This is a genomic window from Brachybacterium sp. GCM10030267 (assembly GCF_042666875.1).
In the GTDB taxonomy this organism is placed as follows: domain Bacteria; phylum Actinomycetota; class Actinomycetes; order Actinomycetales; family Dermabacteraceae; genus Brachybacterium.
This window is the reverse complement of sequence record NZ_JBHTCX010000017.1, coordinates 399,790-456,929: the sequence shown is the minus strand read 5'-3', so window position 1 is coordinate 456,929 and position 57,140 is coordinate 399,790. Positions and strand designations below refer to the sequence as shown.

The window sequence follows — 57,140 nt, the reverse complement described above, 5'->3', positions numbered from 1 at the left end:
CCGGAGAAGTCCTCAGAGAGCTCATCATCGACCCCACCCGCGACTACCAACCACAGCAGAGATGACAAAGGCCCGAACCCACGTTGCGTGGGTTCGGGCCATGCCGATGTCCTGCGACATCACATGGAGCGGATGACGGGAATCGAACCCGCGTAATCAGTTTGGAAGACTGAGGCTCTACCATTGAGCTACATCCGCGTGGACCACTATTGAACCAGATCACCGGCGCAGGTGGCACACCCTCCAGCGGGTGTGGCGGGATGCATCTCCTCACAGCCCGAGACGGCGAGTCGAGCGCCATGCAGGGCGAGACGGTAATATCCCTCGGGTTGCCCTCCGGGGTGTAGCTCAGCTTGGTAGAGCACCCGCTTTGGGAGCGGGAAGTCGCAGGTTCAAATCCTGTCACCCCGACTCCGCCGACGGGTCGCCATGTGCGAGCTCCGAGGCGCTCGTGAGAACAGACCATAGACATCCATGTACAGGGAGACCTGACCAGTGAAGACCGAGTCCGAGAAGCTCAACCCGACCCGGGTGAAGCTCACCGTCGAGGTGCCCTTCGACGAGCTCAAGCCGGCCGTCGAGGCCGCCACGAAGAAGATCGCCGACCAGGTGCAGATCCCCGGCTTCCGCAAGGGCAAGGTTCCCTCCCGTCTCGTCGAGCAGCGCTTCGGTCGCCCCGCGATCATGCAGGAAGCCGTCAACGACGCGATGCCGGACCTTTACCAGAAGGCTGCCGCCGAGGCCGAGATCAAGCCCGTCGGCCGCCCCGAGGTCGAGGTCAACGAGATCCCCGGCCTGGACGGCTCCGAGGAGGGCAACCTCGTCTTCGTCGTCGAGCAGGACGTGCGTCCCGAGATCGACCTGCCCGACTTCTCCGCTCTCGAGGTGGAGATCGAGGAGCCGACGGTCGACGACGACGCCGTCGAGGTGCGCCTGACCGAGCTGCGCGAGCGCTTCGGCACCCTGGTGGGCGTCGACCGTCCCGCCGAGAACGGTGACTTCGTCTCCCTCGATCTCGTCGCGACCATCGACGACGAGGAGATCGAGACCGTCGAGGGCGTCTCGTACCAGATCGGCGAGGGCAACATGCTCGAGGGCCTGGACGAGGCCCTCACCGGCCTCTCCGCCGAGGAGACCACCACCTTCACCTCGAAGCTCGCCGGCGGCGAGCACGCCGGGGAAGAGGCGCAGATCAAGGTCACCCCGCAGTCCGTGAAGGTGCGCGAGCTGCCCGAGGCCGACGACGAGTTCGCCGAGATGGCCTCCGAGTTCGACACCATCGACGAGCTCAAGGAGGACCTGCGCAAGCAGGCCGCCACCGACGCCGAGGGCAACCGCGTAGCACTGGCCCGCAACGCCCTGCTCGAGAAGCTCCTCGACGAGCTCGAGATCCCGGTGCCCGATCAGCTCGTCCAGGACGAGATCAACACCCACCTCGAGAACGAGGGCAAGGAAGAGGGCGACCCGCACGGCGAGGAGATCCGCGAGGACACCGCCCGCGCCGTTCGCGCCCAGTTCCTGCTGGACGAGATCAACGCGACCCGCGAGGTCAACGTCGACCAGAACGACCTCATGAACTACATGAGCCAGCTCTCCCAGCAGTACGGCGTCGAGCCGAACCAGCTGATGCAGATGCTCGCGCAGTCCGGTCAGCTGGAGCAGATCTTCGCCGAGGTCCAGCGCTCCAAGGCCCTGGACGTCGTCCTGGCCGACATCACCGTCAAGAACACCGACGGCGAGGTGCTCGACCTGGGACTCGACGCCCCGGCCGATGAGGAGTCCGGCGAGGACGAGTCCGCTGAGGACGAGCCCGCTGCCGAGGCGAGCGACGACGAGGCCGGCGATGAGAGCGCCGCCGAGGAGTCCGAGGACTCCGCGGCGAAGTGACCGCCGGCTGCGGGCGCTGAGCTCGCAGCCACCATCGAGACGGGCCGTCGTCCCCACCCGGGGGCGGCGGCCCGTTCGCATGCCCGCACTGCGCCGGGCCATCGAGCTCGCCCGGGCCCGGCGGGTGCGCTCGCAGGTCCGGAGCACGCCGCGAGTATCGTGGGCCGGAGCACATCAGGCGCCGGCGAGCAGCGGGGAGCGGTCATGGGCAAGGTCACCTGGGGGTTCACCGCGTCGCTCGACGGCTTCATCGCCGGGCCCGGGCACGACATGAGCTGGCTGGAGGACCTGGCCGCTCGCGAGCACGAGGCGCACAGCACGGAGGGCGCGGGACTCGAGGACGGGGTCGTCGAGGCGCTGGCCGGTGAGGTGGGAGCGATCATCTCCGGCCGCGCAGGGTACGACGCCGCCCTCGCGCAGCGGGACCAGCGCGGCGAGCTCACCTCCGAGGCCTACGGCGGCGCCTTCAGCGGCACGGAGTTCATCCTGACCCACCGCCCCGAGGAGCTCGCCGAGGATCCCACGGTCGTCCCGCTGGACTGCCACGTCACCGAGGCGGTGCGTCGCGCTCGCGAGGCAGCCGGCGCGAAGGACGTCCAGATCATCAGCGCCGACATCGCCCGGCAGGCCCTCGAGCACGATCTCATCGACGAGATGCAGGTCTTCGTCGCGCCCGTCTTCCTCGGCGACGGCACCCGGATCTTCGAGGTGCCCGGCGGGCGCCGCGTGGACTGGGAGCTGGTGGGTGCGATCCCGGGAGCGGCACGTTCGCTCGGACGGGTGTACCGGCCGCGGCGCTGAGCGGCCCCGTTCGCGACACTGCTGCGTGTCCGGCTATGCCGCGCCGGATACCCGACGGCCTCACGACGCACGAGGGCCCGGCCTCCATGCGGAGACCGGGCCCTCGGTGAGGAGCTGAGCGGATCAGCGGTAGGTGACGAACCCGATCGGGTTGCCCCAGATGCCGCGCTCGACGACCTGCTGCTTGGAGCCGGAGGCGTCGATGATCTGGCCGTCGCCGGCGTAGATCGCGACGTGGCCGGAGTAGGCCACGATGTCGCCCGGCTGCGCCTCGGACTGCGAGATCATGCGGCCGCCATCGGTGATGGCGCCGCTCGTGCGCGGCACGTCGATGCCGGCTGCCTGGTAGGCGTACTGGACCAGGCCGGAGCAGTCGAAGCCCTCGCTGGGGGAGTTGCCGGCCCAGCTGTAGTGGGTGCCGATCACGGAGCGGGCGGCGTCCACGATGGAGCTGCTGCTGGAGCTGGAGGAGCTGGTCGGGACCGAGGCGCCGCCACCGGAGGGCACGCCGGACTCGCCGTTGAGCGAGCCGCGGGTCTCGGGGCCGACGACGCCGTCCACCTGCAGGCCGTTGCTGGACTGGTAGTCCTTCACAGCGGCGTGGGTCTTGGGGCCGAAGATGCCGTCCTCGGCGAGGCTCGCGCCGTGGTCGTTCAGCGCGGACTGGAGGTCCTCCACGTTGCCGCCCTCGGAGCCCCAGCGGAGCTTCTCGGTGGAGTCGAGGACCGCGGTCGGCGCCGCCTCGGCCGGAGCCGCAGGCGCGGACTGCACGGAGGGGGCTGCCGGAGCGGAGGGCGCGCTGGGCGCGGCCTGCGCGGCGCCGCCGCCGGAGAAGGCGGACCCGACCACGACGGTGCCGAGGACGGCGGCTCCGCCGAGTCCACGGGCGGCGTTCTGGGCGTTGAGGACGGGAGAGTGGGCGCGACCGGGGATGCGGTGCGTGTTGTGCTTCGCCATGATGTGCGGATCGTTCCTTCCGGCTCCGACCTGTTGGGTCGGGATGTCTTACGGGACTATGTGACCACCGGCTTGTGGGCGATCTTGTGGGTGATGCGTCCACCGTAGGAGCGCTCGGGCCAGGAACCGAGGGGCTTGAAACAGCCCGGCAGGGGACTTGGGGGGACCTTTACGTCATCCCGACCATTCGGGACCGGACCCCGCCGCGACTTGACTCTCGCGGGAGTCGTGGACCACAGGCTGCCTGCGTGCCATGACCGTGGGACGAGGCGGTTGCTCGGGAGCGGACGGCGGGGCCCGGGTGCCGCGATCCGGCCTGACCGCTGAGCCTTGGGCGAACAGCGCACCCCGGCGCGGTCGCCAGCGCTTAGAGTCGTCTCATCGCCAATCCCGCCACGAAGGAGACACTGTGACCTCCCAGAGCACCGACAGCCCCCGGCCGAGCATGGCGGCCGGGGACAACCCCATGGGCATGGGCCTCGACGACAACGTCTACCAGCGCCTGCTGCGCGACCGCATCGTGTGGCTCGGCTCCGAGGTGCGCGATGACAACGCCAACGCGATCTGCGCGAAGATCCTGCTGCTGGCGGCCGAGGATCCGGACAAGGACATCTACCTCTACATCAACAGCCCCGGGGGTTCGATCACCGCGGGCATGGCCATCTACGACACGATGCAGTACGTCCAGCCGGACGTGGTGACGATCGGCATGGGCATGGCGGCGTCGATGGGCCAGTTCCTGCTCTCCTCGGGCGCCAAGGGCAAGCGGTACGCGACCGCCCACACGCGCGTGCTCATGCACCAGCCGCTCGGTGGCCTCGGCGGCACCGCCACGGACATCAAGATCCAGGCCGATCTCATCCTGTCCATGAAGCGTCAGCTCGCCGAGCTGATCGCCGAGCAGACCGGCAAGACGGTCGAGCAGATCACCGAGGACTCGGACCGCGACCACTGGTTCACGGCCACCGAGGCTCTCGAGTACGGCTTCATCGACAAGATCGTCACCGGTTCGGGTGACGTCACGGGCGGCGGCGGCACCGACGACTGACCGCCCCTCCGTCACCATCAGACCCGCTTCCAGCAAGGAGAACCCGTGACCTTCGATCCCCGCACCATCGGCTCGCTGCCGGCCGCCCAGGCCGGCGGCTACGGCCAGGCCGCTCCCATGCCGACGTCCCGCTACGTGCTGCCGCAGTACGAGGAGCGCACGGCCTACGGCCTCAAGCGCCAGGACCCCTACACCAAGCTGTTCGAGGACCGCATCATCTTCCTCGGCGTCCAGGTCGACGACGCCTCGGCCGATGACGTCATGGCCCAGCTGCTGGTCCTGGAGTCCCAGGACCCCGACCGCGACATCACGCTGTACATCAACAGCCCCGGCGGCTCGTTCACCGCGCTGACCGCCATCTACGACACGATGCAGTACATCAAGCCGGACATCACCACGGTGTGCCTCGGCCAGGCGGCCTCGGCCGCCGCGGTGCTGCTGGCCGCAGGGTCCCCGGGCAAGCGCCTGGCGCTGCCCAACGCCCGCATCCTCATCCACCAGCCCGCCATGGGCGGCGAGGGCGGCGGCGGCCAGGCCTCCGACCTGGAGATCCAGGCCAACGAGATCATGCGCATGCGCGTCTGGCTCGAGGAGACGCTGGCCCACCACACGGGCCGCACCACGGAACAGATCAGCACCGACATCGAGCGCGACAAGATCCTCACTGCCGCCGGCGCGCTCGACTACGGCCTGGTCGACCAGGTCCTGGAGTCCCGCAAGGAGCTCCGCCAGCAGGTCTCCTCCTGAGTGCTCGCCGCGGCCGGGCGGTCCTCGCCCGGCCGCGGCGTCGCACCGGCGGCGACGGGTCCGTCGGCCGCTTCCCGCCTCCCGGTGCGCCGGGGCACGGGGAGCAGTCGCCGGGCCCGCTTCCGCACCCGGCACCCCGAGGACTAGCCTCCCGTATCGCGGGGGACCGACGCGGTACCGTGGTCGGGTGCGCGAGATCCCGGGTCGGGATCCCGCGAACCGCGATGACCGCATGGACGACGGCCTGACGAAAGGACACGGAGATGGCGCGCACGAGCGATGGGGCCGACGTGTTCAAATGCTCCTTCTGCGGCAAGTCGCAGAAACAGGTCGAACGGCTGATCTCCGGGCCGGGCGTGTACATCTGCGAAGAGTGCATCGAGCTGTGCAACGAGATCATCGCCGAGGAGATCCAGGCCGCGCAGCCCGCCGCCGAGGAGCAGGCACCGCTGCCCACCCCGCAGGAGATCTTCGGCTTCCTCGAGGAGTACGTCGTCGGCCAGATCCCGGCCAAGCGTGCCCTCGCCGTCGCCGTCTACAACCACTACAAGCGCGTGCGCGCGCAGGAGAACGGGGAGACCGCGCCCGCGGCGAAGTCCGCCGCCGCCGCGCTGGCCGAGGAGGCCGGCGGGGAGAAGGACGAGATCGAGGTCGCCAAGTCCAACGTGATGCTCGTCGGCCCCACCGGCTGCGGCAAGACCTACCTCGCCCAGACGCTCGCGCGACTGCTGGACGTCCCGTTCGCGATGGCCGACGCCACGGCGCTGACGGAGGCCGGGTACGTCGGCGAGGACGTCGAGAACATCCTGCTCAAGCTCCTCCAGGCCGCCGACTACGACGTCAAGAAGGCCGAGCGCGGCATCATCTACATCGACGAGGTCGACAAGATCGGCCGTAAGTCGGAGAACCCGTCGATCACCCGGGACGTCTCCGGCGAGGGCGTGCAGCAGGCCCTGCTGAAGATCATCGAGGGAACGGTCGCGGCCGTTCCGCCGCAGGGCGGGCGCAAGCACCCCCATCAGGAATTCATCCAGATCGACACCACGAACGTCCTGTTCATCGTGGCGGGCGCCTTCGCAGGCATCGAGGACATCATCACCTCCCGCATCGGCCGGCGCGGCATCGGCTTCGGGGCCGAGCTGCACACCGCGCTCGAGCAGGAGGCCGTCTACTCCGAGCTGGTGCCCGAGGACCTGCTGAAGTTCGGTCTGATCCCCGAGTTCATCGGCCGCCTGCCGGTGATCACCTCCGTCTCCAACCTCGACCGCGAGGCGCTGATCCAGATCCTCACCGAGCCCCGCAACGCGCTGGTGCGGCAGTTCCAGAAGATGTTCGAGCTCGACGGCGTCGAACTCGACTTCGAGCGCAGCGCCCTGGAGGCCATCGCCGACCGAGCCATCGAACGCGGCACCGGCGCGCGCGGCCTGCGGGCGATCCTCGAGGAGTCTCTGCAGTCGGTCATGTTCGAGGTCCCCTCGCGCCACGACGTCGCGAAGGTGGTCATCACCGAAGGAGTCGTCACCGAGGGCCGCGCCCCGCTGATGGTCACCGGCAAGGACAGCGACCGGGCGGTCGACGACTCGCGGCAGGATCGCTCGGCCTGATGTCCCACTCCTCGTCCGCCGCGTCAGCCGACGACGCCGACCGCGCGAAGGAGCTGCTGCGCCAGGAGCGCCGCAGCATCGACAACATCGACGCCGCTCTGGTGCACCTGCTCGCAGAGCGCTTCGCCCACACCCAGCGGGTGGGCGTCCTCAAGGCCACCCACGGCCTCCCTCCCGCCGACCCTTCCCGCGAGCGCGAGCAGATCCAGCGGCTGCGCTCCCTGGCCGACACGGCCGGCCTCGACCCGGTGTTCGCCGAGGCATTCCTGCGCTTCATCGTCACCGAGGTGATCCGCCACCACGAGCGCCTGCGCGACGAAGGCTCCGAGACGGCCTGACCGCCCGGCAGGTCGATGGCGGAATCCGGGGCCGCGCTGGTAACGTCGCTCACATGGCTCGCCCCCTGTTCCTCGAGTGGCCGGTGATCCGGCAGCTGCGCGGCAAGGATCCGATGGGCCGGGGGTCTGCGGTCACCTCGCAGGCCACCCGGGACAAGGCTCCACGCACCGCAGATGCGGACACCGTCGTCCAGAGCGTCTGCCCGTACTGCGCCGTCGGCTGCGGCCAGAAGATCTACGCCAAGGACAACAAGGTCATCCAGATCGAGGGTGATCCCGATTCCCCGATCTCCCGCGGCCGCCTGTGCCCCAAGGGCGCCGCCAGCGAGCAGCTGGCCAACTCCCCGCGCCGTGTCACGACGGTCCGGTACCGCCGGCCCTATGCCAGCGACTGGGAGGACCTCGACCTCGACACCGCGCTGGACATGATTGCGGACCGCTTCCTGGAGGCGCGACGCCACCACTGGGAGGACGAGGACGAGCAGGGGCGGCCGCTGCGCCGCGCGATGGGCATCGCCTCCCTCGGCGGAGCGACCATCGACAACGAGGAGAACTACCTCGCCAAGAAGCTCTTCACGGCGGCCGGCGCCATCCAGATGGAGAACCAGGCGCGCATTTGACACTCCGCCACGGTCCCCGGTCTGGGGACCTCGTTCGGGCGTGGCGGCGCCACGCAGTACCTGCAGGACATGGCCAACGCCGACTGCATCGTCATCCAGGGCTCCAACATGGCCGAGGCCCATCCCGTCGGCTATCAGTGGGTCATGGAGGCGCGGGCCAAGGGCGCCCGGGTCATCCACGTCGACCCGCGCTTCTCCCGCACCAGTGCCAACGCGGACAAGCACATCCCGCTGCGCGCCGGGACGGACATCGTGCTGCTGGGCGCGGTCATCAACTACGTCCTGACCCATGACCTCTGGTTCGAGGACTACGTCCGGGCGTTCACCAATGCCTCCTCCCTGATCGACGAGGACTACGTCGACGCCGAGGACGCCGACGGCCTGTTCTCCGGCTTCGATCCGGACCAGGGCTCGTACGACATGGCCTCCTGGCAGTACGACGACTCCTCGGCCGACGGGGACAACGACTCGCAGCTGTACGCCTCCCATGAGCGTTCCGGGCGTGCCAGCGGCGAGACCGCGGAGGACGGCGAGGCGCAGGGGGAGTCGCACGGCTCCGGCGGGCCGCCCCTGCAGCGCGGCGCCCCGGCCCGCGACGAGACGCTGCAGGATCCCCGCACCGTCTTCCAGATCCTCAGGCGCCACTACGCCCGCTATACCCCGGAGCTGGTCGAGGAGACCTGCGGCATCTCTCGCGAGGACTTCGAGTACCTCGCCCGTTCCATGGCGGAGAACTCGGGACCGGAGCGCACCACCTGCTTCGCCTACGCGGTGGGCTGGACCCAGCACATCGGCGGGGCCCAGTTCATCCGCGCCGCCGGCGTGCTGCAGCTGCTGCTGGGCAACATGGGCCGCCCCGGCGGCGGGATCATGGCGCTGCGCGGCCACGCCACGATCCAGGGCTCCACCGACATCCCGACCCTGTTCAACCTGCTTCCGGGCTACCTGCCGATGCCGAAGGTCGGTTCCCACAGCAGCTTCCGCGAGTACGTCGACTCCATCGGCAGCAAGAGCCAGAAGGGATTCTGGGCGGACTCCGAGGCCTATGCGACCAACCTGCTGAAGGCGTGGTGGGGAGACGCCGCGACCGCGGAGAACGACTGGGCGTTCGACTACCTGCCCCGCCTCAGCGGCCCCCACGGGACGTATCAGACCACGATGCGGATGCTCGAGGACGGGGTCGACGGATTCTTCCTGCTGGGCCAGAACCCCGCCGTGGGCTCCGCCAACGGGCGCATGCAGCGGCTGGGGATGTCCCACCTGAAATGGCTGGTGGTGCGCGATTTCAACATGATCGAGTCCGCCACCTGGTGGAAGGAGGGGCCCGAGATCGAGTCCGGGGAGCTGCGGAGCGAGGACATCGGCACCGAGGTGTTCTTCCTGCCCGCCGCGAACCACACCGAGAAATCGGGCTCCTTCACCCAGACCCAGCGCCTCGTGCAGTGGCGGGACCAGGCCGTGACGCCTCCCGGCGACTGCATGAGCGAGCTGCAGTTCATGTACGAGCTGGGCACGCGGATCCGGGCCCGGCTGGCCGGCTCCGAGGACCCGCGGGATCGCCCGCTGCTGGACCTGACCTGGGACTATCCGCTGACCGAGCACGGGGAGCCCGATCCCGAGTCGGTGCTCAAGGAGATCAACGGCTACTACGTCGGCGGGGAGAGGGACGGCGAGGCCCTGTCCTCCTACACGGAGATGACTGCTGACGGCACCACCGCCGGCGGCTGCTGGATCTACACCGGCGTCTACGCCGAGGGCATCAACCAGGCGGCGCGCCGCAGGCCCGGCAGCGAGCAGGACATCACCGCCGCGGAGTGGGCCTGGGCGTGGCCGGCGAACCGCCGCATCCTCTACAACCGCGCCTCGGCCGATCTCGACGGGAAGCCGTGGAGCGAGCGCAAGAAGTACATCTGGTGGGACGAGGACCAGCAGCGCTGGACCGGCAAGGACGTGCCCGACTTCCCGACGGACAAGTCCCCGCACGATGTGGGGGACGCCGACCTGGGAGGCGCCGAGGCACTCGCCGGCAATGACGCATTCATCATGCAGGCCGACGGTCGCGGCTGGCTGTTCGCCCCCTCGGGCATGGTCGACGGGCCGCTGCCCACCCACTACGAGGCGGTCGAGTCCATCATCGCCAATCCGCTGTACCGCCAACAGGCGAACCCCACCCGGGTGGCGTTCTCGGACCCCGACAACCTCAACGGGCCCGGCATCACCGGCACCGCCGGGGAGGTGTACCCCTACCTGTTCACCACGTACCGGCTGACGGAGCACCACACCGCCGGCGGCATGAGCCGCTTCCTGCCCTACCTCTCCGAGCTGCAGCCCGAGCTGTTCTGCGAGGTCTCCCCGGAGCTGGCCGAGGAGGTGGGCCTGGAGCCGTACGGCTGGGCCACGCTGATCTCCCCGCGCTCGGCGATCGAGGCGAAGGTGGTCGTCACCCGGCGGATGACGCCGCTGCAGATCGCCGGCCGCACGGTGCACCAGATCGGCATGCCGTACCACTGGGCGCAGGGCTCCTCGGCGATCGTGGAGGGCGACAGCGTCAACGACCTGATCGGCATCAACCTCGATGCCAATACCCAGATCCAGAACTCCAAGGTGATCGCCTGCACGGTCCGTCCCGGGCGGCGTCCCCGCGGAGCGGCGCTGCGCGACCTGGTCACCGAGCATCAGCACCGCGCCGGCATCGACATCCACACCGGCGTGGAGAGGATCATCGCCCCCGAGCGCCACCGGGGCGAGACCCCGGACCCCACCGGCACCACGCGAGAGGAGCAGTGATGGGATCGCTGACGGAATCGGCAGGAGACCCGGCGGCGGATACGGGCTGGGAGCACACCCATCCGCGCAAGGGCTTCTTCACCGACACCTCCATCTGCATCGGGTGCAAGGCCTGCGAGGTCGCCTGCAAGGAGTGGAACAACAATCCCGCCGACGGGGACTTCGAGCTGCTGGGATCCTCGTTCGACAACACCGGGCAGCTGGGGGCCAACACCTGGCGCCACGTGGCCTTCGTCGAACAGGACTCCGAACGGATCGACGAGGCCCGGGAATCCGGCCGCAAGCTGGTCAGCCTGGGAATGCCGACCTTCGGCCCCCGCAAGGACGCGCCCACCCCGGGCGCCGGCACCACCGCCACCGACACCACCATGCCGGACACCCCGGAGTTCCGCTGGCTGATGTCCTCGGACGTCTGCAAGCACTGCACCAACGCGGGCTGCCTGGACGTGTGTCCCACCGGGGCGCTGTACCGCACCGAGTTCGGCAGCGTCGTCGTCCAGGAGGACGTCTGCAACGGCTGCGGGACCTGCGTGGGCGGGTGCCCGTTCGGGGTGATCGAGCGTCGCGACGACGGCACCGTGGCCCCGAGGTCCTCCTCGAAGGAGATCGAGCAGGACGTCCCGAACCGCGGCACCGCCAATAAGTGCACGCTCTGCCACGACCGCCTCGTCGACGGGCAGACGCCCGCCTGTGCGCAGACCTGCCCGACCGAGTCGATCAAGTTCGGTGACCGCGAGGACCTGGTCGAGACCGCCGAGGAGCGCGTCCAGCAGCTCCACGGGCAGGGCATGACCGAGGCACGCCTGTACGGCGCCAATCCCCAGGACGGTGTCGGCGGCATCGGCTCGGTCTTCCTCCTGCTCGACGAGCCGGAGGTGTACGGGCTGCCACCGGACCCGCAGGTGCCCACCAAGGAGCTCCCGCAGATGTACCGCACGGCCGGGGCGGCCGCGCTCGGGATGCTCGCCGCTACCGCCCTCGCGTTCCTGGGGGCGCGCCGGTGACCGACTCCGCTGAAACCGGCCGCGCCGTCACCTCCGAGTACGACGACTACCGGCCGCCCGAGCCCACCCGTCGCGGCCGCCGGCGCCGGGACGGTCCGCCGCGGGAACCTGACCAGACAGATCCAGCGAACCAGTCGAACGCCGGGGGCGGGGCGGGGTCGAACGAGCCGCCGAGCAGCACGACGGACGGCGAGTTCGACTCGTACTACGGCCGCCCCGTCGTCAAGGCGCCGCCGTGGGAGTGGCCGATCGGGCTGTACCTGTTCGTCGGCGGCCTGGCGGGCGGCTCGGCCCTGCTGGGTGCCGGCGCCGCCGTGACGGGTCGGCCCCGGCTGCGCCGCAACTCGCGGCTGACCGCCCTCGGCGCGGTCAGCATCGGTCTGCCTGCTCTGGTGTACGACCTGGGCCGCCCGGAGCGGTTCCTGTACATGCTGCGCGTGTTCAAGCCCAGCTCACCGATGAGCGTGGGCACCTGGCTGCTGACGGCCTTCGGCACTGCCGCCGGCGTCGCCGCGGCGGGCGAGGTGGATCGGATGACGGGGGAGCGGCTGCCGCTGGGCCGGCTGCGGCCCCTGCTGCGCGTCGCCGAGTGCGCCGGCGGCGCGACGTCCGCGGTTCTCGGCGGCCCTCTGGCCGCCTACACGGCGACCCTGCTGGGCGACACCGCCGTCCCCACCTGGGCCGCCTCCCGGAAGTCCCTGGCCTACGTGTTCGTCTCTTCCGCGTCCCTCGCCGCCGGCGGCACGGCCCTCGTCGCCACGCCTGTCCGGGAGACCGGGCCGGCGCGCGCACTGGCGGTGGCCGGGGTGGTCGGGGACCTCGTCGCGACGCGCCGGATGCGGGGGCAGATGCATCCTCTCGAGGCCGAGCCGCTGGAGACCGGGAGTGCCGGGTGGAAGCTGAAGCTCTCCGAGGGCCTGGCGATCGCCGGCGGTCTCGGTGCTCTGCTGGGCGGTCGCAGCCGGCCGATCGCGGCGGCGAGCGGCCTGGCCCTGGCTGCGGCCTCGCCTCTGACCCGGTTCGGCGTGCTGGAGGCCGGGCTGGAGTCGGTCAAGGATCCCCGGCGCACCGTCGAGCCCCAGCGCGAACGCCTCGAACGACGTCGCGCGGAGGGCGTGGTGGACGACTCGATCACCACGGGTCCGCGGCAGACCGGCGGGCGGCCGGACGAGCCGACGTCCTCAGAGCGGGCGGAGCAGCCGGAGTAGCCCCAGCACGCGGCTCGGCCGGGCGAGTGCGAGTCCCGGCCTCACCGCACCTCGATACCCGTGCCCTCCACGATCTCGCCGATGATCGGGTAGCCGGGCACCTCGCCGACGACCAGCAGGCCGCCGGAGGTCTGCGCGTCCGCGAGCAGCAGCAGGTCCTCCTCGGTGATCCCGTCGGCCGCCCGCAGGTGCTCACGCACCCAGTCGAGATTCCGGCGGGTCCCGCCCGAGACGTAGCCGTCCCGCAGCGCGTCGGCCGCACCCTCGACCAGTGGCACGGCCGAGCGATCGAGGACTGCCCCCGCCCCGGAGGCGCGCACCATCTTGAACAGGTGCCCCAGCAGGCCGAAGCCCGTCACGTCGGTCGCCGCCACCGCGCCGGCGGTCAGGGCGGCCTGCGCGGCGTCCCGGTTCAGCTCGGTCATCGTCGCCACGGCCGCCTCGGACACCTCGCCGGTGGCCTTGTGACGGTTGTTCAGCAGCCCCACCCCGATGGGCTTGGTCAGCGTGAGCGGCCGGCCCGGCCGGGCGGCATCGTTGCGCAGGAGCCTGTCCGGCCGGGCGGTCCCGGTGACCGCCATGCCGTACTTCGGTTCGGGGTCGTCGACGCTGTGCCCGCCGATGAGGGGGACTCCGGCCTCCTGGGTGACCGCCAGGCCGCCCCGCAGCACCTCGCGCAGCAGCTCCATGGGCAGCACGTCCCGCGGCCAGCCCACCAGGTTGATGGCCACCACCGGGTCGCCGCCCATCGCGTAGATGTCCGAGAGGGCGTTGGCGGCGGCGATCCGGCCCCAGTCGTAGGGATCATCGACCACGGGGGTGAAGAAATCCGCGGTCGAGAGCACCGCGGTGTCCCCGTCGATCCGCACGGCAGCGGCGTCGTCCCCGTCGTCGAGCCCCACGATCACGCTCTCGTCGACCTGCCCGGCAAGCGCCGAGACGGCCTCCTCCAATTCGCCGGGCGGGATCTTGCAGGCGCACCCGCCGCCGTGGGCCATCGTCGTCAGGCGGATACCGGGGCTCGCGGCGCCGGTCGGAGTCGCGGTGCTCGGGGCTGCGTCGGCCGTCATGGCACCGAGTCTACGGACGAGGTGCTCGGCACGTCAGCAGGTGCCCGCCATCCCGCGACAGGTGACGGTCGGGTGCCGATTCGCCCGTCCGATCGGTCGCGCCGGCGCCTGACGTCCAGCATGCACCCGAGACGCGCCGATACGCTGAGCAGGACCGTTCCGGCTGACCCGGCCGGAACGACTGGGAGGCGTCCGTGTCCTGGTGGTCACCCCGGTCTTCAAAACCGGTGAGGGCGAGCATCTCGCCCTGGCGGGTTCGATTCCCGTCCGCCTCCGCTCCCGTCGGCCGAGAAGGAGGGGACCGTGCGCGAGGACCAGCGTGAGACCGCCGAGGACCCGCGCCGCCGCATCCCCCGCACCGACCGGCTGCTCGCCCTGCCCGAGGTGGAACGAGCCCGCGCTGCGCTCGGTGAGCACGTCGTCCGCGGCGTGGTCCGCGCCGTGCAGGACCGCGCCCGCGGTGGCCACATCGCCCCCGAGGACGTGCCGGCCGAGGTGCTGCGGGCCCTCGGGGACCGGCCGTCGGCCTCCCTGCGGCCGGTGCTGAACGCCACCGGCGTCATCGTCCACACCAACCTCGGCCGCGCCCCGCTGTCCGAGCCCGCCCGGCAGGCCCTGCTCGAGGCCGCCGGGTACACCGACGTCGAATTCGACCTCGCCCAGGGCACCCGCTCCCGCCGCGGCGCCGGGGTGCGCACCGCGCTGCTCGGGGCATGCCCCGACGCGGAGGACGCCCTCGTGGTCAACAACGGCGCCGCCGCCCTGGCCCTGACCACCACCGCCCTGGCCGCCGGGCCCGAGCGGGACGAGGTCATCGTCAGCCGCGGGGAGCTCATCGAAATCGGCGCCGGCTTCCGCCTGCCCGACCTCATCACGTCGACCGGCTCCACGCTGCGCGAGGTCGGCACCACGAACCGCACCCACGCGACCGACTACACCGACGCGATCGGCCCCGCCACCGCCTGCGTGCTGCGCATCCACACCAGCAACTACCGCATCAGCGGCTTCACCAGCGCGGTCCCGATCGCCGAGCTCGCCCCGATCTGCCGGGACGCCGGCATCCCCCTGATCGCCGATCTCGGCAGCGGACTGCTGACCCCCGAGGCCCTCCTTCCCGACGAGCCCGATATCGCGACCGCCCTCCGTGATGGCGCAGACCTGGTCATCGCCAGCGGCGACAAGCTCCTCGGCGGCCCCCAGGCCGGGATCCTGCTGGGACGGGCCGACGTCATCGCGCGCCTCGCCCGGCACCCCCTGGCCCGCGCCGTCCGCGCCGACAAGCTCGCGCTCGCCGCCCTCGAGGCCACGCTCGCAGGACCCACCGCACCGGTGCTCGAGGCGCTGCGCACCGATCCCGAGGCGCTTCGGGAGCGCACCGCTCGCCTCGCCGAACGGGTCGATGGGCGGCTCGTCCCGCACGACGGCCGCGTCGGCGGCGGGGGAGGCGCCGAAGTGCCGCTGCCCGGCTGGGCCGTCGCGCTCGAGCCCGAGCTCGCTACCCCGCTGCGCACGGGCGATCCTGCCGTCGTCCCGACGGTGCGCGAGGGGGAGTGCCTGCTCGATCTGCGCTGCGTGCCGGAGGCCGACGACGACTCGCTGGTCGAGGCGGTCCGGGCGGCCCGGGACACGCTCGCCGGGCGCGAGGAGCGCCCCACGCGATGAGGCAGGTCATCGCCACCGCCGGACACGTCGACCACGGCAAGTCCACCCTGATCCGGGCGCTGACCGGCACCGACCCCGACCGGCTGGCCGACGAGAAGCGCCGCGGGCTGACCATCGACCTCGGCTTCGCCTGGACCACGCTGCCCTCGGGCCGCGAGGTCTCCTTCGTCGACGTGCCCGGCCACGAACGATTCCTGGGCAACATGCTGGCCGGCATCGGCCCCGCACCCATCGTCTGCTTCGTGGTCGCGGCCGACGAGGGCTGGCGGGACCAGTCCGCTGACCACCGCGACGCCATCGCCGCCCTCGGCATCGATCAGGGCATCCTGGTCATCACCCGCGCCGATCTGGCCCCGGACCGCGTGGAGGAGGTGATCGCCCAGGCGCGCGTCGAGCTCGCCGGCACCGGCCTCGGGCGGGCCCCGGCGCTCGCCGTCTCCGCCGTGACCGGGGACGGGCTCGACGAACTGCGGGAGGCGCTCGACGTCGCGGTGACCGGCGCCCGGCAGCCCTCCCCGCACGAGCGGGTGAGACTGTGGGTGGACCGCTCCTTCACCATCTCCGGGGCCGGCACGGTGGTTACCGGAACCCTCGCTGCCGGCACCCTCGCCCGGGAGCAGCGGCTCGAGCTGTGCGGCGCCGAGCGTGGGGGAGAGGTCGTGGTGCGCGGCCTGCAGAGCCGCGGCGGCCCGGTGGACCACCTCGGCCCCGTCAACCGCGCCGCGGTGAACCTGCGAGGTACTGCCCCGGAGGAGATCGGCCGCGGGGACGCCCTGGTCACTCCCGGGGCATGGGAGGTCACCGGAATCATCGACGTGCGACGGGTGACCGGCGCGAGCTTCGCCGATGCGCCCACCGAGCTCGTGGTGCACGTGGGGACCGCCGCCGTTCCTGCGCGCGTCCGCCCCTTCGGGGACGACCATGCCCGTCTCACCCTCACGCGCAGCCTGCCGTTGAGCGTCGGGGACCGCATGGTGCTGCGCGGCGGCGGCAGCCGCCGGGTCCGCACTGGGGTGAGCGTGCTGGACGTGGATCCGCCGGCCCTGGCCCGCCGGGGCGAGGGGACCCGGCGCCGCGAGACGCTCGAGGCCATGCCGCTGGGCGGGGATGCCGCCGCCGAGGTCGCACGGCGAGGTGCAGTGCGTGCCGAGATCCTGGCCCGCTTCGGGATCCCCCTCCCGTCGGGCCGTCTTCCCGGCGTGGAGCGTCACGGGGACTGGCTGGTGGATACGGACTCGATGGCGAGGTGGACGACCCGGTTGCGCGAGGCGGTGGCCGCCGACCGGGCCGGCGATGCTCTCTCGGCAGGCCTCCCGCGCAAGGCCGCGGCCGACGCCGTCGATCTGCCCGACCCTGGCCTGCTGGACGCCGTGGTGGTCGCCGCGGGCCTGCGCCAGGCCGACGGCCGAGTACGTGATACCGCGGCCACGGAGGGGCTCGGGGCGGCGGAGGAGTCCCTGCGATCGCTCGAGACGCGCCTGGCTGCCGAACCGTTCAGTGCGCCGGAAGCCGATGACCTCCGCGGGCTGGGACTGGGCCCCCGCGAACTCGCCGCTGCCACCCGTCATGGACGGTTGCTGCGCCTGCCGGGCGAGGTGATCCTGCTGCCCACGGCCCCGGCCCTCGCGATGCGAGAGCTCGCGGCCCTGCCACAGCCCTTCACCGCCTCCCAGGCGCGGCAAGCGCTCGGCACCACGCGCCGGGTCGCGATTCCGCTGCTCGAGCACCTGGACTCCCGCGGATGGACGCGCCGGCTCGATTCCGGATACCGGGAGGTCGTGCGCTGACTCGGACGAGCAGCACGACGGCTGTGCCGAGGATGAGGCCGGGACCGAAGGGCACGCGGCCGGTCAGCCCCCGGCGCCTGTGCCGGCTGTGGCCCTGCTGCCTCCTCCGTCACGGACGGAGACGCTGGTCTTGATCGTCCCCCTCCGCCCATGCGGGGCTCGAGGCCAGCCGGATGCCGGTCGCCGCGCTGACGGTGATCAGCCCGCGAAATACTCGTCGCACGTCGTTCCCTCGTCGTCATAAGCCTGTTCTTCGATCATCCAGGGATCAGAGTCGGATTCTTTCACCAGCGTGAAGCGGCCGACGCTTTCCTCCCGCTGGTTGGTGATCTCCACGGGCTCACCGTCCTTAGTGGCTTCCAACGCGCCGGAGTCCTGACAGAACTCCACGACCGCGGTCGTGTCTGTCTCTTCGACGACTTCCCAACTGGAGAGCTTCGTTTCCCCTGTGACCACGGCGCCTGATTCCGCTCGTTCCTGGTCGTCGGCTCGCTGCTTCTCCGCCAACTCGGGCACGAAGAAATCGTCGATGTAGCTGGTGTCCTTCCAGCCCTCGGCCGCGGCTGCATCCGAGGCTTCGAACGATGCCGCGATGCGTTCCTGTGGCGTCGCGTCCGCGGGATCCGCAGTGGGAGGGGCCTCGTGCGTCGTGGTCGGGGTGGTCGGGTCCTCGTCCCCGTTGCTGGTCGTGCAGGCGGCCAGGGGGAGGAGGGAGAGGCCGGCTGCGGTGATCGCGATGGTGGCGAGGGGTCGGTGTCGTGTGCGCAAGGGGTGGGTTCCTGAGATCGCGAGTCGGCGGGGCGTAGGGAGGCCCAGAGAGCGGTGTCGGGTCACGACCGGGTCGAAAGCCACTCCCGGTGCGCTGCGATGAGCGCATCCCGGGCTGCAGAATGGTCCGAGGCCCCCAGCAGCGCGGACGGTGAGGTCGGAGAGTCCCACAGCGCCCGGACCTCGACGGAGGAGCCGTCGCGCAGCTCGGCGATCGCCACGACACGTGAGGCCCCCGGCGGGGGAGGGAGGAGCCGGTGCAGCGTGTCCCAGCGCACCGCATGCTGCCGTCCCACGAATCCCGCCCACGTGAACCCGGTCTCGTCGATCAGCAGCCGGGACCGTCGTGCGCCCCACAGCACGAACGCGCCTCCGCCGACCGCGAGCGCAGCGGGAACGAATAGCACGAGGAACGGCAGAGCCTCCAGGGCGAGGGCGAGAACGATCGCCGCGATGCCCGCAGCGACGCCGATCAGCATCACCATCGGACCGATGACGTGATTGACGCGCGAGCCCGCGCTGCGCAGTGTCGTGGACATGAGATGCCTTCCGAGAACGAGGATGGCGAGGATCGGCCCCGCGTGCGGCCACACCCTATGGGTAGTCCTCCCCATCGCGCGCGGCGGACGGCACGTCTAGTGTCGTGAGCACGTCAGGGACGAGTGCGAGGAAAAGGGGTCGGTGGGCGCGATGGCGGGATTCTACGGAGCGGACACGGAACAGCTGCGCTCGCAGGCGAGCGCCTTCGGGCAGGGCGCCCAGCGCATCGCCGATCTCGCGGACACGGCCACAGCCCTGATCGATTCGGTCGAATGGGTCGGGCCCGACGCCACCGCGTTCCGTGAGCACTGGCACGGCACGGTGAGGCCCCGGATGCTGGCGAGCGAGCACGACATCCGCGGTTCGCAGCGGGAACTGGAGCAGCACGCGACCGAACAGGACCAGGCCTCCAGCGGCGGGATGCTGTACCTGCCCTCCCTCCCCGACTTCGGCCCCTTCCCGTTCCCGTATCCCATGCCGTTTCCGATGCCGCTGCCCGGCGGTCCGTTGGACCCCGGCATCCTCCGCCGTGGGCTCGGGGATGCGTTCAGCGACTGGTTCACCGGCGGTGGGGGCAGCGGTCCGCAGGGGTTCTACGGCGGCCCGGGCTACGGAGTGGGCAATGCGGCGTCCGACGGGCGCCCCGTAGGGCAGTACTCGAGCGGCGGCTCGCACTGGGACGGCCGCGAGATCGACAACGAACTCGGGTACGCCGATGGCTACGCGAACACGCGGGCCAGTGCCGGACACAGCACGACCGTGGACGCCTATGGCAACACGACCCATACAGCCGGTGCTCGCGCCGGGGCGGAGATCGGATTCGACGAGAAGCTGAACCTGCCCGGGGGCGCGAGCTACCAGACCGATGGCCGCGTGGGGGCGGAGGCGTACGGCGAGGCCGGAGTCACGTACGGTCCGGACGGAGCCAGCGCCGGCGCCGCTGCCGGAGCAGGCGCGTACGGCGACATCCACGGCACCCTGGCCGGACCGCACGGAGCCAGTGCCACCGTGGGCGCGACCGGCTACGCGGGCGCCGAAGCTCATGCGAACGCGTATGCGCACGCGACACGCAATGACGAGGGGAACGTCAACGGCTTCACCTTCGGTGCGGACGCGGGGGCGTTCGCAGGGGCCAAAGCGGATGCCGATATCGCCAGGACATCGCCAGGCGGCTGGCTCTCCTCGTCCGCGTCGTTCGGCGTCGAGGCCGGAGCCGGTCTCGGCGGAAGCGTGGGCGGCACCGTGTCGACCGACGAAGTCGGCATTGCGGTCGGCGGGGATGTCGCCGCCGCTCTCGGCGTCAAGGCGGATCTCGCCGTGTCCATCCACCCCAATGAGATCGTCAACGACATCACGCCCGGCGACTACAACCTCGACGACGCCATCGGGGACGCGAAGGGCGCGTTCGACGGCGCCACCGAGGTGGCCGGCGACGTGGTCGGCGCCATCAACCCGTTCGACTGACACCTCGCTCTGCCGACGCAGCTACCGCTCAACGCCGCTGGCGCGCGCCGAACCACATCAGACGCGTGCTGGTGCTGGACCGGACCGTGCTCATCAGACCCGCGGGGCCTCGGCCGCTCAGCTCTGCTTCTGCTTGACCGGCGGCTCTCCGAGCTCGACGTCCTCGGTGGTGATCTCTTCGACGTCCCGGGCCTCCAGCTCGAGTGCCTCGATCCGCCCCAGCGCCGTGAGGTCCGCCGAAGCGGCCTCGAGGTGCGCCGACGCGGCCTGCGGGGCGACCAGCCGCACCCGAAGGATCGGCGTCTTCTGCGAGACCTTCGCATCGGACTTCAGGCGGCGCAGCGAGATCGCGGCCTGGGCCACCGTCTCCAGCAGGGCGGCATCCTGCCCGGCGGAGGCCTCCCGCAGCGGAGCCGCCTCGGGCCAGGGCTGGGTGTGCACGCTGCCGTCGCGCCACCACGACCAGACCTCCTCGGTCGCGAACACGATCACCGGAGCGAAGAGGCGCAGCAGCACGTCCAGGGCGATCGCCAGCGCCGCGCGCGCCGAGGCGGCACCGGCCTCACCCGTCGGCCCGTTGCCGTGTGCGCGCTCCTTGACCAGCTCGATGTAGTCGTCGCAGAAGGCCCAGAAGAAGGGCTCCACGGCCTCGAGGCTGCGGGCGTAGTCCATGTCCTCGAACGCCGCGGTGGCCTGCTCCACGACCTGGGCGAGGTTCGCCAGCAGCGCCTTGTCCAGCGGATCGGTGAGGGCCGACGGGTCCGCCGCCAGGCGGCCGGCGGGATCGGCCGGAGCGGCGCCGAATCCCAGGGCGAACTTGGAGGCGTTGAGGATCTTGATCGCCAGCCGTCGGCCGATCTTCATCTGACCCTCGTCGAACGCGGTGTCCACGCCCTGGCGGGCCCGGCCTGCCCAGTAGCGCACCCCGTCGGTGCCGTGCTGGTGCAGCAGCCCGATGGGGGTGACCACGTTGCCCTTGGACTTGGACATCTTCTTGCGGTCGGGGTCCAGAATCCAGCCGTTGATCGAGGCGTGCTTCCAGGGCAGCGCGTCCTGCTGCAGATGGGAGCGGACGACGGTGGAGAACAGCCAGGTGCGGATGATGTCGTGGCCCTGCGGGCGCAGGTCCATCGGGTACACCTTCGAGAACAGCTCCGGATCGGTGTTCCAGCCGCCGGCGAGCTGCGGGGTGAGCGATGAGGTGGCCCAGGTGTCGAGCACGTCGGGGTCGGCGACGAAGCCGCCGGGCTGGTTCCGCTGGTCCTCGCTGTAGCCCTCGGGCACATCGATCGTGGGATCGATCGGCAGGGCGTCGACGGGCGGGGTCAGCACGGTCTCGTAGTCGGTCGTGCCGTCGGCGCCGACGGCGTACCAGATGGGGAAGGGCACGCCGAAGAAGCGCTGGCGGGAGATCAGCCAGTCACCGGTGAGGCCCTCGACCCAGTTGCGGTAGCGCGACTCCATGTACGGCGGGTGCCACGTCAGCTCGGTGCCGCGCTCGATGAGGGCGTCGCGCAGCCCGCCTCCGGACTGGTCGCGGCCACCGTTGGCGAGGTACCACTGGCGGGAGGTCACGTACTCCAGCGGCTTGTCGCCGTTCTCGTAGAACTTCACGGGGTGGGAGATCTTCTTCGGCTCGCCGACCAGGTCACCGGTCTCGGTGACCATCTCGACGACCTTCTTCTGGGCGCTGAAGACGGTCAGGCCCGCCAGCTCGGCGTAGCGCGCCCGGCCCTTCTCGGTGGTGATCCACGGGGCCTCGGCCACGAAGCGGCCGTCGCGGCCGATCACGCTGCGGGTGGGCAGTTCGAGCTCGCGCCACCAGGTGACGTCGTTGGCGTCGCCGAAGGTGCAAATCATGGCGATGCCCGCGCCCTTGTCCATCTGGGCGAGGGGATGGGCCATCACGGGGACCTCGACGCCGAACAGGGGAGAGGTGACGGTGGTGCCCAGCAGCTCCTGGTAGCGCTCGTCGTCGGGGTGGGCGACCAGGGCGACGCACGCCGGCAGCAGTTCGGGGCGGGTCGTCTCGATATAGACGGTGGAGTCTGCCTTCTCGGCCGCGTTCGTGCGGGTGAAGCCGATGCGGTGGTAGGCGCCGTCGCGGTCGCGGTCCTCCTGCTCGGCCTGGGCCACGGCGGTGCGGTAGGTGACGTCCCACATGGTGGGGGCCTCCGCCTGGTACGCCTGGCCCTTCTCGAGGTTCTCGAGGAAGGCGCGCTGACTGGTGGCGCGGGAGCGGGCGTCGATCGTCTGGTAGCTGTGGTTCCAGTCCACCGACAGGCCGAGCGTGCGGAAGACCTCCTCGAAGGACTTCTCGTCGACCTCGGTGAGGCGCTCGCACAGCTCGATGAAGTTGCGGCGCGAGATCGGCAGCTGGTTCGCGGCCTTGGAGGACTTGTTGTCGCCGCCCTCCTGCGGGGGCGTGAAGTCCGGGTCGTAGGGCAGCGAGGGGTCGCAGCGCACCCCGAAGTAGTTCTGCACCCGGCGCTCGGTGGGCAGGCCGTTGTCGTCCCAACCCAGCGGGTAGAACACGTTCTTGCCGCGCATGCGCTGGTAGCGCACGATCATGTCGGCCTGCGAGTAGCCGAACACGTGGCCGATGTGCAGCGAGCCCGACGCGGTCGGCGGCGGGGTGTCGACGCTGAAGACCTGCTCGCGGGTGGTGTCGGGATCGAACGCGTACAGCTCCTGCTCACTCCATACGCCGTCCCACTTCTCCTCGAGGCCCTCGAGCGAGGGACGATCGGGAAGGGCAGGGTTCTGGCGCGGAGCGATATCGGTCATGGGCTCATTGTTCCAGGTCTGCCGGCCAGTGCAACGCGAGAGCGTGTGGCGTCCGCGGCCCGTCGGCGGCGTCACGGCACGCGGTGGGTCCACTCCTCGGTGCCGAACTTGGTGGCCACCAGGTCTCGGGCCTTGCCGAGCTCGTCCTCGGTGTAGGCCGACTCGCGGGTGTCGTAGCGGGAGCGGAAGTGCTCGAGGAAGCCCTCGATGATCTGCTCGCGGGCCATGCCCGTCTGCGAGCGGATCGGGTCCACGCGCTTGTTCGCGCTGCGGGTGCCCTTGTCGGACATCTTCTCCCGGCCGATCCGGAGCACCTCGCCCATCTTGTCGGCGTCGATGTCGTAGGACATCGTCACGTGGTGCAGCAGCACCCCGCCGGCGAAGCGGCGCTGGGCGGCCCCGCCGATCTTGCCCTGCTCGGACGCGATGTCGTTCAGCGGCACGTAGTGCGCCCGCACGCCGATCTCGGCGAGTGCCCCCATCACCCAGTCGTCGAGGTAGGCGTAGGCCTGCTCGAAGCTCAGCCCCTCGACCAGCGAGGTGGGCACGACCAGGGAATAGGTGATGCAGTTGCCCTGCTCCATGAACATCGCGCCGCCGCCGGTGATGCGCCGCACCACGCCGATGCCGTGGCGGGCGGCGCCCTCGGGGTCGATCTCGTTGCGCACCGACTGGTACGAGCCGATGACCACCAGGGGCGAGTCCCAGTCCCAGATCCGCAGCAGCGGGCCGCGCCGGCCGGCGGCCACCTCGAGCGGCAGCACCTCGTCGAGGGCGACGTGCATCACCGGAGCCATCGCCACCGGGCCGATCACGTCGAAGGTGAGGTCATCCCAGCTGGAGGCGTGCCCGAGCGCCCGGCGCACGGCGATGGCCACGGCCTCGGTGCTGAAGCCGATCATCTCCACCCCGTCGAGACGCGCATCGAGCGCAGCGGTGAGCTCAGCGGCGGAGGCGTCGGTCTCCATGCCGACCAGCGCCGCGTTCATGTCCTCGAGCGCGTCGTCCGGCTCGAGGAAGAAGTCGCCGAACACGTGGGCCGTGGCGATGCGGCCCTCCCGCTCCGTGACCTCGGCGGAGACCAGCTTGCCGCCACGAACCTTGTACTGACCGTGCATCACAGGGGCATCCATACCCTCATCTTCGCGCATGCGGGCGCGTCAGGCGATGGTCAGGGAGCGCAGCGCACGGTGGACCTCCCACACGAAGTCCGCGGTGGAGTGGCTCTTGCGCGGGGCGACTGCGTACGTCTCGGTGGGCCGGTCCGGGCTCTCCTCCCGGGTGACGCGAGGAATGAGGCTGTCCCACTCGCGGCTGCCGCCCACCCAGATCCGATAGGTGGCACCGGAGTCGTCCCCGCGGTACAGCAGGCGCAGCCCCATGGTGGTCGCGCTCAACGCCGGCTGCCGACGGGCCGGGGCGAGGTCGAACCCGCGGTCGCGCAGCAGCATGGGGTTGAAGATGGCCCACAGCAGCAGCCGCGCGCTCTCCACCTCCGGGGAGGCGGCGGCGCCGATCAGCTCACCCGGGGCGGGCAGGTCGCCGGTCTCGCTGCGCCAGGCCGTGCGGCGCTGGATGGTCCCCAGCCGCTCCTTCGCGGCCGCACGGTCGGCGTCGGTCTCGAGCCGGCCGATGCCGAGAGGGACTGATGTGGAGCCGGTGCGGGCGAAGCGGACCGGGCTGCCCTGCTCCACCGCGCCGAACTCCAGGCCTGTCCGCAGGCGGCTCACCCCGGCCTGCAGGTGGGCGTCGGTCTGACCTCGCCGGGTGGAGAAGTGCGGACTCGTGCCCAGCAGGGTCCGGCTGGCCTGGTGGAACACGTCGAGGTGGGCGCGGAACTCCTGCGCTGTCCGCGACTTGGTGAGCAGCCGCTTGGGATCGATCGGGTACTGCTCGACCGGTCGCCCCGCGTTCTGCCCGATCTCGCCGATGGTCTCCCACAGATGCCCGTGGCCCGAATCGGCCTTGGGCAGGTCCGTGCCCAGCTGTTCCCAGGTGGTGAGCACGACGCCCTCGGGCACGTCCTCCTCCGTGTGCCGGGCGATGGCCACGAGGAGGTGGAGGGGAGAGGAGCCGAGGGTTCGGCGCAGATCCCGCAGCTCCTTGGCGCTGAAGCCGCCGCCCACGCGCAGCGCGACGGCCAGGCGCGCGCCGTCGTCGGACTTCGTGGAGCTGGGCAGCAGTTCGGCCACCAGATCCGGGGCCTTCTTGCGGAGGCGGGGAGGGGCGGCGATGCTGCCGGTGGTGTGCTCGGTGCGTGCGACTGTGCCCAGAAACGCCTCGCGGCTCTTCGGCGACATGAGGACGAACTCGAGCATGTGGCGCAGGATGGCCTCGGCCCGCGTGTTCGCGTCGTACCAGGCCTCCTGATCCGGGGCGGGCACGGACCGATCGACGGCATAGGTCAGCATCTGTCCGACAGTGGCGTACGAGCGGGCCATGTTCCTCCCTTACCTGCGGTTCCCCGGTGCGCGATGGTGGGAAAGTATCGCCCGCCCACAGTCTGCATCAGTGCAGGGAGAGAGGACAGGCGTGTCGACCTGCTCGGACTCGACCGGCTCAGAACGGTGGGAGGTCGGCAGGTGCATCCCCGGCGGGCGGTTCGGGGTCCGAGCGCCGGCTGCTGCCGTGGACTCGCCGCTCGGCATCCTCCCGGTAGCGCTGATGGGCCTGCCAGGCGACATCCAGCGCGGCGACGAGATGCGGGGTGGCGAGGTCGGTGTCCTCGCAGGTGCGGGTGCGGATCACCGAGTCGATCTCCCAGTCCGTCGTGATCGGCCCCGGGGGAGTCGTGCCGGGGTCAGGACCGCGCTCAGGATCGCGCTGCGGGTCGATACGGCCTGCCGTCTTGAGCTGGTGGTGGCGCCAGCAGAGCCGGTGGAGGTTCACGAGCGTGGTCTGCCCGCCCCCTGCGGGATGCCCGTGGTCGAACTCGACGATGTGATCGTCCTCGGCCGCGAGCGCCGTGGGCCGGTGGCAGCCGGGGGCGGCGCAGACGGGATGGCGCAGGCGGAGCTGTTCGCGCATCTGAGCACTGGGCTTGTAGGTCGTCGCCGCGGCCGGGAGATAGGCGCCGGTCGCGGGATCGGTGAGGATCCGGTGCCAGGTGCTGCCGGTCTCACCGGCCAGAGCCCGAGCCTGATCGGCGGGGATCGGAGTCGTGCCGTCGAGCATGCCGGGCGCGTCCGTCGCTCCGAGCAGGGTGAGGGCCGGCACGGTGACGTTGATCGTGACGGGCTGGGCCGTCTCCTCGACCGGGTCGATGTCCAGCACGGAACGGGTGAGGATCGCGTACCGCAGCGCGCTGCGAGGCAGAGCTCTGCCCCGGTCGCGGACGTCGTCGTCGAGATCGAACGGGACCGGGGTCTCGCCGTCCTCCTGCAGCGCGTGGCGCTGGGCCTGCTGCACGGTGCGGGCGGAGGAGTCCAGCCGCCTCGCGAGCGCCGCGATCTCCGGGATCGGGCCGGTGATCGACATCGTCGCGGTGCCGCACTGAGGGTCGTCGACCTCGACGGTGACGTTCCGCTGCGCCTGTGGGGGAGGCGTGGGCATGTCGGCCGTGATCAGGGCGATGAGGTGGGAGAGGTGACGGTCGAACTGGGAGCGGGAGATCGAGGGGAGATCCCACGTCGCGACGTGGTGGTCGGTCAGACGGATCTGCTCCTCGGCCAGGCGCCGAACCTTCCGCAGGAGGTGATGGTGCCACTCTTCGGGAAGGTCGCCCTCGCCCAGTCGGGAGAAGGTCTCGGGCATGATCTCGACCGCCAGGTGCGCGTCACGGATCATGCCCTGTGCTCTGCGGGTGGAGCAGCGCATGGCGGTGGCGATCTTCAGTGCGGCGACATCGGCGTCGGCCAGGCGCCCGGCGGTATCGGGATCCTCGGTGAAGAACTCGCTCATCGTCTCGAGCTGGGCGGCGTACGCGCGGGTGCGGTACTGCATGCGCCGGTGGAGGTGCAGCACTCGATCAGCCTGGTCGGTGTCGGGCTCGGCGTGAGCTGCGGCGATGATCCGCTCGTCGGTGAGCGGTTTGCGCGCCCTCACGGACCACACCGGGATGGGCCGGTCCGGGGCCGCTGCAGGAGGCTCGAGGGCGTCGAGCAGTGCCGGCGCCGGGTCCTGCAGCTCGCCGCCCATGTCAGCTCCTCTCCGATCGTGGCCCTGCCGTGAATGCGTGTCGCTTGCGCACCGAAAGAGTTTCACAATGCTCTGCCGCGCCCTCGTCGAATGCCTGGGAGAGTGCGTAACGACTTTCGTGTCGGTGTAGGTTCTAGCGTACCTGTTGTGACCATTGCGCGAAAGGGTTCTCGGGGATGTGCGGAGATTTGTGGACGAGTGGTCGGTGGGGAGGACCGGGTTGATTTTCGCTCCGTCTGCGCGCCTGTCACATCACGGTCTGCTCGCGAATTCGTGCTTCTCTCCCGCGACCCGTGCCGTGGGGATTCACCAGGAATGTCGCGACAGCACGCGGGCGCGGGAAAATGCAGGAAAATATACGGATCGCATCTCGGTGTCAGCTTCCCGGATTCGCGTCCCGTGCGTCGGCCATGCGGTGTCTAGCCGACCCCGCCACGGGCATAGATCTGCCGCACCAGATCCTCGATGGCCGGCTCGGTCAGGGAGAGATCACGCACCTCGGCCTGGGCGTTGATCCTGGACAGCAGGGCCGGGACCGTCAGCTCCGTGCCGGAGAACCGGATGCGGTGGCGGATCCCGTCGGCCTCCACCGCCAGCTTCTCGGCCCCGCGCGGCAGGTCGAGCCCGGCCACCGGCTCGGCGAGATCCACGATCAGCTCGCGCGGTGCCCCGAGGTGCTCGCGGAACGAGTCCAGCGGGCCGTCGTAGGCGACCGTGCCGGAGTTGACCACCACGATCCGCTCGCACAGCCGCTCCACGTCGCCCATGTCGTGCGTGGTCAGGAACAGGGTGGTGCCGCGTTCTTCGCGGTCGGTGCGCAGGAAGCGGCGCAGCCCTTCCTTCGAGACCATGTCCAGCCCGATCGTCGGCTCGTCGAGCACCACCAGGTCGGGGGAGTGGAGCAGAGCGGCGGCCACCTCGCCCCGCATCCGCTGTCCCAGCGACAGCTGCCGCACCGGCCGGCCGAGGAAGCCGCCGAGGTCGAGCCCGTCGACGAGCCTCTCCAGTCGCGCCTCGCGCTGCCGGTCGGTGAGGCGGTGCATCGAGCCCAGGATCGTATAGCTCTCGCGCAGCGGCAGATCCCACCACAGCTGCGAGCGCTGGCCGAACACGACGCCGATCTCCCGGGTGAGCCGACGCCGCTCGGGCACCGGGTCGCGGCCCAGCACGCGCAGCGATCCCGACGTCGGCTGCAGGATCCCGGTCATCATCTTGATCGTCGTGGACTTGCCGGCGCCGTTCGCGCCGACGAACCCCACGGACTCGCCGCGGTCGATGCGCAGGCTGATGTCATCGACCGCCCGGACCACCTGGCGCCGGCGGCGCCGGGAACCGGGCACGGGAGCGCGCACGACGTAGTCGCGGCGCAGGTTCGTGAGCCAGGCGGCCGGATCGGGGCGACCACGCGCGCTGTCGGGCTGCGGGGGCTCGGGTGTGGACTGGGGGAGATTCATCCGCCGGCTCCTGTGTATCTGCGGACCCCGGCGCGCCAGAGCAGGCCGGCGACGATCCAGGCGAGGATCGCGGCGGGCAGACCCATCCAGCCGGCCCACTGCGGGACCAGCTGGGGACCGGGCAGGTCCAGCAGCGCGAGGGTGGGGGCGTAGGCGACCAGGGTCGCCGGGATGACGAAGGTGAAGAAGGCGCGCATGGGCAGGGCGAACACGGCGCCGGGGGTGGTGGCGACGTAGTTGCCGCCGTAGGTGAAGGCGTTGGCGAACTCGCGCCCGTCGACCAGCCAGAACTGCAGGGCTCCGGCCATCGTGAACAGCGCGCCGAACAGCAGCGCCCCGGCGAGCGGAGCCAGGATCGCCAGCAGCACTCCGGTGGTGCTGGGCTGGAACCCGGCGAGGCTCAGGGCGACGACGTACATCGCCAGGCCCACGAGGATCCGGCCCAGGCGTCGCAGGGAGAGGTCGAGGCTGGAGATCTGCAGCAGCATCGGCGCCGGTCGGATCAGCAGCGTCTCGAGCTTCCCGGAGCGGATCGAGGCGGAGAGTCCGTCGATCTCGCCGAAGAACATGTCCGCCAGGCCGAAGGCGAGGGCGCCGAGCCCGTAGACCACGGCGACCTGGGCGAGGTCCATGCCGCCGAGGGTGCCGACCTGGGCGAGGATCACCCACAGCTCGAGGAACTCCGTGGCCACGACCAGAACCTGCCCCGCGATGTCGGAGGCGAAGCTGGTGCGGAACGTGGCCTGGGAACGGATCCGTGATCCGTACAGGGTCGCGACCATCCGGGCCGTGGAGACGGGACGGTCTGCGCGCGGGGTGCGGGACGTCTCAGCCACCCTGGACCTCCACACTGCGCACGCCGGCCCGCAGCATCAGGTAGGCGGCGCCGAGGAGCGCTGCCACCCACAGCACCTGCACGCCGACCATCCCGACCGCCTCGGCGGGCGGCACCCGGCCCGAGAGCGTGTCGATCGGGGTCTGGATCATCGAGGGGAACGGCGTGGCCCGGGCGATGGCCAGCAGCCAGTCCGGGAACCACACGATGGGGATGAGGAACCCGGACAGCAGGTTCATCACGGTGGTGTAGACGACGCTCAGCCCACGGATCTCCAGCAGCCAGAACGCCGTCAGGTTCACCATCATGTCCGCCAGGAAGGCGAGGGTGATGGCCAGCAGCAGCGACAGCGCCCCCAGCAGGTAGGAGCTCGGCTCCTCGGGAAGGGCGAGACCGGTGACGATCGCGCCGACGGCCAGCGGCGGGACCCCGCGCCCCAGCAGCAGGAAGCCCGAGCGGCCGAGCTTCTGCGCGTAGTACAGCCCCAGGAACGACGTCGGACGCAGCAGATCGACGGCGACCTCACCCTGGTGGACCCGCTGGGAGACCTCGCGCGTGCCGAAGGCCTCGATGGGGGCGAGCAGCGCCTGGCCGAGCCAGACGTAGGTGGCCGCCTGGGCGATGCTGTATCCGCTGAGCTCGCCGCCCGCCGAGGTGATCGCCGCGAACATGATCGAGGCCCGAATGAACCCGAAGACGGTGTTGGTGAAGACGCCCGCGGCGGTCGCCATCCGGTACGTCGAGTACTGCCGGAAGGAGGCGGCGGCGATCCTCCCGTAAGCAGACACTCGCGCGATACTAGGGGGGCCGTGTCGGCGGTCACAAGGGGTTCGGCGTGGTTCGACGCGATTGGTGCGGCCCGCTACTACGCTGTCCCGGTTCTCGTTCCTTCGATCGAACCGGATGATCCCCATGAGCACCGCTGCTGAGTCCGCCCGTCCCGGAACCGCCACGGGGCGGACGGACGACGATCCTCCCGCCCCGTCCCGCGCCCGTCGGCGTCTCGGGCTGCTGCCCCGGATCGTCGCCGCGATCGTGCTCGGCGTGCTCCTGGGCCTGGTCATGCCCGAGGCGATTGCCCGCGTGTTCACGACCTTCAACGGTCTCTTCTCCGCGTTCCTGGAGTTCCTCATCCCGCTGATCATCGTGGGCCTGGTGACCCCGGCCATCGCGGAGCTCGGTCGCGGGGCGGGACGGATGCTCGCCGCCACCGCGGGAATCGCCTACCTCTCCACCCTGCTGTGCGGGATATTCGCCCTCGCCGTCTCCCTGCTCGTGCTGCCGCGACTGATCGGCGGCGCGGAGGTCGCCACGCTGGAGAACCCCGAGGACTCCGCGATCGCCCCGTACTTCAGTCTCGAGATCCCGCCGGCGTTCGAGGTGATGACCGCGCTGATCCTCGCGTTCTGCCTCGGCATCGGGCTCACCCTGGTCCCGCGCGGTGCGCTGCAGGAGTCCTTCGAGCAGCTGCGCACGATCGTCGTCCGCACCATCGAGGCGATCATCATCCCGCTGCTGCCGCTGTTCATCTTCGGCATGTTCCTCGGGCTGACCATGAACGGCCAGATCTGGACGGTGATCGGCACCTTCCTGACCGTCGTCCTGCTGGTGCTGGCGATGACCGTGGTGGTGCTGCTGGCCCAGTTCTCCCTCGCGGGCTGGGCGAGCGGCCGCAACCCGCTGCGCATGCTGTGGACGATGGCGCCGGCCTACGCGACCGCGCTGGGCACCAGCTCCTCGGCGGCGACCATCCCGGTGACCATCGAATGCACCAAGCGCAACGGGGTCCCCGCCGCGATCGCCGACTTCGTCGTGCCGCTGTGCGCGACCATCCACCTCGCCGGCTCCACCCTGAAGATCACCACCTTCGCCGTGGCCATCATGATCGTCACCGGCACGCCCCTGGACGTCGGCGCCCTGATCGGCTTCGTCGCCATGCTCGGCGTGGTGATGATCGCCGCTCCCGGGGTGCCCGGCGGCGCGATCATGGCGGCCGCGGGCGTGCTGTCCTCCGTGCTCGGCTTCAGCGAAGCCGCCGTCGGCCTGATGATCGCCGCCTACATCGCGATCGACTCCTTCGGCACCGCCACCAACGTCACCGGTGACGGCGCCATCGCCGCGCTCATGTCCCGGCTGCGCACAGGCCGCCTCCCGCAGGCGGCCGAGGGTGCGCCGCGTCCGGAGATGCACGGGGTCTGACCGCCGCTCCCGTTGACGGTCCCCTCAGCCGCACGTAGCCTTCTCATATGAAGATGTCATCAGATGTGCAGGTGTCGTCGCGGGTCGGCGACAATCCCGGTGATGACCTGGTCGACCCGGGGCGGGTCGCGCTCGCCCGTGAGCGCATGCCAGGCGAGGCCGACGTGGCCGACACCGCGGACGTCTTCTCCCTGCTCGGCGAGCCGAACCGGCTGGCGATGCTGCTCGCCCTCCTGGACGGGGAGCTGTGCGTGCACGACCTGGCCGCGGTGACCGGACAGTCCGACTCCTCGACCTCGCACGCCCTGAAGCTGCTGCGCGCCCATCGCGTCGTCGCCCCGCGGCGCGACGGGCGCCGCGTCTTCTACCGGCTCGATGATCCGCACGTGCGGATGCTGCTCGATCTCGCAGTGGCCCACACCGCGCACACCGAGGCCGCCCATCCCGAACGCGAGGGGCACGGCTGATGGCTGCGGGGCACTCGCACTCCCACGGATCCGCCCATGAGGCGCTGAGCGCCGGCGGCCGCCACCGCTCGCGCCTCGCGCTCGCCGCGGTGCTGGTCGGCGCGTTCTTCCTGCTCGAACTGATCGCCGCGCTGGTCTCGGGCTCGCTCGCGCTGCTGTCCGACGCCGGGCACATGGCGGCCGACGTCCTGGTCCTGTCGGCCGCGCTCGGGGCGACCGTGGTCGCAGGCCGTCCCGATCGCAGCGGGCGCCGCAGCTTCGGCCTGTACCGGGTGGAGGTCTTCGCCTCGCTGCTCGCCGTGCTGGTCATGCTGGCCGTCGCCGCCTGGGTGATCATCGAGGCGCTCGGCCGGATCGGCGAGGCGACGAGCGTCGGCACGGGGGTGATGCTCGTGGTCGGGCTGCTCGGCCTCGCGGTGAACCTCGTGGTGATGCGGCTGCTGGCCAAGGGTGCGCAGGAGAGCCTGAACGTCAAGGGTGCCTACCTCGAGGTCCTCGCCGACACGGTCGGCTCCCTCGGTGTGGTGATCGCGGCCGTGCTGGTGGCGCTGACCGGATCGACGCTCGCGGACACGGTCGTCGCCCTGGCGATCGGCGTCTTCGTCGCCGTGCGGGCGGTGATTCTGGGCCGCGAGGTTCTCGGCGTGCTCGCCCAGACGACGCCCCGGCACCTGGTCCCCGCCGAGGTCGAGGAGGACCTGGCCGGGGTCGCGGGCGTGAGCGAGGTGCACGACCTGCACCTGTGGACGCTCACCTCGGGGATGGACGTGGCGACCGCTCACCTGCGCATCGACCACGGCTGCGACCCCCACGGGGTGCTCGACGAGGCCGAGGTGCTGCTGCGTGACCGCCACGGGCTGGAGCACTGCACGCTGCAGATCGAGCCGGAGGACCACCGCAGCGACCACGAATCCGCGTGGTGAGCCCGCCGCCCGGGGCGGCGGGGATCGTATGCTCGGAGCCATGACTTCCGCCGCCGCAGCATCCGAGACCTCCGCGCCCGGCACCGCGCCGCTGACCGCCGTCGTCACCGGTGCCTCCTCCGGCATCGGCCGCGCCACCGCCACCCGCCTGGCCGCCGACGGGTGGCGCGTGCTCGCCGTCGCCCGACGCGAGGAGAAGCTCCGCGAGCTCGCCGCCGAGACCGGCTGCGAGATCCTCGCCGTCGACGTCACCGACGACGACTCCGTGGCGGCGCTGACCGCCCGGGTCGAGGACCTCTTCGGCGGCACCCTGAACTCGATCGTCCACGTCGCCGGCGGCGCCCTCGGCGTCGATCCGGTCGCCGAGGCGGATCTGGAGAAGTGGCAGGGGATGTACGAGTCCAACGTGCTCGGCGCCCTGCGGGTCACCCGGGCGCTGCTGCCCGCGGTGCGTGCGAGCGGCCGCGGTGACGTGCTGTTCGTGACCTCGGTGGCCGCCCACGAGGCCTACCCCGGCGGCTCCGGCTACAACGCCGCCAAGTCCGGCGAGCACATGCTCGCCCGTACCCTGCGTCTGGAGCTGAACGGGGAGAAGGTGCGCGTGATCGAGGTGGCCCCGGGAATGGTCCGCACCGAGGAGTTCTCCCTGGTGCGGCTCGGTGACCGGGACGCGGCCGACAAGGTCTACGAGGGCGTCGAGAACCCGCTGACGGCCCAGGACTGCGCCGACGTCATCGCCTATGCCCTCAGCGCCCCCCACCACGTCAATCTCGACCTGGTCACCGTGCGCCCCCTCGCCCAGGCCGCCGCGCACCGGGTCGCCCGGCACCAGGGAGTCTGATGGCCCACGGGGCCGGGCATCCCGCGGCCCAGGTCGCAGACCACCGGACGGAGCGGCCGGACCTGCGCCGGGTGCTCGCCCTGTTCCGCCCCTACCGTGGCACCCTGCTCGCCGTGCTGGCCCTGATCGCGATCGCGGCGGCCGCCGGGGTCGTCTCCCCGTTCCTGATCCGCGAGATCGTCGACGTCGCCCTGCCCGAGCAGCGCGCGGACCTCCTGGCCTGGGCCGTCGGCGGCCTGGTCGCCGTCACCATCGTCTCCAGCGCCCTCGGCGTCACCCAGGCGATGCTGTCCACGCGCGTGGGCCAGGCCGTCATGCACGACCTGCGCGTCTCCCTGTACGGGCACCTGCAGCGTCTGGGCCTGGGTTTCTTCACCCGTACCCGCACGGGAGAGATCCAGTCCCGCATCTCCTCGGACATCGGATCCATGCAGGCCGTGGTCACCACGGTCATGACCCAGATCGTCTCCGCCGGCGCCGGCGTGGTGATGGCTCTGGTCGCGATGGTGGCGCTGGACTGGCGGCTGACTATGTTCTCCCTCATCGCGCTGCCGCTGGCGGTGTGGATGAACCGGCGGGTGGGGCGCCGCCGGCGGGTCATCGTCCGCACCCGGCAGGAGAAGGCCGCGGATCTCTCCGCGGGCATCCAGGAGTCGCTGTCCGTCTCCGGCGTGCTGCTGGGGTTGACGATGGGGCGCTCGCAGGCGCTGACGGAGGCCTTCACCGCGGACTCGCGCGAGCTCGCCGACCTCGAGGTGCGCTCCGAGATGGCCGGCCGCTGGCAGATGGCCGTGTTCACCACCGTCATGGCCCTGTTCCCGGCGCTGACCTACTTCGTCGGCGGCCATCTGCTGTTCCGCGACTCCGGGGGAGGGGGCGTCACCATCGGCACCCTGGTCGCCTTCATCGCCCTGCAGTCCAGCCTGTTCCCCCAGATCAACAGCCTGCTGCGGGTCGCCACCCAGGTCAACAGCTCCCTCGCCCTGTTCACCCGGGTCTTCGAATACCTCGATATCCCGGTCACGGTCGACGACGCCCCCGATGCCGTCCGGCTCGACGTGGCCCGGGTGCGCGGCGAGATCCGCTTCGAGAACGTCTCCTTCGCCTACCCCGAGGCGGACGAACCGGCGCTGCGGGGCCTGGACCTCGTCGTCCCCGCCGGGAAGCACACGGCCGTGGTGGGCACCACCGGATCCGGTAAGACCACCACCGGATATCTCATGGCCCGCCTCTACGACCCCGATTCCGGTCGCATCACCCTGGACGGTCACGACCTCCGCCAGGTCGCCCGCGAATCGCTCGCCGAGAGCCTCGGGGTGGTCACCCAGGAGACCTACCTGCTGCACGCGACCGTCGCGGAGAACCTGCGCTTCGCCCGGCCGGACGCCCAGGACGAGGATCTCGAGCGCGCCTGCCGGATCGCCCAGATTCACGAGCACATCGCGGGACTGCCCGACGGGTACGCCACCGTGGTGGGCGAGCGCGGGTACCGGTTCTCCGGCGGCGAGAAGCAGCGTCTCGCGCTGGCCCGCGCCATCCTCCGCGACCCGCCGGTGCTGCTGCTGGACGAGGCGACCTCCGCGCTCGACGTCGCCACCGAGCGGGCGATGTCCGGGGCGCTCGGCGCTCTCGCCCGCGGGCGCACCACGGTCTCGATCGCCCATCGGCTCTCGACCGTCCGCGACGCCGATCAGATCCTCGTCATGTCCCACGGCGAGATCATCGAGCGCGGCACCTTCGCGGAGCTGGTCGCCCGCGGTGGCGCGTTCGCCCAGCTCGCCGCGCAGGATTCCTCCGGCCAGGGCGCACTGCGGTAGCCCGGCGCAGTCCGGTCGGCGCGCCGCCTACGACCAAAGGGGGAGAGGGATCTCCACCGCTGGCGGGATGTGTGGGGGCGGCCTGCGGAGCGAGGATCGGAGCATCGCCGGGCGCACCCGCCCGGCGGTGACCACAGCTCCGAGCGGACAGGACGCCATGATGGCGATGACGCACCCCGACGACCCCTCGTCCCGGCACCGCGGCGGCAAGCCCGCCGCCGGCCGACCGGTCCTGTTCGTGCTGCTGCTGGGGCTGGCGGCGGTCGGGGTCCTCTGGCTGCTGGTGGCGGGCCCGAGCATCACCGTGCCGCTCGCCGTGGCCTCGGCAGCGGGACTGATGGCGCTGGTGGGCCTGACCTGGGTGGTGGCCGGGCCGCGACTGTGACGAGCGAGCGCTCAGACGTCGATCTCGATCTCGCCCTCGCCACGGGAGACGCAGGTGATCATCTGATCATCCTTCTCATCGTCCATGAGGAACTCGTCCATGTGCTCCACCTCGCCGGAGACCAGGGGGACCACGCAGGTGCCGCACACGCCGCCCTCGCAGGAATAGTCCATCGGGATGCCGGCGTCGAGCAGCGCTTGCAGGAGGGATTGCCCTTCCTGGACCTCGACCGTCATGCCCGACTTCAGGCACTTGGCGGTGAAGGGCTCTCCGAACAGCGACATGGGTGCTCCTCCAAGCTGGATCGTCCCGACGCCCGGGATCTGTGACGTCGGCGGGAACGCGCCCACCAATATCCCACGCCGGCGGCTCAGGCGAACAGGACCGGCCGCCCAGCGTGAGCCCTGTCTCAGCATGGCGGGCTCAGGCGGCGTTCCCCTCCTGGCCCTCGCCGTGACCGTCGTCCTCGTCGTCCTCCTGGGATCGGGGCGGTGCGGGGGCTGCCGCGGAGCCGGGGGTGGGCGAGGCGACGGAGGCCCGGTCGCCGTGACCGGTCGAGCCGGTTGCACCGGTGGTCGGGGCCGACGGGCTCAGGGCGAGCGCGGCCGGACCGAAGCTGAGGACCAGCATGGCGGTGGCGCCGAGGGCTGCGGCACCGGCAGTGGCCCGGTCGCGCAGGCCCCGATGGGCCGCAGCGCTCCCGGCCTCGGGGAAGGTGCCCTCGGGCAGTCCCGCGCACTCCTCCGCCCCAGGGATGTGCGACGAGGGGCGCGGACGATGCGCGGAGCGGGACTCGTCCTCCATGTCGGTTCCTCCTTCAGGGACCTGCCGGCGATCTGCCGATGGGGCCATCCCATGACGTCGACCTGAACTGCGGCTGTGCACACCGCGCGGTTTCTCTGTGCCCCGCGGCGCCGGGACCCGGTTCCGCCGTGGGCCGAGTCGCCGTGTCATCCGCATCTCCTGCCCTCGCCGCCGCGTGACCGGTCCGCAGGCGCCGCGTACACTGGCCGCCATCGGCATCGACCCGGCCATCACCGGAGAGCCGCGGGAAGAACCGCCCGGCCGCCCGCACGCGGGCGCGGGCCCAGTAGAACCCGCCGGGACCAGCCCGTCACAGCTGAGGAACGAGGGGACGTCCCGTCGGCCGTCGGCCGGCGCAGGGCGTCAACCGGGGTGGTACCGCGCCACCGGCTCCGGCCGGCAGCGTCCTCGGACAGCGAGATGTCCCAGCCGCCGTCCCCAGTTCTCCCCTCGGAGGTCCGCCCCATGGTCTACCCGGTCACCGGAGGCCCGCTCGTCCCCTCTGTGAATCTGCCTGCGCTCGAGAACTCCGTCCAGGAGTTCTGGCGGGCCGACGACACCTTCCGCGCCTCGATCGCCCAGCGCGAGGGCTCCGAGGAGTTCGTCTTCTACGACGGGCCGCCCTTCGCCAACGGCCTGCCGCACTACGGCCACCTGCTGACCGGCTTCGTCAAGGACGTCATCCCGCGCTTCCGCACCATGTGCGGCTACAAGGTCGACCGCCGCTTCGGCTGGGACACCCACGGCCTGCCCGCCGAGCTCGAGGCGATGCGCGAGCTGGGGATGACCGAGAAGTCCGAGATCGAGGAGATGGGGCTGCAGGCGTTCAACAACGCCGCCCGGAACTCGGTGCTGAAGTACACCAAGGAGTGGGAGGACTACGTCACCCGCCAGGCCCGCTGGGTGGACTTCGAGAACGATTACAAGACCCTCGACGTCTCCTACATGGAGTCGGTGCTGTGGGCCTTCAAGACCCTCCACGACCGCGGGCGGGCCTACGAGGGCTACTACGTGCTGCCGTACTGCTGGAAGGACCAGACGCCGCTGAGCGCGCACGAGCTGCGCATGGACGAGGACGTCTACCAGGAGCGTCAGGACCAGACCGTCACCGTGACGTTCCCCTTCACCGGGGAGCGGGCCGAGGAGCTGGGACTGGCGGGCGTGAAGGCCCTGGCCTGGACCACCACCCCCTGGACGCTGCCGACGAACTTCTCCCTCGCCGTCGGCCCCGAGCTGGACTACGCCGTGGTCCCGGCCGGCCCGCTCGGCGCCGCCGACGGCACCGCCGTCGGCGAGGGACGCTTCCTGCTGGCCGCCGACCTGGTGGGCGCGCACGCCAAGGAGCTCGGCTACGAGGACGCCGAGGCCGCCGTCGTCGCGATCGAGCAGCGCCACTTCGCCGGTCGCGAGCTGGAGCACGTCGCCTACGAGCCGCTGTGGACCGTCTACTCCGAGGACCGGGAGCGCTGGGGTACCCAGAACGCCTGGATCGTCACCGTCGCCGACTACGTCTCCACCGACGACGGCACCGGCGTGGTCCACCAGGCCACCGCCTACGGCGAGATCGACCAGCAGGTCAACGCCGAATACGGCATCCCGGTCATCGTCTCTGTCGACGACGGTGCGCAGTTCCTGGACTACTTCGCCGGCACCGACCTCGACGAGATCGCCGGGCTGCAGGTCTTCGACGCCAACCGGCCCCTGATCCGCAACCTCCAGCGCGCCGGCCGCCTGTTGCGCGAGACCAGCTACGTCCACTCCTACCCGCACTGCTGGCGCTGCCGGACCCCGCTGATCTACAAGGCCGTCAGCTCCTGGTACGTGAAGGTCGCCGACCAGCGCGAGCGCATGCTCGAGCTGAACGAGCAGATCGACTGGGTGCCGGGCAACGTCAAGGACGGCCAGTTCGGCCGGTGGCTCGAGGGCGCCCGGGACTGGGCGATCTCCCGCAACCGGTACTGGGGCTCGCCGATCCCGGTGTGGAAGAGCGATGACGCGAACTACCCGCGCACCGAGGTCTACGGCTCGCTCGCCGAGCTCGAGGAGGCCTTCGGCACCCTGCCGCGCGACGAGCACGGCGAGGTGAACCTCCATCGCCCCTACATCGACGAGCTCACCCGGCCGAACCCGGACGACCCCACCGGCCGCTCGACGATGCGCCGCGTGAGCGAGGTGTTCGACGTCTGGTTCGACTCCGGGTCGATGCCGTACGCCCAGGTGCATTACCCCTTCGAGAACGCCGAATGGTTCGAGTCCCACAACCCGGCGGACTTCATCGTGGAGTACATCGGGCAGACCCGCGGTTGGTTCTACACCATGCACGTCCTCTCCACCGCGCTGTTCGACCGGCCCGCGTTCTCCAGCGTGATCTGCCACGGCATCGTGCTCGGCGAGGACGGGCAGAAGATGTCCAAGTCGCTGCGCAACTACCCCGACGTGCGCGAGATGTACTCGACCTACGGGGCCGACGCCATGCGCTGGTTCCTCATGTCCTCGCCGATCCTGCGCGGCGGGAACCTCATCGTCGACGAGCCCAAGATCCGCGACGCCACCCGCCACGTGGTGCTGCCGCTGTGGAACGTCTGGTACTTCCTGGCGCTGTACGCCAATGCCGCCGGGGACAAGGACGCCGACGGGCGGCCGACGGGCTACCGGGGACAGGCGCGCTACGACTCCGACGACGTCATGGACCGCTACCTGCTGGCCCGCACCGGTGATCTGGTGCGCGGGGTCAAGGGGTCGCTGACCGCGCTGGCGATCGCCGACGCCGCCGAGCAGATCCAGGACTATCTGGACATGCTCACCAACTGGTACGTGCGCCGCTCCCGCGACCGGTTCTGGGAGGGCGACGCGCAGGCCATCAACGTGCTCTCGACGTGCTTGGAGACCCTGTGCCGGGTCACCGCGCCGCTGCTGCCCATGGTCACCGAAGAGATCTGGAAGCAGCTGACCGGCGGGCGCTCCGTGCACCTGACCGACTGGCCCGATGACGCCCTGTTCCCGCGGGACGAGCACCTCGTCGCGCAGATGGACGACGTCCGCCACATCGCCAGCGTCGGCAACTCGCTGCGCAAGAAGGAGCAGCTGCGGGCCCGGCTGCCGCTGGCCGAGCTCACCGTGGTCCACCACGACCCCGCCTCGCTCGAGCCGTTCGCCGCGCTCATCGCCGACGAGCTGAACGTCAAGCACGTGCGCCTGCTGGACGTCACCAGTGAGGAGGCCCAGGGCATGGGCGTCGAGCAGCGCCTCGTCGTCAACGCCCGCGCCGCCGGGCCCCGCCTGGGCAAGCAGGTCCAGGCCGTGATCAAGGGATCCAAGAGCGGCGACTGGTCCGTGGACGAGTCCGGCCGGGTCACCTCCGGCGGCATCGCCCTGGAGGAGGGGGAGTACTCCCTGGACCTGGTCGCGGGGGAGACCTCGGCCATGGAGGGGCGCGCGGTCGGCGTGCTGCGCGGCGGGGACTTCCTCGCCCTCGATACGCGGGTCAGCGCCGAGCTGGAGGCTGAGGGCACCGCCCGCGACGTGGTCCGGGCGATCCAGTCCGCGCGCCGCGAGGCGGGCCTGGACGTCTCCGACCGGATCCGCCTGACCGTGGACGGCGACGAGGCGGTGACCTCCGCGGTCGCCGCGCACCGGGACCTGGTGGCCGCGGAGGTGCTCGCCGTGGATCTCGCGGTGCCGGCCGCCGCTGCCGAGGGCGCGCACAGCGCGAGCGAGACGGTCTCCGGCGGCGCCGTCATGGTGTCCGTGGCACGCGCCTGAGGCCGCACCGGGCCGGGGCGGTGGGCGAGCTGTTCGCCGTCCCGGCCCGGTGTGGCGCTTCTCCAGGTCCGCTCATGGCCTCACGGCAGGGCCACGCTTCCTGCAGGCCAGGCGCCCGAGCCGGTGAATTCGGCGTGGCGTCTGGATTGCAAGTCGGTATCAGCTGGTCAGAGCGTAGATGTGTGACCGCCGCGTCGCTCTATGCTGAGCACGGATCCATCCCCGGGATCCCTGACCTCGGAGATCACGATGGTTCTCGCCTCTTCCTCGTCGCGCCCCCTCGCGCCGGTCCTGTCCGTCCCGGTTCGCGCTCGAGTTCGTCGGCGCTCGCCGGCGCTCCTCGTCCTTACCCTGGCCCTGCTCGCGGCCGTCGTGCTCGCCGGCGCCCCGTCGGCTCGTGCCGAGATCCCGCCGCCGGGCCTGGGAGGCTTCTCGCCGGGATTCCTCATCACGGACACGAGGATGTTCGACTTCGAGTCGATGACCGGAGCGGAGGTCGATGCCTTCCTCGAGGAGCGGGGGGAGAAGTGCATTGACGGCACGGACGGCGCGGCCTGCCTGAAGAACTTCACGGCGGATACGCCGCATCGAGCCGAGACCGCCTATTGCGCGGCGATCCCCGCGGCGCGGAACGCCACCGCCGGCCGCATCATCGCCGACGTCGCCCGCGCCTGCGGCGTGAACCCCCAGGTGATCCTCGTGATGCTCCAGAAGGAACAAGGACTGATCACGACAAGGAACGCGACGCCCCGCCAGCTCGAGCAGGCGCTGGGCTTCCGCTGTCCCGACTTCGACGGCTGCGACCCGGCTTTCGGCGGATTCGCCCAGCAGATCTACCACGGCACCTCCCGGCTGCAGGAGTACGGCGACCCCGCCCGCAACTACCGGTACCAGGCGGGCAAGACCTACGACATCCAGTACAGCCCGTATGCCTTCTGCGGCTACGGCGAGGTGAAGATCGCCAATCGTGCCACCGCTGCGCTGTACAACTACACGCCCTTCACGCCGACCCAGGCCACCCTCGATGCCGGGGCCGGGGCGGTCGCCGATGACGTCTGCGCGACCTACGGCAACCGGAACTTCTTCCGCAACTTCTCGCTGTGGTTCGGCTCGCCCACGGGAGCCCCGGCGGATCGGCACCCGATCTCTGCAACGTGGAGCAAGGATCCGGCGGCACCCTTCACCGATGTGCCCTACGGCAGCTCGATCTTCTTCACCGAGATCGCGTGGATGAAGCACACCGGGCTGTCCACCGGCTGGTCCGACGGGACATACCGCCCGCTCGAGCCCATCGCCCGCGACGCCATGGCCGCCTTCCTCTACCGCGCCGCCGGCTCCCCGGAGTTCACCCCGCCGGAGAAGTCCCCGTTCACCGACGTCAGCGCGAAGACGTCGATCTTCTACAAGGAGATCTCGTGGGCGGAGTCCGAAGGCATCACGACCGGCTGGCCGGACGGCACCCATCGCCCGCTGCAGCCCGTGGCCCGTGACGCCATGGCGGCCTTCCTCTACCGCGCCTCGGGGTCCCCGGCATTCACCGCGCCCGCCTCCTCCTCGCTGACCGACGTCACCCGGGACTCCTCGATCTTCTACCGGGAGATCACATGGGCCGACGCGGAGGGCATCACCACCGGCTGGCCGGACGGCACGTACCGCCCGCTGGATCCCATCGCCCGGGACGCGATGGCCGCCTTCGTGTACCGGATGAGCGTGGACTGACAGCTCGGGCGAAGAACGCCGCTCAGCGCATGTCCTCCCGGCCGACCTCGACGACCTGGTCCGAGACCACGACCACCCCCTCGCCGACGTAGCGCCCCTCGAGGTCGGCCTGCAGCCGGGCTAGGACCGGGTTGCTGTCGGTGCTGCCGCGCACGGAGCCGTAGTACCCGCCGGTCGGATCGATACCGCGGGACGTTCGCAGCACGGACTCGTGCGCGTTGGTGATCTGTGAGGATTCGCCATGCGTCTGCTGCGGCGCATCGAGCCAGGCGTCGCGGACGTTGGGCGCAGCGACCCGGCTGCCGTCGACCCGATGCCCGTCCAGATCCAGCCGCGGCACCGGATCGGCGATGTGGATCGGCGCGTACCCGGGCGAGGGGAACCCGGCCACCTGGGGCGTCGGCGCCCACACCGGGTTATGCGCCACATTGACCACCTCGGTGCGGCCCTGAGCCGGCACGACCGTCTCGACCGGGGATCCCACCGAGAAGATGTGGGTGACGTCGTAGGAGCCGAGCCGGCCACTGGTGCTGTTGAACGCGGGGTCCGCCGCGAGCTGCGCGGCCGTGAGCCCGCCCTGGGAGTGGCCGACGAACAGGACGTCCGCGCCGGGCGGCACTCCCGTCGCCTCCATGGCGGCCCTGACGTCCGCCATCGCCGCGGACTCCTGTCCGGCCATGGACCGCAGGTTCGAGTCCCAGCCGGCGGAATTTCCCTGCGGACCCCACGCCTGCGGATCCCAGATGGGCTCCCCGCCGGTCGGCGGCGCATGGACGATGTAGGCCTCGCCCCCGTCCGCCGCCCGGACGGTCTGGATGCGCACCTGCCCCGAGCTCGTGCCGTCGTACCCGCCGGCCGCCACCCCGACGACGCCCGACCGCCGCGCCTCATCGTTCGCGACGATCAGATCGGCGAGGTCCTGCGGGGTCGACGGATGGAGGATCTCGCGGACGCCGTGCACGGTGACATCCGTCCTCGGATCGAGGAGCCCGGTGTCGGTCACCAGCTCGGCGGGTGCGATGGCGGCGGAACCGGCAGCCAGCAGCGTGCTCGCGCCCAGCTCGGCGATCGTCGGCACGCGCTCCCCGGTGGCCCAGTCCTCCAGCAGGCCGCCGAGGGCATCGCCGTCCCGGTGGGCCTGCTCGAGACCGTCGGAGTCCAGGCCCAGCCGGCCGGCCGCCCACCCTGCTCCCTCCAGCGCCTGGTCGACGCCCCACCCGATCGCGTCGGAGACGACGCCCGCGAGGTCCGACGCGGCACCCTCGAAGGGCTCCTCGAGCCAGCCGGGCAACCGCGGATCGTCCCGGGTCAGGTAACCGGATCCGTCGGTGGCACCGCGGTCGCCGTGGCCGTCGTGGCCGGATAACGGTCCGGGCCGCCCGGCGGCTTCGGCGACCCCCGCCGCGGAGGCGGCATCCTGCCGGGCGGCTTCGGCCATCAGCATGCCGGAGAGCGCGAGCAGCTCCGTGCCCAGCTGAGTGAGCCGCGCCGAGGCCAGATCGCTCCATCGCGCGCGGAGGACGTCGGCATCCGGGCCGACCCAGCCGACCCTCGCCACCACCGGGTCCAGCCGCCCGCGGAGCTCGGCAAGATCCTCGGACGCCGAGCGCAGCCGGTCGCCGTGGGCGCGGGCCCGCCGCGTATCCATCCCCCGGAACGCGAGCGCGTGGGACATCGCACTGCCTCCCCTCGCCTCTCCGGGACCGCGCTGGCCGCGCCGGCCGTCGGATCGAGGCTATGAGCGGGCAGATGCTCCCGCGCCCGGCGGTGCCATCGAGGTGGACGGCCACGCGCTGGGGAGGAACCATCACAGCGGTCCCTCGTACACTGATCGGCGCCCCGTACGCCCCGCAGATCCCAGGAGCCGCTGTGCCGAGTTCTCCCCGCCCGGGTACGTCCCGCCCGGTCATGTCGCCCGAGCTCCGTGAGGTCTACGCGGCGCTGCTCGAGCGCGCCCCCGAGAACCGGATCGAACCGGACCTCTCGCGGATCATGCGGGTGATGGAGCTGATGGGCGACCCCCAGCACGCCTACCGCTCGATCCGCATCGCCGGCACCAACGGCAAGACCACCACGGCGCGGATCCTGGAGCGGATACTGCGGGAGGCCGGGCTGCGCACCGGGCGCACCACCAGCCCGCACCTGCACTCACCCGTCGAACGGATCGCGATCGACGGAGCCCCGATCGACGAGGAGGGCTTCCTCCAGGCCTACCGGGACGTCGAGCCGTTCGCGGCGATCGTCGACGCCGAATCGGAGGCCGCCGGGGGAGTGCCGCTGACCTACTTCGAGTATCTCACCGCCATGAGCTTCCAGGCCTTCGCCTCCGCTCCGGTGGACGTCGCCGTGGTCGAGACCGGCCTCGGCGGCACCTGGGACGCGACCGGTGTGGTCCGTCCCGACGTCACCGTCATCACCCCGATCTCCCTGGACCACCAGGAGTACCTGGGGGAGACCATCGCCGAGATCGCAGGGGAGAAGGCCGGCATCCTCACCGCCGAGGCCACCGCGGTCATCGCCTCCCAGCCCTACGAGGACGCCGCCGACGTGCTGCGCGACCGGATTGCCGAGCTCGGGGCCGACGCGGCGATCGAGGACCAGCAGATCGGCGTGCTCGCCCGGACCCCCGGCGTCGGCGGCCAGATGCTGAGCCTGCAGGGCATCGCGGGGCGCTACGAGGAGGTCTTCCTCTCCCTCCTCGGCGAGCACCAGGCGCGCAACGCCCTGCTCGCGGTGTCCGCGGCGGAGGCGCTGCTGGGCGACGGCGGCACCGTCCTGGATAAGGACATGCTCACCGACGCCCTGTCCTCGATCACCTCGCCCGGGCGCGCCGAGGTCGTGCGGCAGTCGCCGACGATCCTGCTGGACGCCGCCCACAACCCCGCCGGCGCTCTCACCCTGGTCGAGACCATCCGTGAGAACTTCCGCTTCACCCGCACCGTCGGCGTCGTCGGGATCCTGGCCGAGAAGGACGCCGAAGAGATCCTCGGCGCCCTCGAATCCGTGCTGGACAGCGTGGTCATCACCCAGTCGTCCTCACCGCGCGCCATCGCCACCGACGAGCTCGCCGACCTCGCCCGCGACGTGTTCGGCGACGACGACCGCGTCGTCGAACAGGGCAGCCTGCCCGATGCGATCCAGGCGGCCGTGGACCTCTCCGAGACCGAGGGCGATCAGTTCGGCGGCGTGATCGTCGCAGGCTCCGTCACGCTGGTGGCCGAGGTGCGCGACCTGCTCGGCGTCCCGCAGGAGGACTGACCATGCCGCTGGACCTCGCCCCGTCGCGCAGAGCCCACGGCGCCCAGCGCGCCCTGTCCGCCACCATCCTCGTCATCGAGGCGTTCGTGGTCTTCTTCGCAGTGCTCGTCGCCCACCAGCTGGTCCCCGACCAGAGGACCGTGACCTGGATCTGGGGACTGGCCACCGCGCTCGCCCTGGTGCTGTGCTCCGGACTGCTCCGGCGCGCCGGGTGGCCCTACCTGCTGGGCATGGTGCTGCAGCTCCCCGTGATCCTGCTGGGCCTGCAGGTCACCGCGATGTGGGTGGTCGGTCTCGGATTCGCCGGGCTGTACATCTTCGGTGTGTTCAAGGGCCACCAGCTGGACCGGGAGAAGGACGCCGTGGACGCCCGGGTGCGCGCCGCCCGCGGTCCGGGAGACGAGCCGGACGGCGAGGGCTCCGCGGGCTGAGGCGCCGATGCGGGGACCTCTCGCCGTCGTGGGTACCCTGGTGCCATGACCGCACAGCGCACCCTCGTCCTGCTCAAGCCCGACGCCGTCCAGCGCGGCCTGCGCGGGGAGATCATCCGCCGCATCGAGGCCAAGGGGTACGAGATCTCCGCCCTCGCCCAGCGCACCGCCACCTCCGAGGAGCTGGCCGCCCACTACGCCGAGCACGAGGGCAAGCCCTTCTACCCGGGTCTCGTGGAATACATGGGATCGGCCCCGCTGGTCGCGCTCGTCGCCGAGGGCGACAGCGTCATCGCCGGCTTCCGCTCCCTGGCCGGTGCCACCAACCCCACCGAGGCGGCGCCCGGCACCATCCGCGGCGACCTCGCCCGGGAGTACGACCTGCCGGTCATCCAGAACCTCGTGCACGGCTCGGACTCCGAGGAGTCCGCCGCCCGCGAGATCGGCATCTGGTTCCCCGAGCTCGGCTGAGCACCCGACCCATCGGTCCGTGCGGCACGCGCCGCGCCGGGAGATCCAGCGGGCTCCCCACGGCGCGATGCACAATATGGGCATGCAACCGGCCCTCGTCACCATCGTCTTCCTGGGGATCGCCGTCCTGGTGGCGCTCGGGATCCTGTTCGCGGTCGCCGCGCCCCATCTGCGCGGCCGCCGGGACGACGACGAGGGCCCGACGCCGCGCGATCGCCGTCACGTCTCGCGGACCTCGCGCGAGAAGAACTGACGCGTGGACTCCTGGCCGCGGCCAGGTGGCCCCGCGGTGACGTGGCCCCATGAGTGTCGGGCCCCCATGAGTGTCGGGCCGTCGCCTGCTCGCCGGACCATCGACGACGCCCGCCGACCGCCCGGCCCGCGTGGGACGCACCGCTTCTCCACAGGACCGTTTCTCCACAGTGCTGACCCGGGGCGGGGCCTCGCCACGGCGTCCGCCTAGACTGACCGCTGTCCTCGCCGCATCGTCGGCTTCCCCGACCTCGGAGGTGACCCGTGGACCCCAATGACATCCTCGCCCTGATCGCCGGCGGCGGTGGCAGCGTCCTCGTGCTCGGTGCCGGCGCGTGGGCGTACCTCCGCAGCCGGGGCAAGAAGTCCTCGGACCGCCCCGAGGACGAGCGGCGCCCCGGCACCGGCGAGCCGGCCGGCGGAGAGAGCCGCTCGGCGACAGCCGTCAAGGAACGGCCCGCCCCGCCCAGCTGGGCGGACACCCTCTCGCCCCCGGCGCCCAGCGCCGGCGAGAAGACCCCGGCGGAGCCGACCGCAGAACCCGGCCCCGCGGACAGCGCACCGCCCGAGGCCCCCACGACGCCGCCGAGCGAGCGCGCGCCCGAGCAGGTGCGGCCCGCGCGGCCGGAGACCGACGAGGCCGACCGAGCCGGCGGGCCGCCCGCTGCGGAGCACGCCCCCACCGCCGACGCCACGGCCGCGACGGAAACCGGCGCGCCCCCGCAGCAGCCGCCGGCCGAGGACACGACCGTCGCACCGGCGCCGGAACCGGTGGCCAAGCCCGAGGCCGAGCCGGAGGCCACGGCCGCCCCGCGCGTGCTGGAGACCCCCGAGGCACCGGCGGACCGGATGGTGCGCCTGCGCGACCGCCTCGCCCGCTCCGGGGCGCTCGGTCGCGGCATCCTCACCCTGCTGACCCGCGGCACGGGCGTCGACGAGGAGACCTGGGACGAGATCGAGGAGACCCTCCTGCTCGCCGATCTCGGGCCCGACGCGACCGACGAGCTGCTGGAGAACCTGCGCCGGCGCATCAAGGTCCTGGGCACCGACGACCCCGCCGCCGTGCGCGAGGCCCTCCGCGAGGAGCTGGTCACCCTCATCGACCCGGCCCTGGACCGGCGCGTCGCAGCCAGTCGCCGCACCGCCCCCGACGGCACCGAGGTCCCCTCGGTGATCCTCATGGTCGGGGTCAACGGCACCGGCAAGACCACCACCGTCGGCAAGCTCGCCCGAGTCCTGGTCGCCGCCGAGCGCTCCGTCGTCCTGGGAGCGGCCGACACCTTCCGAGCCGCCGCCGCCGACCAGCTGACGACCTGGGGCTCCCGCGTCGGCGTCGAGACGATCCGCGCCGACCGCGACGGCGCCGACCCGGCCGCGGTCGCCTTCGACGCCGTCAAGGAAGGCCTCGAGGAGACCGCCGACGTGGTCATCATCGACACCGCGGGCCGCCTGCAGAACAAGAAGGGCCTGATGGACGAGCTCGGCAAGGTGCGCCGCGTGGCCCAGAAGGGCCTGCACGGTGACGAGGTCGCCGAGGTGCTCCTGGTCATCGACGCCACCACCGGTCAGAACGGGATGCAGCAGGCCCGCGTGTTCGCCGAGGCCGTCGACATCACCGGCATCGTGCTGACCAAGCTCGACGGCACCGCCAAGGGCGGCATCGTCGTCAACGTCCAGCGCGAGCTCGGCGTCCCGGTGAAGATGGTGGGCCTGGGCGAGGGCATGGACGACCTGACCCCGTTCGACCCGTACGGCTTCGTCGACGCGCTGCTGGGGGAGTAGCGCCGGGAGCGTGGCGGTCGGACTCCGGGTCGTCCCGCCGTCGTCCCGCGGAGCGACCTGTTGGGTCACGGATTGATCACGCCAGCTTCTGAGTGTGGGTTATCCGGCGCGGGCACCCCACTATGTGAGGCGCGACCAGCCTGGTCGAGCGGCCCCGTCTCCCCACGGAGCGCGGGCCGTCCCCTCCACCCTGGAGCCGACATGGACTTCACCCTCGACACGGGGGCGACTGCCTGGATTCTCGCCAGTGCATCCCTCGTCCTGCTGATGACCCCGGGCCTCTCTCTCTTCTACGGCGGCATGGTGCGAGCCCGCACCGTCCTGAACATGATGCTGATGTCCTTCAGCGCCATCGCCGTCGTCGCGATCGCCTGGACGCTGGCCGGATACTCGATCGCCTTCGGCACCGACGTCGGCACTCTGTTCGGCAATCCCGTCGAGTACTTCGGACTCAGCGGCACCGATGATCAGTCGATCCTCGGCGAGGCCGGCGTGCCGTTCCTCGTCGCGGCCGGCTTCCAGATGACCTTCGCGATCATCGCCACCGCCCTGATCTCCGGTGCCATCGCCGACCGCGTCAAGCTCGGCACCTGGATGGTCTTCGCCTTCGTCTGGTCGCTGATCGTCTATGCGCCCCTGGCCCACATGGTCTGGGGCGGTGGCCTGCTCAGCGGTGACGGGCCCTTCGCGGCGATCGCCGAACCGGTCGACTTCGCCGGTGGCACCGTCGTCCACATCAACGCCGGCATCGCCGGCCTCGTGCTCGCCCTGATCGTCGGCGCCCGCAAGGGCTTCGGCAAGGAGCCGATGCGGCCGCACAACCTGCCGCTGGTCATGCTCGGCGCCGCACTGCTGTGGTTCGGCTGGTTCGGCTTCAACGCCGGCTCCGCCGGAACGGCCGACGAGACCGCTGGCCTGGCCTGGGTCAACACGACCGTCGCCACCGCCGGCGCGATGCTCGGCTGGGCACTGGTCGAGAAGATCCGCGACAAGCACGTCACCAGCCTGGGTGCAGCCTCCGGCGTGGTGGCCGGCCTGGTCGCCATCACCCCGGCCGCTGCCGCCCTGAACCCGGTCACCTCGATCGTCATGGGTCTGGTCGCCGGTGCGCTGTGCGCCCTCGCCGTCGGCCTGAAGTACCGCTTCGGCATCGACGACTCGCTCGACGTGGTCGGCGTCCACCTCGTCGGCGGTCTGGTCGGCACCGTGCTGATCGGTGTGCTCGCCGACGAGGGCGGGCTGATCTTCGGCGGCGGCGTCAGCCTGCTGCTCGTCCAGATCGTGGTGGCCGTGGTCGCCATGCTCATCTCGGGCGTGCTCACCGCCGTGATCGGCCTGGCCCTGAAGTACACGATGGGCTGGAGGATCAGCGAGGCCGACGAGCTCGCCGGCATCGACGTCACCCACCACGCCGAGTCCGGCTACGATCTCGCCGGAGCCCTCTCCGGTCGTCGTGACCGGGGGCCGGCCCCGACCGCCGCGCCCTCCTCCGGTGGGGGAGCGTCCCGGGAGCCCCGGAACCCCGCACCGGGTACCGTCGGCTCGACGACCGCGAAAGAGACCGACGGTGCCGACGACGATCCCCGGCCCATCACCACAGGAGAGCCCCGATGAAGCTCATCACCGCGATCATCCAGCCGCACGCCCTGCAGGCGGTCACCGACTCCCTGCGCGAGTACGGGGTCAGCGGCCTGACCATCACCGAGGTCGCCGGATACGGCCGCCAGGGTGGTCACACCGAGGTCTACCGCGGTGCTGAGTACACCATCGACACCATCCCGAAGATCAAGGTCGAGGTGCTCGCCGAGACCGTGGACGAGGCCGCCATCATCGACCTCATCGTCGCCGCCTCCCGCAGCGGGCGCATCGGCGACGGCAAGGTCTGGACCACCGACGTCGGCTCCGTCGTGCGAGTGCGCACCGGGGAACGGGACGCGGATGCCGTATGAGGCGTTGTCCGTACGCCGGATCACGCAGGTTCTCCACGACGGCTTCGCGGATCCCTCCGCCGGCCCCACCCGCAGACTCGAGCAGGCCGCCCTCGTCGACGGCTGGCTGAGCGAGCTGTGGACGGGGGCCGGCGGTCCCGCGTCCGGCGCGGCCCTGGCAGCGATCGGCTCCCTGGGGCGGCGGGACCTCGGACCCGGCAGCGATCTGGACCTGGTGCTGCTGATCGACCCGGAGCGTCTGGACGCCTCCGAGTCGGAGCGGCTCGCGAGCGCCCTGTGGTACCCGATCTGGGACTCCGGGACGGCACTGGATCACGCTGTCCGCAGCCCGAGCGAGTGCGAACAGGTCTCCCGCGACGACCTGCGAGCAGCGATCTCCCTGCTCGATCTGCGCCACGTCGCCGGGGATGCGGAGATGGTCGAGGAGACCGCCCGTCGCGTGCGCACCCAGTGGCGCCGAGAGGCACGCCGGCGGGTCTCCGACCTGGTCGACCTCGCCTTCGACCGCTCGCACCGCTACGGCGCCCTGGCCCACTCCACCGAACCGAACCTCAAGTCCGACCGCGGCGGGCTGCGCGACGTCACGGTCATCCGGGCCATCGCCGAGAGCTGGCTGGCGGACCACGATCACGCCGTGGTCGACGCCGCGGCGCGCACCCTCGGGGACGCCCGGGATGCCTTGCAGGCGGTCACCGGCTCCTCGGGCACGCGCCTGGGCCGCGCCGATCAGGACGCGGTCGCCGCGCTGACCGGGCACGCCACGGCCGACGACCACCACACCGTGCTCGCCGAAGCCGCCCGCGCCGTCACCTGGGAGCTGCACCGCACCGTCCGCGCCGCGGAGGCCGCCATCGCCCCGGGCGGTGCCGCCACCCGCGGCGCCGGCACGGACCGTCGGCCCGCCCTGACCCGTCTGCCCCACGGCGTGCTGGTCCAGGCCGGGGAGGTCTCGGTGGACCCCTCGGTGCGCGATCTGCTGCGCGACCTCGCCGCCGTTCGCCACGCCGCCACCACCGGGCTGCCACTGGCCGACGCCACCCTGGCGCGCATGGCCGAGGGCGGGACCGACCCGCTGCTGCCCGTCCAGCGCGACGTGCTCGTGGACGCGTTCGCGGGCGAGCACTTCGCCGACGTCTACGAGGCGCTCGACGTCAAGGGTGTCTTCGCCCGGTGGGTCCCGGGCTGGAGCGAGATCCGCAACCGCCCGCAGCGCTCCGCCGTCCACCGCTTCACGGTCGACCGCCACCAGGTCGAGACCGTCCTGGAGGCGCAGCGATTCCTGCCGCGCGTCGGTCGTCCCGACCTGCTGCTGGTCACGGCGCTGCTGCACGACCTCGGCAAGCGGCCCGGCGCGCGTGACCACGCCGCCGAGGGCGCGCCGCTGGCCGAGGCCGCCGCCCGCCATCTCGGCTTCGACAAGACCGACTCCGCACTGATCGGCACGCTGGTGCGCGAGCACCTCACCCTGATCGGGCTCGCCACGGGCCGGGACCTGGCCGATCCCGCGACCCTGCGCGACCTGCTGTCCGCCGTCGGCCACGACCTGGACACGCTCGAGATCCTGCGCGCCCTGACCGAGGCCGACGCGATCGCCGCCGGGCCGGCCGCCTGGTCCACCTGGCGCGCCGACCTCGTCGACCACCTCACCGACCTCGCCCGCGACGCCCTCACCGGTACCGCCCCCGCGCCGCGCCTGGTGCTGACGCCGCAGCGGTCCGTGCAGGATGCGGTGCTCACCGCGGTCAAGCGCACCGACAGCGCCCAGGTGATCTACCCGGCACCGACCGAGAACGAGCCGATCTCGCAGATCTGCGTCGGCGCCCCCGACGCCTCCGGGGTGTTCGCCGCGATGGCCCGGGTGCTGGTGCGCCTGCGGCTGGATGTGCACAGCGCCGTGGTCGTCACCATGGACGGCGTCGCGGTGAACACCTGGTGGGTCGCGGTCGCCCCGTCGGACCTCCCGCACCCCTCCGTGCTGCGCACCGCCCTGGACCACGAGCTCGCCCACCGCGACCGGCCCGATGCCCGCGTCCTCGAGCTGCCCCCGGCGCCGCCACCGCGGACCACCGAGGACACGCCCGTGGTCACGCTGCTGCCCGGCGCCTCCCGCGAGGCCACCGTGGTCCAGGTCAACGCCCGCAACCGTCCCAGCCTGCTGGCGGACGTGGCCGAGGTGATCACCGTGCACCGGCTGCAGGTGCGCAGCGCCCACGTGATGACGCTCGGCCAGCGGGCCGTGGACGTGCTGTACCTGACCGATGAGCACGGCCGCGCCCTGGACCCGCCGACCGTCGGCCGGATCGTCTCGGCACTGATGGACGCCGCCGCGACCTGAGCCGGTCCGGGCCGAGGCGATCGGCGGCGTGTCAGGTCTCTCCTCATGCGCCGCTGGGGAGGTGCAGACGAGGCCACTACACTGGTGCGGTCCATACGACCAAGGGGAAGCGCTTCGTGTTCAACAACCTCTCCGATCGCATCACAGCGTCGCTGAAGGGTCTGCGCGGCCACGGCCGCCTCACCGAAGCGGACGTCGACAAGACGATCCGCGAGATCCGGCGAGCCCTGCTCGACGCCGACGTGGCCGTCTCCGTCGTGCGCTCGTTCACCGCCCGCGTCCGCGAGCGCGCCCTCGGTGAAGAGGTCTCCAAGGCGCTCAACCCCGCGCAGCAGGTCGTCAAGATCGTCAACGACGAGCTCGTCGAGGTGCTCGGCGGTGCCACCGGTGAACTGGGCTGGGCGAAGAACCCCCCGACGGTGATCATGCTCGCCGGCCTCCAGGGCGCCGGCAAGACGACTCTGGCCGGCAAGCTCGCGAAGTGGATGAAGAGCGAGGGGCACACCCCGATGCTCGTCGCCGCCGACCTCCAGCGCCCCAACGCCGTGAACCAGCTGCAGATCGTCGGCGAACGAGCAGGCGTGCCCGTGTTCGCGCCCGAGCCCGGCAACGGCGTGGGCGACCCGGTGCTGGTCGCCATGAACGGCGTCTCCACCGCGCAGTTCCAGCAGCACGACGTGGTCATCGTCGACACCGCGGGCCGTCTCGGCATCGACGAGGAGATGATGGAGCAGGCGCGGAACATCCGCGACGCCGTCAATCCCCACGAGACCCTGTTCGTCGTCGACGCCATGATCGGTCAGGATGCCGCCCGTGTCGCCGAGGCCTTCCGCGACGGCGTCGGCTTCACCGGTGTGGTCCTCTCCAAGCTCGACGGCGACGCCCGCGGCGGTGCCGCCCTGTCCGTCACCGGCGTGACCGAGCGCCCGATCCTGTTCGCCTCCACCGGTGAGAGCCTCGACGACTTCGAGCGCTTCCACCCGGACCGGATGGCGAACCGCATCCTGGACATGGGTGACGTGCTCACCCTGATCGAGCAGGCCGAGAAGGCCTTCGACCAGAAGGAAGCGGAGAAGGCCGCGCAGAAGCTGGCCTCCGGCGAGGACTTCACCCTCGACGACTTCCTCGCCCAGATGCAGCAGCTCAAGAGCATGGGCAACATCAAGAAGATGCTCGGGATGCTGCCGAACATGGGCCAGTACCGCGAGGCGCTCGAGAACTTCGACGAGAGCGAGATCGGCCGGGTCGAGGCGATCATCCGCTCGATGACGCCGGAGGAGCGCAACAACCCCAAGATCCTCAACGGCTCGCGCCGCAACCGCATCGCGCGAGGTTCCGGTACCACGGTCCAGCAGATCAATCAGCTGCTCGAGCGGTTCAAGCAGGCCCAGCAGATGATGAAGACGATGGGTCGCGGCATGGCCGGCGGCGGCGGTGGCATGCCCGGCGGTGGCGGGATACCGGGGATGCCCGGCGGGCCCGGCATGGGCATGGGCAAGAAGTCACGCGGCAAGCAGGCCCCGCAGAAGCAGGTCAAGAAGTCGAAGTCGAAGAACCCCGCGAAGGCGGCCCGTGAGCAGGCCGAGGCGGCCAAGAAGGCCAGCCAGGGCGCGCAGGGCGACTCGGCCTTCGGCGCCGGCACTGCAGCCGGTACCCAGGGCACTCCCGGCGCGGCCGACTTCGACCCCAGTCAGCTGCCCCCGGAGATGCAGAAGCTGCTCGGCGGCAAGTGACGTGACGCCGTGGGGCATAGTCCCTGCGCCGACGGCCACGCGCCTCGCGGGCCTGGTTGGGTTCCGATTTGTTCCGCGTGCCGGAACAAATCAAAACCCATCGTGGTAGGGCGTCGTGTAGCACTGTCGGCCGGCACGGGGCATGGCGCAGGGTACGGGTCGCGACGCGGCCGGGCACCAGGGAGGGGTACGCCGCTCTCGGCACGTGCACGTCATGTCTCCGGCGAGGACCTTTCCTCCCCAGAGCGTCGTCCTGCACACCGGACCGGTGGCACCGGAACGCCACCTGACGCGACCAATATGGTCCCGCCCATGGTGTTGAGAGAGGCTCGGGACATGAAGCCGGGCACGATGTACTCCCGTCGTGTGCTCCGCGAGCAGGGCATGCATCCCAGGGTGCTCGCGTCCGAAGCGATCACGTCCCCACTCCCGGGCCTGTGCTGTCGGGCGGACGCTCCGGCACCCTTGAGGGACGTGGCCTTCGCCCTGCAGACCGTCGTCGTGCCCGGCTCCGTGATCAGCGATGAGACCGCAGCCGAACTGCGGGGGCTGCCATTGCCTCGGCGGCTGACCCGCAGGGAGGGCGCAGCGCTGCACTGTCGCATGGGTCGCGGCGGGGCTCGGAGGACCCAGGCATCGCTCGTCGTTCACCAGAGACGGCCCGCTCCGACCATCCAGTTCGGCGGACTGACGATCTCGGCGCCCGTCACCGTACTCCAGGAGATCGCCCCGAAGCTGTCCCGGATGGAACTTGTGGCGTGCGTCGACGCCCTGGCTGCGGACCGTCACGGCGCGAGCATCCGCGTGCCCCTGCAGCAGATCCGAGCTGACGCGAGAAGTTCCTGCGGACGGGGCGCGCGCGCCGTGCGCCGAGCTTCGAACGAAGCGCGGGAGCGGGTGTGGTCGCCGATGGAGACGAGGATGAGGCTGCTGATCTGCGCTCGCGGCTACCCCGAGCCTGCGCCCAACGTCTCGGTGCGTGACGGTGCGACCGGCTCCCTCTTCTACATAGACCTGGCATATGACCAGTGGCGGATCGCGATCGAATATGACAGCGAGCACCACCGCGAGGACAGGCGGACGTGGCAGCGCGATCTGCATAAGAACGAGGTGCTTCACGATCTGGGATGGAAGGTGCTCAGGATCTCCGTCGCGGACTTCCAGCGGCCTGCCGATTTCTTCGCGCGCCTCGACGCGGCCATCCGGGCACGGATGCCGGCCTCCGGCCAGGATCGTGATGCGTCCCGGGGCTGACCGTGAGTACCCCGGTTCGGTTCCGATATGTTCCAAGCAGTGGAACACATCGGAACCGAACGCGTCGGTCCGGGGCGCTGGGCCGTGGGGGCTGGGACGGGGCCGCGGAGCGACGAGGCGTCGATATCCTCGAGGCATGAGCACTGGAGCGACTGCCACGGCACCCGAGCACGGCGACGAGGCCGTCCTGCATTTGAGGGGGCCGGTGCTGCTGGGGCCGGAGCAGGAGATCCCCGAGGCCTGGGTGATGGGCGGGCGCATCCATCACGAGCGACCCGAGCTGCCGGCCGGGACGGAGGTCGCCGAGGTCGACGGCTTCGTGGTTCCCGGCCTCGCGGACCTGCACTGCCACATCGGCATCGGGAGCGACGGGGCAGGCACCAGCCTCGAGACGGCGCGCGATCAGGCCCTCACCGACCGCGACACCGGAGTCCTCCTGATCCGCGACGCCGGCTCCATCATCGACAACTCCCCGCTGCAGCGGCACGGTGACCTGCCGCGGCTGATCCGCTGCGGGCGCCACCTCGCCCGCACGAGGCGATACCTTCGCGGCTACGCCCATGAGCTGGAGCCCGAGCAGCTCCCCGGCGCGGTGGCTCAGGAGGCGGCGCGCAGCGACGGCTGGGTGAAGCTGGTGGGCGACTGGATCGACCGCGACGTCGGCGACCTGACCCCGTGCTGGGACGCCGAGGACTTCGCGGCCGCCGCCCGAGCCGCCCACGACGCCGGAGCCCGGATCACCACCCACACCTTCGACGAGGAGACGCTGCCGCTGGCCCTGGACGCCGGCTTCGACTGCCTCGAGCACGCCACCGGTCTGACCGACGAGACCATCGCGCAAGCTGCCGCGGCCGAGGTCCCGGTGGTCACCACCCTCGTCAACGTCGACGAGTTCGAGACGTACGCCGCGCAGGGCGAGAAGAAGTTCCCCGCCTACGCCGCTCATATGCGCCGGCTGCGCGAGGCCCGCTTCCAGCGCACCCGGGACGCCCACGACGCGGGGGTCCAGCTGCTGGTGGGGACCGACGCCGGGGGAGTGCTCGGCCACGGCATCATCCATGACGAGCTCGATGAACTCTCCCGGGCGGGCCTGACCGGGACAGAGATCCTGGAGGCCTCCGCCTGGGCACCTCGTCGGTTCCTCGGCGTCCCCGGCCTCGAGGACGGTGCTCCCGCCGATCTGCTGGTCCTGCCGCGGGATCCGCGGAGCGACCACACCGCCCTGCGCGAGCGCAGTGCGATCGTGCTGGGCG

At 71.2% G+C, this 57,140-nt stretch carries 45 protein-coding genes and 3 tRNA genes (1 of these 48 running past the window's edge); 33 read left to right on the top strand and 15 right to left on the bottom strand.

Features of this window, described 5'->3' with window-relative positions:
* Nucleotides 1-124: 124 nt before the first annotated feature.
* Nucleotides 125-198: transfer RNA gene (locus ACFQS2_RS16580), tRNA-Gly, on the bottom strand.
* Nucleotides 199-337: 139 nt separating this feature from the next.
* Between ACFQS2_RS16580 and ACFQS2_RS16575 the strand changes: the two genes are divergently transcribed.
* The 3 genes from ACFQS2_RS16575 to ACFQS2_RS16565 all read left to right on the top strand — a co-directional run bounded on the left by ACFQS2_RS16575 (nt 338) and on the right by ACFQS2_RS16565 (nt 2,688).
* Nucleotides 338-411: transfer RNA gene (locus ACFQS2_RS16575), tRNA-Pro, on the top strand.
* An 84-nt stretch (nt 412-495) separates the two neighbouring features.
* A complete protein-coding gene (tig, locus tag ACFQS2_RS16570) occupies nt 496-1,887 on the top strand; it encodes a trigger factor (protein WP_377794516.1) in 1,392 nt (463 codons plus the stop codon).
* Nucleotides 1,888-2,091: 204 nt separating this feature from the next.
* Nucleotides 2,092-2,688, top strand: coding sequence for a dihydrofolate reductase family protein (locus tag ACFQS2_RS16565; RefSeq protein WP_377794514.1), 597 nt, complete (start codon nt 2,092-2,094; stop codon nt 2,686-2,688).
* A 123-nt stretch (nt 2,689-2,811) separates the two neighbouring features.
* Here ACFQS2_RS16565 and ACFQS2_RS16560 read toward each other — a convergent pair whose 3' ends face one another.
* Nucleotides 2,812-3,645, bottom strand: coding sequence for an NlpC/P60 family protein (locus ACFQS2_RS16560; RefSeq protein ID WP_377020302.1), 834 nt, complete (start codon nt 3,643-3,645; stop codon nt 2,812-2,814).
* 445 nt (nt 3,646-4,090) lie between these two features.
* On the opposite strand from ACFQS2_RS16560, the gene ACFQS2_RS16555 reads away from it, so the two are divergent.
* From ACFQS2_RS16555 to nrfD, 7 genes are all read left to right on the top strand, one after another.
* Complete coding sequence (locus ACFQS2_RS16555) at nt 4,091-4,693, top strand: ATP-dependent Clp protease proteolytic subunit (protein WP_377020417.1); 603 nt, start codon at nt 4,091-4,093, stop codon at nt 4,691-4,693.
* A 117-nt stretch (nt 4,694-4,810) separates the two neighbouring features.
* Nucleotides 4,811-5,440, top strand: a complete 630-nt coding sequence (locus ACFQS2_RS16550) for an ATP-dependent Clp protease proteolytic subunit (RefSeq protein WP_377020418.1) — start codon at nt 4,811-4,813, stop codon at nt 5,438-5,440.
* Between the two features lie 263 nt (nt 5,441-5,703).
* The gene (gene clpX / locus ACFQS2_RS16545) at nt 5,704-7,044 is read left to right on the top strand and encodes an ATP-dependent Clp protease ATP-binding subunit ClpX (RefSeq protein WP_377794513.1); all 1,341 of its coding nucleotides are present in this window, start codon (nt 5,704-5,706) and stop codon (nt 7,042-7,044) included.
* The gene (locus ACFQS2_RS16540; RefSeq protein ID WP_377794511.1) at nt 7,044-7,382 is read left to right on the top strand and encodes a chorismate mutase; all 339 of its coding nucleotides are present in this window, start codon (nt 7,044-7,046) and stop codon (nt 7,380-7,382) included. The genes clpX and ACFQS2_RS16540 overlap by 1 nt, the downstream gene beginning before the upstream one ends.
* A 53-nt stretch (nt 7,383-7,435) precedes the next feature.
* Nucleotides 7,436-10,789 carry a formate dehydrogenase gene (fdh, locus tag ACFQS2_RS16535; RefSeq protein ID WP_377794510.1) on the top strand — a complete coding sequence of 1,118 codons (3,354 nt, stop codon included), beginning with the start codon at nt 7,436-7,438 and terminating at the stop codon, nt 10,787-10,789.
* Entirely contained in the window at nt 10,789-11,793 is a 1,005-nt protein-coding gene (locus ACFQS2_RS16530) for a 4Fe-4S dicluster domain-containing protein (RefSeq protein WP_377794508.1), read from the top strand. The genes fdh and ACFQS2_RS16530 overlap by 1 nt, the downstream gene beginning before the upstream one ends.
* Nucleotides 11,790-13,001 carry an NrfD/PsrC family molybdoenzyme membrane anchor subunit gene (gene nrfD / locus ACFQS2_RS16525; RefSeq protein ID WP_377794507.1) on the top strand — a complete coding sequence of 404 codons (1,212 nt, stop codon included), beginning with the start codon at nt 11,790-11,792 and terminating at the stop codon, nt 12,999-13,001. Before ACFQS2_RS16530 ends, nrfD begins: the two co-directional genes overlap by 4 nt.
* A 41-nt stretch (nt 13,002-13,042) precedes the next feature.
* On the opposite strand, the gene selD is transcribed toward nrfD, so the two are convergent.
* Nucleotides 13,043-14,071, bottom strand: coding sequence for a selenide, water dikinase SelD (gene selD / locus ACFQS2_RS16520; RefSeq protein WP_377794505.1), 1,029 nt, complete (start codon nt 14,069-14,071; stop codon nt 13,043-13,045).
* A 184-nt stretch (nt 14,072-14,255) separates the two neighbouring features.
* On the opposite strand from selD, the gene ACFQS2_RS16515 reads away from it, so the two are divergent.
* The 3 genes from ACFQS2_RS16515 (at nt 14,256) to ACFQS2_RS16505 (ending at nt 17,520) form a co-directional block, all read left to right on the top strand.
* Nucleotides 14,256-14,347 (top strand) — tRNA-Sec (locus ACFQS2_RS16515).
* Nucleotides 14,348-14,374: 27 nt separating this feature from the next.
* Complete coding sequence (gene selA, locus ACFQS2_RS16510) at nt 14,375-15,733, top strand: L-seryl-tRNA(Sec) selenium transferase (protein WP_377794504.1); 1,359 nt, start codon at nt 14,375-14,377, stop codon at nt 15,731-15,733.
* On the top strand, nt 15,730-17,520 hold the full coding sequence (locus ACFQS2_RS16505; protein WP_377794503.1) for a SelB C-terminal domain-containing protein: 1,791 nt from the start codon (nt 15,730-15,732) through the stop codon (nt 17,518-17,520). Before selA ends, ACFQS2_RS16505 begins: the two co-directional genes overlap by 4 nt.
* A 198-nt stretch (nt 17,521-17,718) precedes the next feature.
* Here the strand turns inward: ACFQS2_RS16505 and ACFQS2_RS16500 are convergent, their stop codons facing one another.
* Together ACFQS2_RS16500 and ACFQS2_RS16495 are read right to left on the bottom strand one after the other, a co-directional pair.
* On the bottom strand, nt 17,719-18,288 hold the full coding sequence (locus ACFQS2_RS16500) for a hypothetical protein (RefSeq protein ID WP_377794502.1): 570 nt from the start codon (nt 18,286-18,288) through the stop codon (nt 17,719-17,721).
* Nucleotides 18,289-18,350: 62 nt separating this feature from the next.
* On the bottom strand, nt 18,351-18,827 hold the full coding sequence (locus ACFQS2_RS16495; protein ID WP_377794501.1) for a hypothetical protein: 477 nt from the start codon (nt 18,825-18,827) through the stop codon (nt 18,351-18,353).
* Between the two features lie 151 nt (nt 18,828-18,978).
* Here ACFQS2_RS16495 and ACFQS2_RS16490 point away from each other — a divergent pair, with 151 nt between their 5' ends.
* Entirely contained in the window at nt 18,979-20,292 is a 1,314-nt protein-coding gene (locus ACFQS2_RS16490) for a WXG100 family type VII secretion target (RefSeq protein ID WP_377794499.1), read from the top strand.
* Nucleotides 20,293-20,409: 117 nt separating this feature from the next.
* Here the strand turns inward: ACFQS2_RS16490 and valS are convergent, their stop codons facing one another.
* The 7 genes from valS to ACFQS2_RS16455 all read right to left on the bottom strand — a co-directional run bounded on the left by valS (nt 20,410) and on the right by ACFQS2_RS16455 (nt 30,293).
* Nucleotides 20,410-23,079, bottom strand: coding sequence for a valine--tRNA ligase (gene valS / locus ACFQS2_RS16485; RefSeq protein WP_377794497.1), 2,670 nt, complete (start codon nt 23,077-23,079; stop codon nt 20,410-20,412).
* Between the two features lie 71 nt (nt 23,080-23,150).
* Nucleotides 23,151-24,197, bottom strand: a complete 1,047-nt coding sequence (locus ACFQS2_RS16480) for a biotin/lipoate A/B protein ligase family protein (protein WP_377020419.1) — start codon at nt 24,195-24,197, stop codon at nt 23,151-23,153.
* 42 nt (nt 24,198-24,239) lie between these two features.
* Nucleotides 24,240-25,520 carry a hypothetical protein gene (locus tag ACFQS2_RS16475; RefSeq protein ID WP_377794496.1) on the bottom strand — a complete coding sequence of 427 codons (1,281 nt, stop codon included), beginning with the start codon at nt 25,518-25,520 and terminating at the stop codon, nt 24,240-24,242.
* A 118-nt stretch (nt 25,521-25,638) separates the two neighbouring features.
* The gene (locus ACFQS2_RS16470; RefSeq protein WP_377794495.1) at nt 25,639-27,216 is read right to left on the bottom strand and encodes an HNH endonuclease; all 1,578 of its coding nucleotides are present in this window, start codon (nt 27,214-27,216) and stop codon (nt 25,639-25,641) included.
* Between the two features lie 419 nt (nt 27,217-27,635).
* Nucleotides 27,636-28,670, bottom strand: a complete 1,035-nt coding sequence (locus tag ACFQS2_RS16465; protein ID WP_377794493.1) for an ATP-binding cassette domain-containing protein — start codon at nt 28,668-28,670, stop codon at nt 27,636-27,638.
* A complete protein-coding gene (locus ACFQS2_RS16460; protein ID WP_377794492.1) occupies nt 28,667-29,506 on the bottom strand; it encodes an ABC transporter permease in 840 nt (279 codons plus the stop codon). The genes ACFQS2_RS16465 and ACFQS2_RS16460 overlap by 4 nt, the downstream gene beginning before the upstream one ends.
* Nucleotides 29,499-30,293 (bottom strand): ABC transporter permease, encoded by a 795-nt coding sequence (locus tag ACFQS2_RS16455; RefSeq protein WP_377020320.1) that lies wholly within the window; start codon nt 30,291-30,293, stop codon nt 29,499-29,501. The genes ACFQS2_RS16460 and ACFQS2_RS16455 overlap by 8 nt, the downstream gene beginning before the upstream one ends.
* Nucleotides 30,294-30,417: 124 nt before the next feature.
* Between ACFQS2_RS16455 and ACFQS2_RS16450 the strand changes: the two genes are divergently transcribed.
* From ACFQS2_RS16450 to ACFQS2_RS16425, 6 genes are all read left to right on the top strand, one after another.
* The gene (locus ACFQS2_RS16450; RefSeq protein WP_377794490.1) at nt 30,418-31,704 is read left to right on the top strand and encodes a dicarboxylate/amino acid:cation symporter; all 1,287 of its coding nucleotides are present in this window, start codon (nt 30,418-30,420) and stop codon (nt 31,702-31,704) included.
* A gap of 47 nt (nt 31,705-31,751) precedes the next feature.
* Nucleotides 31,752-32,171 (top strand): ArsR/SmtB family transcription factor, encoded by a 420-nt coding sequence (locus ACFQS2_RS16445; RefSeq protein ID WP_377794488.1) that lies wholly within the window; start codon nt 31,752-31,754, stop codon nt 32,169-32,171.
* Nucleotides 32,171-33,094 carry a cation diffusion facilitator family transporter gene (locus ACFQS2_RS16440; RefSeq protein ID WP_377794487.1) on the top strand — a complete coding sequence of 308 codons (924 nt, stop codon included), beginning with the start codon at nt 32,171-32,173 and terminating at the stop codon, nt 33,092-33,094. The genes ACFQS2_RS16445 and ACFQS2_RS16440 overlap by 1 nt, the downstream gene beginning before the upstream one ends.
* A 40-nt stretch (nt 33,095-33,134) precedes the next feature.
* Entirely contained in the window at nt 33,135-33,935 is an 801-nt protein-coding gene (locus ACFQS2_RS16435) for an SDR family oxidoreductase (protein WP_377794485.1), read from the top strand.
* Nucleotides 33,935-35,752 (top strand): ABC transporter ATP-binding protein, encoded by a 1,818-nt coding sequence (locus ACFQS2_RS16430; protein ID WP_377794484.1) that lies wholly within the window; start codon nt 33,935-33,937, stop codon nt 35,750-35,752. Before ACFQS2_RS16435 ends, ACFQS2_RS16430 begins: the two co-directional genes overlap by 1 nt.
* 160 nt (nt 35,753-35,912) lie before the next feature.
* The gene (locus ACFQS2_RS16425; RefSeq protein ID WP_377020326.1) at nt 35,913-36,137 is read left to right on the top strand and encodes a hypothetical protein; all 225 of its coding nucleotides are present in this window, start codon (nt 35,913-35,915) and stop codon (nt 36,135-36,137) included.
* Between the two features lie 11 nt (nt 36,138-36,148).
* On the opposite strand, the gene ACFQS2_RS16420 is transcribed toward ACFQS2_RS16425, so the two are convergent.
* Together ACFQS2_RS16420 and ACFQS2_RS16415 are read right to left on the bottom strand one after the other, a co-directional pair.
* Complete coding sequence (locus ACFQS2_RS16420; RefSeq protein ID WP_377020327.1) at nt 36,149-36,421, bottom strand: 2Fe-2S iron-sulfur cluster-binding protein; 273 nt, start codon at nt 36,419-36,421, stop codon at nt 36,149-36,151.
* A 139-nt stretch (nt 36,422-36,560) separates the two neighbouring features.
* Nucleotides 36,561-36,941, bottom strand: a complete 381-nt coding sequence (locus ACFQS2_RS16415; protein ID WP_377794483.1) for a hypothetical protein — start codon at nt 36,939-36,941, stop codon at nt 36,561-36,563.
* A 465-nt stretch (nt 36,942-37,406) separates the two neighbouring features.
* Here ACFQS2_RS16415 and ileS point away from each other — a divergent pair, with 465 nt between their 5' ends.
* Nucleotides 37,407-40,703, top strand: a complete 3,297-nt coding sequence (ileS, locus tag ACFQS2_RS16410) for an isoleucine--tRNA ligase (RefSeq protein ID WP_377794482.1) — start codon at nt 37,407-37,409, stop codon at nt 40,701-40,703.
* Nucleotides 40,704-40,952: 249 nt separating this feature from the next.
* Nucleotides 40,953-42,422 (top strand): S-layer homology domain-containing protein, encoded by a 1,470-nt coding sequence (locus ACFQS2_RS16405; protein ID WP_377794480.1) that lies wholly within the window; start codon nt 40,953-40,955, stop codon nt 42,420-42,422.
* 22 nt (nt 42,423-42,444) lie between these two features.
* Here the strand turns inward: ACFQS2_RS16405 and ACFQS2_RS16400 are convergent, their stop codons facing one another.
* Nucleotides 42,445-44,097, bottom strand: coding sequence for a hypothetical protein (locus ACFQS2_RS16400; protein ID WP_377794479.1), 1,653 nt, complete (start codon nt 44,095-44,097; stop codon nt 42,445-42,447).
* 233 nt (nt 44,098-44,330) lie between these two features.
* Here ACFQS2_RS16400 and ACFQS2_RS16395 point away from each other — a divergent pair, with 233 nt between their 5' ends.
* The 11 genes from ACFQS2_RS16395 to ACFQS2_RS16345 form a co-directional block, all read left to right on the top strand.
* Nucleotides 44,331-45,680 (top strand): bifunctional folylpolyglutamate synthase/dihydrofolate synthase, encoded by a 1,350-nt coding sequence (locus ACFQS2_RS16395; protein WP_377794477.1) that lies wholly within the window; start codon nt 44,331-44,333, stop codon nt 45,678-45,680.
* A 2-nt stretch (nt 45,681-45,682) separates the two neighbouring features.
* Nucleotides 45,683-46,111 carry a DUF4233 domain-containing protein gene (locus ACFQS2_RS16390; protein ID WP_377794476.1) on the top strand — a complete coding sequence of 143 codons (429 nt, stop codon included), beginning with the start codon at nt 45,683-45,685 and terminating at the stop codon, nt 46,109-46,111.
* 45 nt (nt 46,112-46,156) lie between these two features.
* The gene (ndk, locus tag ACFQS2_RS16385) at nt 46,157-46,582 is read left to right on the top strand and encodes a nucleoside-diphosphate kinase (protein WP_377020335.1); all 426 of its coding nucleotides are present in this window, start codon (nt 46,157-46,159) and stop codon (nt 46,580-46,582) included.
* Nucleotides 46,583-46,664: 82 nt separating this feature from the next.
* Complete coding sequence (locus tag ACFQS2_RS16380) at nt 46,665-46,835, top strand: hypothetical protein (protein WP_377794474.1); 171 nt, start codon at nt 46,665-46,667, stop codon at nt 46,833-46,835.
* A gap of 263 nt (nt 46,836-47,098) precedes the next feature.
* Nucleotides 47,099-48,616, top strand: coding sequence for a signal recognition particle-docking protein FtsY (gene ftsY, locus ACFQS2_RS16375; protein WP_377794472.1), 1,518 nt, complete (start codon nt 47,099-47,101; stop codon nt 48,614-48,616).
* A 201-nt stretch (nt 48,617-48,817) separates the two neighbouring features.
* Nucleotides 48,818-50,230, top strand: coding sequence for an ammonium transporter (locus ACFQS2_RS16370; protein ID WP_377794470.1), 1,413 nt, complete (start codon nt 48,818-48,820; stop codon nt 50,228-50,230).
* Entirely contained in the window at nt 50,227-50,565 is a 339-nt protein-coding gene (locus ACFQS2_RS16365) for a P-II family nitrogen regulator (RefSeq protein WP_377020339.1), read from the top strand. The genes ACFQS2_RS16370 and ACFQS2_RS16365 overlap by 4 nt, the downstream gene beginning before the upstream one ends.
* Before the next feature lie 4 nt (nt 50,566-50,569).
* A complete protein-coding gene (locus tag ACFQS2_RS16360) occupies nt 50,570-52,900 on the top strand; it encodes an HD domain-containing protein (RefSeq protein WP_377020340.1) in 2,331 nt (776 codons plus the stop codon).
* A 116-nt stretch (nt 52,901-53,016) separates the two neighbouring features.
* Nucleotides 53,017-54,633, top strand: a complete 1,617-nt coding sequence (ffh, locus tag ACFQS2_RS16355; protein ID WP_377794468.1) for a signal recognition particle protein — start codon at nt 53,017-53,019, stop codon at nt 54,631-54,633.
* Between the two features lie 921 nt (nt 54,634-55,554).
* The gene (locus ACFQS2_RS16350) at nt 55,555-55,887 is read left to right on the top strand and encodes a DUF559 domain-containing protein (protein WP_377794466.1); all 333 of its coding nucleotides are present in this window, start codon (nt 55,555-55,557) and stop codon (nt 55,885-55,887) included.
* 136 nt (nt 55,888-56,023) lie between these two features.
* Nucleotides 56,024-57,140 carry the 5' portion of an amidohydrolase family protein gene (locus ACFQS2_RS16345; RefSeq protein ID WP_377794464.1) on the top strand. 26 nt of this gene lie beyond the right edge of the window, so the window shows 1,117 of its 1,143 coding nt (coding positions 1-1,117); its start codon is at nt 56,024-56,026; its stop codon lies off the right edge, out of view.

Coding starts and splice junctions, on each gene's coding strand:
- ACFQS2_RS16370 (WP_377794470.1), top strand. CDS start 48,818: ATGGACTTCACCCTCGACACGGGGGCGACTGCCTGGATTCTCGCCAGT.
- ACFQS2_RS16380 (WP_377794474.1), top strand. CDS start 46,665: ATGCAACCGGCCCTCGTCACCATCGTCTTCCTGGGGATCGCCGTCCTG.
- ACFQS2_RS16415 (WP_377794483.1), bottom strand. CDS start 36,941: ATGGAGGACGAGTCCCGCTCCGCGCATCGTCCGCGCCCCTCGTCGCAC.
- ACFQS2_RS16465 (WP_377794493.1), bottom strand. CDS start 28,670: ATGAATCTCCCCCAGTCCACACCCGAGCCCCCGCAGCCCGACAGCGCG.
- ACFQS2_RS16435 (WP_377794485.1), top strand. CDS start 33,135: ATGACTTCCGCCGCCGCAGCATCCGAGACCTCCGCGCCCGGCACCGCG.
- ileS (WP_377794482.1), top strand. CDS start 37,407: ATGGTCTACCCGGTCACCGGAGGCCCGCTCGTCCCCTCTGTGAATCTG.
- ACFQS2_RS16480 (WP_377020419.1), bottom strand. CDS start 24,197: ATGCACGGTCAGTACAAGGTTCGTGGCGGCAAGCTGGTCTCCGCCGAG.
- ACFQS2_RS16365 (WP_377020339.1), top strand. CDS start 50,227: ATGAAGCTCATCACCGCGATCATCCAGCCGCACGCCCTGCAGGCGGTC.
- ACFQS2_RS16530 (WP_377794508.1), top strand. CDS start 10,789: ATGGGATCGCTGACGGAATCGGCAGGAGACCCGGCGGCGGATACGGGC.
- ACFQS2_RS16400 (WP_377794479.1), bottom strand. CDS start 44,097: ATGTCCCACGCGCTCGCGTTCCGGGGGATGGATACGCGGCGGGCCCGC.
- ACFQS2_RS16420 (WP_377020327.1), bottom strand. CDS start 36,421: ATGTCGCTGTTCGGAGAGCCCTTCACCGCCAAGTGCCTGAAGTCGGGC.
- ACFQS2_RS16445 (WP_377794488.1), top strand. CDS start 31,752: ATGAAGATGTCATCAGATGTGCAGGTGTCGTCGCGGGTCGGCGACAAT.
- ACFQS2_RS16540 (WP_377794511.1), top strand. CDS start 7,044: ATGTCCCACTCCTCGTCCGCCGCGTCAGCCGACGACGCCGACCGCGCG.
- ACFQS2_RS16475 (WP_377794496.1), bottom strand. CDS start 25,520: ATGGCCCGCTCGTACGCCACTGTCGGACAGATGCTGACCTATGCCGTC.
- ACFQS2_RS16490 (WP_377794499.1), top strand. CDS start 18,979: ATGGCGGGATTCTACGGAGCGGACACGGAACAGCTGCGCTCGCAGGCG.
- selD (WP_377794505.1), bottom strand. CDS start 14,071: ATGACGGCCGACGCAGCCCCGAGCACCGCGACTCCGACCGGCGCCGCG.
- ACFQS2_RS16495 (WP_377794501.1), bottom strand. CDS start 18,827: ATGTCCACGACACTGCGCAGCGCGGGCTCGCGCGTCAATCACGTCATC.
- ACFQS2_RS16450 (WP_377794490.1), top strand. CDS start 30,418: ATGAGCACCGCTGCTGAGTCCGCCCGTCCCGGAACCGCCACGGGGCGG.
- ACFQS2_RS16395 (WP_377794477.1), top strand. CDS start 44,331: ATGTCGCCCGAGCTCCGTGAGGTCTACGCGGCGCTGCTCGAGCGCGCC.
- ACFQS2_RS16550 (WP_377020418.1), top strand. CDS start 4,811: ATGCCGACGTCCCGCTACGTGCTGCCGCAGTACGAGGAGCGCACGGCC.
- clpX (WP_377794513.1), top strand. CDS start 5,704: ATGGCGCGCACGAGCGATGGGGCCGACGTGTTCAAATGCTCCTTCTGC.
- ACFQS2_RS16425 (WP_377020326.1), top strand. CDS start 35,913: ATGGCGATGACGCACCCCGACGACCCCTCGTCCCGGCACCGCGGCGGC.
- ndk (WP_377020335.1), top strand. CDS start 46,157: ATGACCGCACAGCGCACCCTCGTCCTGCTCAAGCCCGACGCCGTCCAG.
- ACFQS2_RS16470 (WP_377794495.1), bottom strand. CDS start 27,216: ATGGGCGGCGAGCTGCAGGACCCGGCGCCGGCACTGCTCGACGCCCTC.
- ACFQS2_RS16390 (WP_377794476.1), top strand. CDS start 45,683: ATGCCGCTGGACCTCGCCCCGTCGCGCAGAGCCCACGGCGCCCAGCGC.
- ACFQS2_RS16565 (WP_377794514.1), top strand. CDS start 2,092: ATGGGCAAGGTCACCTGGGGGTTCACCGCGTCGCTCGACGGCTTCATC.
- valS (WP_377794497.1), bottom strand. CDS start 23,079: ATGACCGATATCGCTCCGCGCCAGAACCCTGCCCTTCCCGATCGTCCC.
- ACFQS2_RS16505 (WP_377794503.1), top strand. CDS start 15,730: ATGAGGCAGGTCATCGCCACCGCCGGACACGTCGACCACGGCAAGTCC.
- ACFQS2_RS16430 (WP_377794484.1), top strand. CDS start 33,935: ATGGCCCACGGGGCCGGGCATCCCGCGGCCCAGGTCGCAGACCACCGG.
- ACFQS2_RS16560 (WP_377020302.1), bottom strand. CDS start 3,645: ATGGCGAAGCACAACACGCACCGCATCCCCGGTCGCGCCCACTCTCCC.
- ACFQS2_RS16350 (WP_377794466.1), top strand. CDS start 55,555: ATGAGGCTGCTGATCTGCGCTCGCGGCTACCCCGAGCCTGCGCCCAAC.
- ACFQS2_RS16555 (WP_377020417.1), top strand. CDS start 4,091: ATGGCGGCCGGGGACAACCCCATGGGCATGGGCCTCGACGACAACGTC.
- ACFQS2_RS16440 (WP_377794487.1), top strand. CDS start 32,171: ATGGCTGCGGGGCACTCGCACTCCCACGGATCCGCCCATGAGGCGCTG.
- ACFQS2_RS16405 (WP_377794480.1), top strand. CDS start 40,953: ATGGTTCTCGCCTCTTCCTCGTCGCGCCCCCTCGCGCCGGTCCTGTCC.